Origin of the sequence: Candidatus Nitrotoga sp. BS, assembly GCF_927797785.1 — a bacterium.
Taxonomy (GTDB): Bacteria; Pseudomonadota; Gammaproteobacteria; order Burkholderiales; family Gallionellaceae; genus Nitrotoga.
The window spans coordinates 1-40,538 of record NZ_CAKMLL010000029.1 but is presented as its reverse complement, the minus strand read 5'-3'; the positions used below and the strand labels follow the sequence as shown (position 1 = coordinate 40,538).

At 49.4% G+C, this 40,538-nt stretch carries 38 protein-coding genes and 2 pseudogenes; 31 read left to right on the top strand and 9 right to left on the bottom strand.

The genetic code is table 11. The features are described 5' to 3' along the window. Nucleotides 1-455: 455 nt before the first annotated feature. Genes MJ769_RS01765 through MJ769_RS01755 form a run of 3 tightly spaced genes read left to right on the top strand, consistent with a single transcriptional unit; the run spans nt 456 to nt 4,894 of the window. A complete protein-coding gene (locus tag MJ769_RS01765; RefSeq protein ID WP_239234132.1) occupies nt 456-2,360 on the top strand; it encodes a PAS domain-containing sensor histidine kinase in 1,905 nt (634 codons plus the stop codon). 4 nt (nt 2,361-2,364) lie between these two features. Next, the gene (locus MJ769_RS01760; protein ID WP_239234131.1) at nt 2,365-2,808 is read left to right on the top strand and encodes a response regulator; all 444 of its coding nucleotides are present in this window, start codon (nt 2,365-2,367) and stop codon (nt 2,806-2,808) included. A gap of 4 nt (nt 2,809-2,812) precedes the next feature. After that, entirely contained in the window at nt 2,813-4,894 is a 2,082-nt protein-coding gene (locus tag MJ769_RS01755; RefSeq protein ID WP_239234130.1) for a putative bifunctional diguanylate cyclase/phosphodiesterase, read from the top strand. 215 nt (nt 4,895-5,109) lie between these two features. Here MJ769_RS01755 and MJ769_RS01750 read toward each other — a convergent pair whose 3' ends face one another. The 6 genes from MJ769_RS01750 to MJ769_RS01725 form a co-directional block, all read right to left on the bottom strand. After that, a complete protein-coding gene (locus tag MJ769_RS01750) occupies nt 5,110-5,808 on the bottom strand; it encodes a DUF2490 domain-containing protein (RefSeq protein WP_239234129.1) in 699 nt (232 codons plus the stop codon). A gap of 138 nt (nt 5,809-5,946) precedes the next feature. Beyond that, the gene (locus MJ769_RS01745; protein ID WP_239234128.1) at nt 5,947-6,765 is read right to left on the bottom strand and encodes a DUF1259 domain-containing protein; all 819 of its coding nucleotides are present in this window, start codon (nt 6,763-6,765) and stop codon (nt 5,947-5,949) included. 133 nt (nt 6,766-6,898) lie between these two features. Next, on the bottom strand, nt 6,899-7,051 hold the full coding sequence (locus tag MJ769_RS01740) for a chromate resistance protein ChrB domain-containing protein (protein ID WP_239234127.1): 153 nt from the start codon (nt 7,049-7,051) through the stop codon (nt 6,899-6,901). 8 nt (nt 7,052-7,059) lie between these two features. Beyond that, nucleotides 7,060-8,424, bottom strand: coding sequence for a chromate efflux transporter (chrA, locus tag MJ769_RS01735; RefSeq protein ID WP_239234126.1), 1,365 nt, complete (start codon nt 8,422-8,424; stop codon nt 7,060-7,062). Then, nucleotides 8,411-8,725: a hypothetical protein gene (locus tag MJ769_RS01730; protein ID WP_239234125.1), complete on the bottom strand. Its 315-nt coding sequence runs from the start codon at nt 8,723-8,725 to the stop codon at nt 8,411-8,413. Before MJ769_RS01730 ends, chrA begins: the two co-directional genes overlap by 14 nt. A 2-nt stretch (nt 8,726-8,727) precedes the next feature. Then, complete coding sequence (locus MJ769_RS01725) at nt 8,728-8,907, bottom strand: hypothetical protein (protein WP_239234124.1); 180 nt, start codon at nt 8,905-8,907, stop codon at nt 8,728-8,730. Between the two features lie 362 nt (nt 8,908-9,269). Between MJ769_RS01725 and MJ769_RS01720 the strand changes: the two genes are divergently transcribed. The 16 genes and pseudogenes from MJ769_RS01720 (at nt 9,270) to MJ769_RS01650 (ending at nt 25,454) form a co-directional block, all read left to right on the top strand. Beyond that, entirely contained in the window at nt 9,270-10,169 is a 900-nt protein-coding gene (locus MJ769_RS01720; protein ID WP_239234123.1) for a mechanosensitive ion channel family protein, read from the top strand. 277 nt (nt 10,170-10,446) lie between these two features. Continuing rightward, the gene (locus MJ769_RS01715) at nt 10,447-11,883 is read left to right on the top strand and encodes a circularly permuted type 2 ATP-grasp protein (RefSeq protein WP_239234122.1); all 1,437 of its coding nucleotides are present in this window, start codon (nt 10,447-10,449) and stop codon (nt 11,881-11,883) included. A 40-nt stretch (nt 11,884-11,923) separates the two neighbouring features. Continuing rightward, on the top strand, nt 11,924-12,898 hold the full coding sequence (locus MJ769_RS01710) for an alpha-E domain-containing protein (RefSeq protein WP_239234121.1): 975 nt from the start codon (nt 11,924-11,926) through the stop codon (nt 12,896-12,898). A 16-nt stretch (nt 12,899-12,914) separates the two neighbouring features. Further along, nucleotides 12,915-13,646 (top strand): peptidase, encoded by a 732-nt coding sequence (locus MJ769_RS01705; protein ID WP_239234120.1) that lies wholly within the window; start codon nt 12,915-12,917, stop codon nt 13,644-13,646. Then, nucleotides 13,615-13,845 (top strand): annotated as a pseudogene (locus MJ769_RS14620) (transglutaminase N-terminal domain-containing protein); the annotation flags it as partial. The gene MJ769_RS01705 and the pseudogene MJ769_RS14620, both read left to right, overlap by 32 nt. A 33-nt stretch (nt 13,846-13,878) precedes the next feature. Then, nucleotides 13,879-14,544: a transglutaminase-like domain-containing protein gene (locus tag MJ769_RS01695; RefSeq protein ID WP_239234118.1), complete on the top strand. Its 666-nt coding sequence runs from the start codon at nt 13,879-13,881 to the stop codon at nt 14,542-14,544. A gap of 912 nt (nt 14,545-15,456) precedes the next feature. Beyond that, nucleotides 15,457-15,519: pseudogene (locus MJ769_RS14615) on the top strand (DUF3309 family protein); the annotation flags it as partial. Between the two features lie 223 nt (nt 15,520-15,742). After that, nucleotides 15,743-16,054 carry a BON domain-containing protein gene (locus tag MJ769_RS01690; protein WP_239234117.1) on the top strand — a complete coding sequence of 104 codons (312 nt, stop codon included), beginning with the start codon at nt 15,743-15,745 and terminating at the stop codon, nt 16,052-16,054. Between the two features lie 65 nt (nt 16,055-16,119). After that, nucleotides 16,120-16,284: a DUF1328 domain-containing protein gene (locus MJ769_RS01685; protein ID WP_239234116.1), complete on the top strand. Its 165-nt coding sequence runs from the start codon at nt 16,120-16,122 to the stop codon at nt 16,282-16,284. A 293-nt stretch (nt 16,285-16,577) separates the two neighbouring features. Continuing rightward, nucleotides 16,578-16,793: a glycine zipper 2TM domain-containing protein gene (locus MJ769_RS01680; protein WP_445083051.1), complete on the top strand. Its 216-nt coding sequence runs from the start codon at nt 16,578-16,580 to the stop codon at nt 16,791-16,793. Between the two features lie 94 nt (nt 16,794-16,887). Next, nucleotides 16,888-17,199, top strand: coding sequence for a hypothetical protein (locus MJ769_RS01675; RefSeq protein WP_239234115.1), 312 nt, complete (start codon nt 16,888-16,890; stop codon nt 17,197-17,199). A gap of 320 nt (nt 17,200-17,519) precedes the next feature. Next, complete coding sequence (locus MJ769_RS01670) at nt 17,520-19,901, top strand: type I restriction-modification system subunit M (RefSeq protein ID WP_239234114.1); 2,382 nt, start codon at nt 17,520-17,522, stop codon at nt 19,899-19,901. After that, entirely contained in the window at nt 19,901-21,274 is a 1,374-nt protein-coding gene (locus MJ769_RS01665) for a restriction endonuclease subunit S (protein WP_239234113.1), read from the top strand. The genes MJ769_RS01670 and MJ769_RS01665 overlap by 1 nt, the downstream gene beginning before the upstream one ends. After that, nucleotides 21,267-21,659, top strand: coding sequence for a type VII toxin-antitoxin system MntA family adenylyltransferase antitoxin (gene mntA / locus MJ769_RS01660; protein WP_239234112.1), 393 nt, complete (start codon nt 21,267-21,269; stop codon nt 21,657-21,659). The genes MJ769_RS01665 and mntA overlap by 8 nt, the downstream gene beginning before the upstream one ends. Continuing rightward, nucleotides 21,640-22,059 (top strand): type VII toxin-antitoxin system HepT family RNase toxin, encoded by a 420-nt coding sequence (gene hepT / locus MJ769_RS01655; RefSeq protein ID WP_239234111.1) that lies wholly within the window; start codon nt 21,640-21,642, stop codon nt 22,057-22,059. The genes mntA and hepT overlap by 20 nt, the downstream gene beginning before the upstream one ends. A gap of 146 nt (nt 22,060-22,205) precedes the next feature. After that, the gene (locus MJ769_RS01650; RefSeq protein WP_239234110.1) at nt 22,206-25,454 is read left to right on the top strand and encodes a type I restriction endonuclease subunit R; all 3,249 of its coding nucleotides are present in this window, start codon (nt 22,206-22,208) and stop codon (nt 25,452-25,454) included. Nucleotides 25,455-25,607: 153 nt separating this feature from the next. On the opposite strand, the gene MJ769_RS01645 is transcribed toward MJ769_RS01650, so the two are convergent. From MJ769_RS01645 to metX, 3 genes are read right to left on the bottom strand one after another with little or no spacing between them, the layout of a single operon-like run. Next, entirely contained in the window at nt 25,608-26,888 is a 1,281-nt protein-coding gene (locus tag MJ769_RS01645; protein WP_239234109.1) for an AmpG family muropeptide MFS transporter, read from the bottom strand. A 3-nt stretch (nt 26,889-26,891) separates the two neighbouring features. Continuing rightward, nucleotides 26,892-27,506: a methionine biosynthesis protein MetW gene (metW, locus tag MJ769_RS01640; protein WP_239234108.1), complete on the bottom strand. Its 615-nt coding sequence runs from the start codon at nt 27,504-27,506 to the stop codon at nt 26,892-26,894. Next, nucleotides 27,503-28,642 (bottom strand): homoserine O-succinyltransferase MetX, encoded by a 1,140-nt coding sequence (gene metX / locus MJ769_RS01635; protein WP_239234107.1) that lies wholly within the window; start codon nt 28,640-28,642, stop codon nt 27,503-27,505. Before metX ends, metW begins: the two co-directional genes overlap by 4 nt. Before the next feature lie 311 nt (nt 28,643-28,953). On the opposite strand from metX, the gene MJ769_RS01630 reads away from it, so the two are divergent. The 12 genes from MJ769_RS01630 (at nt 28,954) to MJ769_RS01575 (ending at nt 40,442) form a co-directional block, all read left to right on the top strand. Next, nucleotides 28,954-29,265, top strand: a complete 312-nt coding sequence (locus MJ769_RS01630) for a hypothetical protein (protein WP_239234106.1) — start codon at nt 28,954-28,956, stop codon at nt 29,263-29,265. A 377-nt stretch (nt 29,266-29,642) separates the two neighbouring features. Further along, the gene (locus MJ769_RS01625; RefSeq protein ID WP_239234105.1) at nt 29,643-30,377 is read left to right on the top strand and encodes a glutathione peroxidase; all 735 of its coding nucleotides are present in this window, start codon (nt 29,643-29,645) and stop codon (nt 30,375-30,377) included. An 85-nt stretch (nt 30,378-30,462) separates the two neighbouring features. Then, nucleotides 30,463-31,905: a dihydrolipoyl dehydrogenase gene (locus MJ769_RS01620; RefSeq protein ID WP_239234104.1), complete on the top strand. Its 1,443-nt coding sequence runs from the start codon at nt 30,463-30,465 to the stop codon at nt 31,903-31,905. Nucleotides 31,906-32,041: 136 nt separating this feature from the next. After that, complete coding sequence (locus tag MJ769_RS01615; RefSeq protein ID WP_239234103.1) at nt 32,042-33,811, top strand: NADH-ubiquinone oxidoreductase-F iron-sulfur binding region domain-containing protein; 1,770 nt, start codon at nt 32,042-32,044, stop codon at nt 33,809-33,811. 10 nt (nt 33,812-33,821) lie between these two features. Further along, on the top strand, nt 33,822-34,568 hold the full coding sequence (locus tag MJ769_RS01610; RefSeq protein WP_239234102.1) for a 2Fe-2S iron-sulfur cluster-binding protein: 747 nt from the start codon (nt 33,822-33,824) through the stop codon (nt 34,566-34,568). After that, nucleotides 34,561-35,097: an NADP oxidoreductase gene (locus MJ769_RS01605; RefSeq protein ID WP_239234101.1), complete on the top strand. Its 537-nt coding sequence runs from the start codon at nt 34,561-34,563 to the stop codon at nt 35,095-35,097. Before MJ769_RS01610 ends, MJ769_RS01605 begins: the two co-directional genes overlap by 8 nt. Before the next feature lie 12 nt (nt 35,098-35,109). Continuing rightward, nucleotides 35,110-36,609 (top strand): Ni/Fe hydrogenase subunit alpha, encoded by a 1,500-nt coding sequence (locus MJ769_RS01600; RefSeq protein ID WP_239234100.1) that lies wholly within the window; start codon nt 35,110-35,112, stop codon nt 36,607-36,609. 5 nt (nt 36,610-36,614) lie between these two features. Continuing rightward, entirely contained in the window at nt 36,615-37,106 is a 492-nt protein-coding gene (locus MJ769_RS01595; RefSeq protein ID WP_239234099.1) for a hydrogenase maturation protease, read from the top strand. A gap of 29 nt (nt 37,107-37,135) precedes the next feature. Beyond that, nucleotides 37,136-37,477, top strand: coding sequence for a hydrogenase maturation nickel metallochaperone HypA (gene hypA / locus MJ769_RS01590; protein WP_239234098.1), 342 nt, complete (start codon nt 37,136-37,138; stop codon nt 37,475-37,477). Nucleotides 37,478-37,513: 36 nt separating this feature from the next. Continuing rightward, the gene (gene hypB, locus MJ769_RS01585; RefSeq protein WP_239234097.1) at nt 37,514-38,437 is read left to right on the top strand and encodes a hydrogenase nickel incorporation protein HypB; all 924 of its coding nucleotides are present in this window, start codon (nt 37,514-37,516) and stop codon (nt 38,435-38,437) included. Then, on the top strand, nt 38,430-39,533 hold the full coding sequence (locus MJ769_RS01580; RefSeq protein ID WP_239234096.1) for a Kae1-like domain-containing protein: 1,104 nt from the start codon (nt 38,430-38,432) through the stop codon (nt 39,531-39,533). The genes hypB and MJ769_RS01580 overlap by 8 nt, the downstream gene beginning before the upstream one ends. Before the next feature lie 201 nt (nt 39,534-39,734). Beyond that, complete coding sequence (locus MJ769_RS01575) at nt 39,735-40,442, top strand: hypothetical protein (RefSeq protein WP_239234095.1); 708 nt, start codon at nt 39,735-39,737, stop codon at nt 40,440-40,442. Nucleotides 40,443-40,538: the final 96 nt, after the last annotated feature.

Sequence of the window (40,538 nt, the reverse complement as noted above, 5' to 3'; positions counted from 1 at the left end):
CTATTCAAATCGCTTTGGCGGGTAAGGCTCTTGAGGGATGGGGTGAGTAGTTACGTAATTTTTAGAGATGCCCTTCATTTTTAACACCCGGAGCCGATAAGAATCTAACTGGGGTTTTACTCTTAACTATGACGTTAGCGGCGAATTAAAAAGCTAATAATTCTAATTTTTTAGGGGGGTCTACCTATTCGGAAGTGTCGCTATATTAGGTTCAGCCTTGGAATAGTTAAATTTCTCAAATAAAAGTTCGTTGCAATTCGTACCAAAAGGTAATGCGAGGTATAAGGTGAAGTATTTTAAAAAAACAATATGTTAATAAGTTATTCTATCCCAGGATTACGTCTTTACAGCACACACATCGTCACCGAGGCGGTAATTAATTTGCAGATGGTGTTAGAGCTAGTTGAAGAACACTTCACTACATCGACGCCACAATCGAAGAGAGTCGAGTCGCAATGAACGCGCGCCTGGCTATCGCAGTCTTGCTTCCTTTCGTCGCCTGTGTCGTGCAATGGCTTCTATGGGATATCTTCAAGCCTTACGCCTGGTTCCTCTTTATTCCCACAGTATTTCTCAGCGCCTGGGTCGGCGGTTTTGTCGGTGGTCTTGTTGCGACTGTCATGGGCTCATTATTGGCGTGGTACATTTTCATACCACCTGTTTTCTCCTTTTCGCAGGACAATCCCGCGTCTGTATTTTCCATCGTAATTTTCATTTTTACGGGCTGCCTCTTCAGTTTTTTCTTTGACCAGTTGCAGCGCTCAAAGAGACGGGCCAACGAGGCATTGGCTACTGCTGAATCGGCTAACGAAAAAACCTCGCAGCATTACCAGAAATTGAAAGAAGCGCAGCGACTGGCAAGTGTTGGCAATTGGGCTTGGGACATCCAGAGCGATACGCACATTTGGTCGGAGGAGGTCTATCACATTTATGGTCGCGACCCAGCCTTGCCTCCAGCAATTTACCCGGAGGTACAGGAGTATTTCACTCCAGAAAGCTGGGCAGAACTTTCCGCTGCCGTGGAAAAGAGCTTGTTGGAAGGGGTTCCCTACGAATGCGATGCCGAGATAGTACGCCCCTCCAATTGCCCTCGTCGCTGGATTGCTGCCCGTGGGAAAGCAACCCGAGATGTCAACGGTAACATCGTGAACCTGCAGGGTACGGTGCAGGATATTACTGAACGCAAGCGGGTGGAACAGTCTTTACGTGAAAGTGAGGAGCGGTTGGCGGTCATTATCAACTCGGCGATGGACGGAGTTATCACCGTGGATGAGCAGCAGCGGATACGCCTTTTCAACCCAGCCGCTGCAGAGATGTTCGGACTGTGTACGGCTGAGGCAATAGGCCAGCCGTTGTCGCGGCTTATCCCAGAGCGTTTCCACCTCGCGCACGCGGATGCTATCGTGAATTTTGCGCATACAGGTATGACGGCTCGCCGCATGGGGGGGGTGGGTGAAATCAACGGCATACGCGCCAATGGCCAGGAGTTTCCGATAGAAGCATCCATTTCCCAGAGTGTCACCACCGGCGGCAAATTTTTCACTGCGATCTTGCGCGACATTACCGAGCGAAAACAGAGCCAAGATGAAATCTGCAGGCTCAACGTAGATCTGGAAAAGCGCGTATACGAACGTACTGCCGAACTGACCGCTGCCAATCGTGAATTGGATAGTTTCGCCTATGCTGTTGCTCATGATTTACGCGCACCGCTACGGGCCATGAGTGGCTTCAGTCATGCCTTAGAAGAAGATTACGGGCATCAGCTGCAGGGCGAAGCAATGATGTTCCTGGAACAGATTGGCCTCGCCAGTCGCAAAATGAACGACTTGATCGACGGTCTGCTTACGCTTTCACGCAGCACTAGCGGGGGATTGCACTATGACTTATTCGATATCTCTGCACTGTCACAACGCTTGCTTGTCGAACTGGCGCAAAGCGACCATGGCCGGAAAATGACAGTGGAAGTGGAAGCTGGACTACAGGCTCGATGTGATGCGCGTATGGTCGAAGTGGTAATGCGCAACTTGCTGAGCAATGCCTGGAAGTACACAGCACGCGTGGTGGAAGCAAGCATCCGCGTTTACGCCGAGGAACGGGATAACGCGCGCTTCTTCTGCGTCGCCGACAATGGTGCCGGTTTCGACATGGCTCATGCCAATCGGTTATTCAAACCCTTTCAGCGTTTGCACCGCCAGGAAGAATTCCCCGGTATCGGAATTGGTTTGGCCACGGTGCAGCGTATCGTGAACCGCCATGCAGGAGCCATTGAGGCACGAGGAGAGCCGGGTAAGGGCGCGATATTTTGTTTTACTTTATCTGACACACCCGTGGAATTGGCACTGGATAAAAAGGAGGATTAACTTAATGATGAATGCCAAAACCATTCTGCTGGTTGAAGACAATGCCCAGGACGAAATGCTTACTCTGCGCGCATTACGCCGCGCCAATCTGGCCAATCAGATAGACGTGGTACGGGATGGTCAGCAGGCGCTGGATTACCTATTTCGGGAAGGTGAATTTATCGAACGCGAGGATCTTTGTCTCCCCACAGTAGTGCTGCTCGACATTGGTCTTCCGCGACTGTCCGGCCTGGAAGTGTTGGAGCGGCTGCGTTCAGACATACGCACCAAACTATTGCCGGTTGTCATCCTGACATCCTCCGACGAAGAATATGACCGTCTGAAAAGCTACGAGAACCACGCCAACAGTTTCGTCAGGAAGCCGGTGGACTTCGCCGAATTCGCCGAGACCGTCGGTCGATTGGGTGTCTACTGGCTGGCGACCAACGAACCACCGCCAGGAAGATAAAGCCGTGATAGATCGCCCACTAAATCTCCTCATTATTGAGGATAATCCCGCCGACTTCCTCTTGCTTGAACGCAATCTGCACCAAAACGGTATTTTGGTTGAGTGGCGGCGTATCGACAGCAATGTGGAACTAAATGATGCGCTGCAAACAGAATGGGATGTGGTGCTCGCAGATTTCAATGTGCCAGGCATGGATTTCCGCAAGACCTTGCTGCGTATCCAAGCACATCATCCTGATCTGCCGGTGATAATGGTGTCTGGTAGCGTAGGCGAGGAAATGGCGGTGGAATTGCTGCGCCTGGGCATGGTGGACTTTATCCTTAAGGATCACCTGGCTCGCCTGCCGAACGCCATCCGACGGGCTTTGGTCGAAGTCAATGAACAGAGAGCCCGCCAAGCCGCCGAAATGTCGCTGCATAAGCTCGCGCAGGCTGTAGAACAGAGTCCGGCGAGTATCGCCATCATTGACCTCAATGCTAACATCGAATATGTAAACGAATCTTACTTGCGCATAACTGGCAACAGTCGCGAAGAGGTCATCGGCCAGAATCAATGTGTGCTGCATTCAGACAAAACCCCGAAGAGTACTTACGATGCTCTATGGACGTGCGTGACAGAGGGTAGAACATGGCAGGGAGAGTTCTACAATAAGCGAAAAAATGGTAGCGAATTTATCGCCCATGCCACCATCGGCCCTATCCGCGAGCCAAACGGTCGCATTACGCATTTCGTGGAGATCAAGGAAGACATCACGGAAAAGAAACGAGCCGAGGTCGAAATGCACCATTTGGCCTATTACGATACGCTCACTGGCTTGCCTAATCGCGCTCAGCTGTTGGAGCGCATGACGCAAGCACTGGCTCTGCCCTGTCGAAATCGTCTTTGCAGCGCATTGATATCGTTCAATATTGATCGATTCAAAACCGTAAACGATGCGGGTGGCCAGACATTGGGCGATGCGCTACTCAAGGCGGTGGGCGAACGGTTGGTCTCCAACCTACGGGAAGGTGATGTCGTGGCACGTATCGCAGGAGATGAATTTGGTATCTTGCTGGTCGGCCTCGCGCAACAGCAACACGATGCCGTAAATTTTGCACGCCAAATATCCATGAAGATACATGACAGCCTGCACAAACCTTTCCGCCTCGGTGACGAAAGTATCACCCTCAGCACTTGCCTTGGGGTCGCGCTTTTCCCGGGAAATGATGAAGACTCGCCATTGGACATCCTGCGCCGCGCTAATACCGCTCTTCACCACTCAAAAACAAGAGGAAACGGACAGACCGCGTTCTTCGAAGGGAGTCTGGATGAGATTGCAAAACAACGCTTCAAAATCGAACGCGAACTACACCATGCCATCACGTCCAGCGAGTTGCGCGTGTTCTTGCAAACACAAGTGGATGCAACGGGTTATGTTGTCGGCGCAGAAGCGCTGGTGCGCTGGCAACATTCTCAGCGGGGGTTAATACCGCCAAGCGAATTTATTCCGATTGCAGAAGAATCGAATCTCATTGTTGAGCTAGGTACATGGGTTATTTCCGAAGTATGTAGTTTGCTGGCGGGTGAAGATATGGCCTCCTGGCCGATACGAATTGCTATCAACATCAGTCCACGCCACTTCCGCCAATCCAATTTCGTTGATCAGATCAAACACTGCCTTGCCATTACTGGGGCCGATCCGACGCACCTTACACTGGAAGTAACGGAGGGGGTGGTAATCGACAATATCAATGATGTGATCGCCAAAATGACCGAGTTGAGCGCAATGGGCATCCATTTCTCTATGGATGACTTTGGTACCGGCTATTCCTCACTATCTTACCTTAAGCAGTTGCCCATACACGAAATCAAGATCGACAAAACATTCGTGCAAGACATGACGACCAACGCGAATGACGCCTCACTAGTGGAAACTATCCTGTCCGTGGCTCAACATATGCACCTCAGAGTAGTTGCGGAAGGCGTTGAGACCGCCGAGCAGGCCGCATTTCTGAATCAACGTGGGCAGGTTATCCACCAAGGCTATTTTTTTGGCAGACCAGAGTCGGCTGATACTTGGATAAAGAAAACCCAATCTTTGTTGTGATTTTTCACAACAGGCATTGGACTTTTCCCCAGCTGGCTTCAGTCAGGTTGCGGTCAGTATGGAATATACTCACTGCGTTGCACGATTAAACCAACATAGAAAATCCACCGGCTTTGTCGGGGGGTACTTACTAAATAGCCTTTGTTCGACATTTCCTAAAATATATAGGTGCTTGGATTCACATTCGAAGTGCAATATCTCAAGGATATTACTATTTAGTAATTTAAATAAAAATTAATCGATAAAATATGATCGTTCCTGTTTGTTGAGGTATGTGGCCTATTAATATATTGGTTCATATAACCGATTTCAGCTTTAAATTCTTTGTCGAAATCATAGCCCATTCCTATGAATGCTCTATTTTGATCGAAACCTCTACGAGGTCCCCAGTCAGAGTTGTTAAGATTTAGGAAATACTCATCACTAGCCACTACGCTGTAGGCTGGGGCAGCAGTCAGTGGTATCCATACTTTAAACATTTGCCGTAAACGCAAGCTGGTATCATCACCCAAACTAGGCGCCAAACGCTCTTCCAGACGAGTCCGACTGCTGGCTGTGCCGAACGAAAATTTATCGTTCAAAGATAATTGTTGCCAGATTCTTCGCTCGTTGAATGTGGTTTTTGAAAATGGCTCTGCAGTGTGCACTAACGCATAACCCAACCAGACACTAGTAGTAGTGTTAATGACATATCCTATGCCAGGACGGATGATTGCCTGAGAAAAACGCGACGTGTTATCGCCAAAACGACCTTGAAACTCTGCCCAATATTTAAAATTCTTTAATGCTGGATTTAAAGAACTCAAACTACCGACAGCCGTTATATTGGCCCAAGTTTGGTTATCATTTATATCCGCCATAACTGAACCTGAAAGTAATAAACCAAGTACTATTATTGCGGTAATCCTATTCATTTTATGTACCACTTTTTTCTTATCCCCAAACTATATTTAGATATCAGAATTTTAATCTGAGTTACTGAATCACGTTGACAAAAATGAGAATGAATTTGATTGGTCTATCATCAGACAAGTGTGCATCATTTGCCTACGTTAGCTTGAATTTTCAGCGCTTCTTTGAATGCTTTTTGCCAGATCGACTGCCTTGCCCTTACCCCAGTAATGCAGGAATAGGTAGTGCGGCTGCTTATGAGTCATATGCTGGTGAATCGCCACAATATTGATATCTTCGGCTCGCATGGTCTTTAGGATAGGTTGTAGTTCGTCTTCGAGCACTGCGAAATCGCCATCGACAACCGCTTCATCATCGGAACCGGCAAATGCAGCCCAGGTATTAACACCCATTTGATTGGCCACAACGATGCCATGCATTTTGGCTTCACGACCAATTACGACTTTGAACATCCCATTGTTTGTCTGTCCCTTCATGCCAAATACCGCTTCCAAAGGAGCGGAGGTGATCTTGTTGTCATTGGCGATTGTTCCCGGAAATGTTGTAGCAGGCGGAGGACGAGAAGCACGAATTTCGGCAATCTTGTCATAGACTTTCTTTACCCCGGTTGCCAACTGATCGACACTGCCCATGCCGCTGATGTGCATGAAGTAGACCTTGGGTTGATCGAAGAAGAAATGATTGTGGAGTGCGGTAACTTCAAGACCGGCATTCAAGGCGGTGCTTATGACCGGATTGACTTCATCCTCAAACACAACCGTATCGCCCATCATCATTGCTTGTCCATTATGGGCCGGGGTAAAGGCAGTCCATGACGTGAGACCCATGAAGGTCGGCATGGACCATTTATCAACCTGGATTTTTACGTCGCTGCGCGGCTTGGATACTTTGAATACATTTTCTTCTTTGGAAAAACTTCCTTTGAGCCCGGTCAGCTGCTCAATCTTTGCGGTATCCAAAACGCTCGCTGCATCTGTGTATGAGCCGTGGCCAAATTGAGAGCGAGTGCTGTCGCAAGAATGAAGCGTCTACAGCAAATGAAACGTAACATGGGAATCTCCTTGTATTGTGTATATAGGGAAGCGGGGGAAATTAGCGCATGACAGGGGGACAGTTGTGCGTTTCCTTCTGGCAGTCATTCGCTGGTACATACAAAAACTCCGGCTCTGTCTCGGTAAATTTCCCGAACAACCACGGGCAAGCAATACGATCGGACTTCCGGCACTCACGAATAATCCACTTCATAATTCACCTTACAGAATTAAGGTTTTCACTATCAGACCGATCACCGCGCAAGCGACGATCACCTCGATGACATTCCGCTTGAAGCGGAACAAAGCGACGGCTGCTGCCAGTGCGATGACGGCCGAAATCCAGTCGAAAGTTCCTGTAAATCCTTGCGGCCACAGAACGTGGTATAGAAAAAACAGTGCCAGATTGAGAATAACGCCCACCACAGCGGCAGTGATTGCCATTAGTGGCGCTGTGAATTTGAGGTCACCGTGCGTGGATTCGACCAAAGGGCCACCAGCCAATATGAACAAAAATGAGGGCAGGAAGGTGAACCAGGTCACCAGCGTGGCCGCCACCACACCGGAGAGAAACAGGGAGTCCGAACCGAACAGTATTTTCACGTAACCGCCAACAAAGCCGACAAAGGCCACCACCATGATGAGCGGCCCTGGTGTCGTTTCACCGAGCGCTAAGCCGTCGATCATCTGCGTCGGCGTGAGCCAGCCGTAGTATCCGACAGCACCCTGGTATACATAAGGCAGCACCGCATAGGCTCCGCCAAAGGTCAGCAATGCGGCCTTGGTAAAGAACCAGCCCATTTGCGTAAGTGTGTGATGCCATCCGTATAAGACATTCAGCAGCCCCATCGGCACAGCCCACAGTAAACCAGCAACGACGGTCACCTTAACCAGCTTGGGCCATCTGAAGCGGGCGTGCTCAGGCGTTGGTGTATCATCATCAATCAACGCTGGACCAAAGGATTTGTCGGTCTTGCCATGGACGCCGCCTGCCTGGAATTTGTCCGGTGTGACACGACCTCCGAGGTAGCCGATTATAGACGCTCCTGCCACGATGGCAGGGAACGGCACATTGAGGGCAAAGATCGCAACGAAGGATGAGGTGGCAATTCCCCAAAGCACGTTGTTCTTGAGTACTCGCGAGCCGATGCGATACGCTGCTTGTGCCACGATGGCTGTTACGGCGGGCTTGACACCATAGAACAGCCCCGCGACCAGAGGCACGTTACCAAAGGCAATATAGATCCACGACAGCGCAATCAGTATCAGCAGCGAAGGGAGCACGAACAGAACTCCAGCGACGATACCACCCCAAGTGCGGTGCATCAGCCAGCCGATGTAGGTAGCGAGCTGCTGTGCTTCCGGGCCCGGCAAGAGCATGCAGTAGTTCAGGGCATGCAAGAAACGCCGCTCGGAAATCCAACGTCGGTTCACGACCAGTTCCTGGTGCATGAGGGATATTTGCCCAGCCGGACCGCCGAAGCTGATGAAGCCAAGCTTGAACCAAAAGGAAAAGGCTTGTCGTAAACTTACCGGCTGAGGTTGGGCTTCGATGCACTCAATGGTGTGCGCATCAGGTTGGTTCATGAGTTGGCACTCCTTTGCCGAAGGCGATGAGTAAACCGTCGAAAACGCCGCTTGCGCTCGCCAACAGCTGATCATCGTCGAGGATGGCATCCCGCAACCCGGCAAGCAAACTTTCCGCACCAATACCCTCGGGTGGCTGAACGCCACCGACATCAAGGCCCTGCAGCGTGGCACCTGTCTGTTTTTTGGCCTTACCGAGAAAGAAATCAATTTCTGAGAAACTAGTAAAGGTCTTGCGCGGCTTGCGGGCTTGTTTGACTGACTTCTGCACCTCGCAGGTAATTAGCGAATCATGCGTCATTGCTAAATTTGCCAGTAACACCGTGAAGCCCTCGCTACATGCAAATAGATGAAGAAATTTGCACCATTCGGTTCCTCAATGCGCGACACGAACGCTGTTCCTCCACCAGCCCGTACCTCAGCAGCGATGGCTTCCAATGTGTCGCTGCAGGCGTGCATTCTGGCATCAATAGACTGCATCACGCCACTGCAGCTCCAGACACATTGAGTGCATGCCACACTCTCATCCGAATGTAGCGTTCTTGGTCGGAAGGTTGGTGATAAATAAGAGCCAGTTGTTCATGCATCGAATGCTACATATTTTTGATGAGGAAGGGCAGGCGAGAGACTGCTCTCTGATTCTACCCGGTATTCTATACAATTCAGTCGTTGTTCCAGTTCTAGCAGGGGGATGTGGTGTTGGTCGACTGTCGTCACTTTTTTTGTTATTGCTCATGACATTCCCTTCGCGAGCTGTTCAGGCATGAATGCTGTGTGAGGCAAGCTCACCCTATCAGCGCAGCATGTGTAGAATAAACTCATTTTATCCGACCTGGAGAATCTGCATGGACACCCTTTTCCTGATCTACAGCAAACTCAAGGAAATCGTTCTGTTTCCATGGTTCAATATTGCGGATACACAGGTCAGCCTGCTCAGCATACTCGGCCTGATCGTTATTTTTGTAATCGTCTGGCGCGTGGGTACTGTGTTCGAACAGGCCATCGTCAGGGTGGGGCGCAATCAGAGCAAGGAGCTCAACCCGGGTTGGTACGCCCTGAGCCGTATCAGTCGTTATGTCGTCTGGATCATCGGCTTGGTCATCGGGCTGGGTTATCTGGGTTTTAGTATGGCCAGCTTTGCGATGATCGGCGGCGCAATCGGTGTCGGATTGGGGTTTGGTCTGCAGAGTCTCTTCAGTAATTTTGTGGCGTGGATCATTATTCTGATCGAGAAGATCGTCAAAGTCGGTGACTTCGTTGACCTGCAATCCGGAGTGATGGGGAAAGTGACCGAAATCAATTTGCGCTACACCCGTGTTACCACAACGGACCTGATCGATATCATTGTGCCCAATTCGGAATTTACCAGTGGCCGTGTGATCAACTGGACACTGGGTGAGCGTGTTCGCCGCTTGCATGTGCCATTTGGTGTTGCCTACGGATCGGACAAGCATTTGGTCAAAGAGGCTGCGGTTGCGGCGGCATTAAGTATTGCAGGGACAGGACGTGGCCAGGGTCGTGACCCCGACGCTTGGCTGGTCAAGTTCGGGGAGAGCAGTCTGGAATTTGAACTGGTGGTGTGGGTGGGATCCGAGCTGATCATCACCCCTGCCAAGACACAGGCGCAGTACCTGTGGGCGATCGAGGATGAGTTAAGAAAAAGGAAAATCGAGATTCCATTCCCGCAAAGAGATTTGCATATTCGATCTGGAACGATTGCGGTCAATCTGAAAAAATCGGCTTGATGTCCATACGGAAATTAATATAGGAGTTCTTCTTTGGAAGGAAATCCAGAGAATTAGTTTAACCGAATTAATGTTATTGTAGAACAGTACGTTACTTAATTAATGTGTGGGCGTTAGAAAAGCAACTTGATGACAACAGCTTGTTTAAGGGTTATGCTCACTGCAGGTTGATAGAGATTAACTGTATGTTCGTTATCGACTCTTTGTTGAAAAATATCATTCTTCAGCATCACCCTGCTACTGCACTGAAACCCTAATTCATAAAGAACCCATTCCTATGCCTTTAGATTTCAAGTTGTACGATACGGAAGGCTTTTACGATGAGCTGATCCAGCCTACAGGTGCTCCCCGTCCAGGTGCAAAGATTCTGGTCGGGCGCATCGAATCTCTGCAAGACGGAGAGATTATTGCACGCCAGAAAGCGGCTGAAGCTGCAATGTACAACATGGGTATCACGTTCACTGTTTACGGCAACGATGAGAGTACCGAGAAAATATTTCCTTTCGATATTGTTCCGCGCATCGTGGAAGCCAAAGACTGGGAATATATTGAGCGAGGTTTGAAGCAGCGTATCCATGCTCTGAATTTGTTCCTTGACGACATCTACCACAAACAAAAAATCCTCAAGGACAAGATTATCCCCGCAGATATGATACTTTCGGCGAGTTCATTTCGACCACAGTGCGTCGGGTTGGATGTGCCACGTGGAATCTGGTGTCATATCACCGGGACTGATTTGATTCGCGATCGAGATGGCCAGCATTACGTGCTGGAAGATAATCTGCGCTGTCCATCCGGCGTGTCTTATGTGCTGGAAAACAGACAGGTGCTTAAGCGGACTTTGCCGGTTGCATTCGAAGCTTCACGGGTGCGGGCCGTAGACGATTACCCGGCAAGACTGCTGGAAACGTTGCAATTTCTTGCGCCTGACAATATTTCTTCGCCCACCGTTGTGGTACTTACGCCGGGCATGTACAACTCGGCCTATTTCGAACATTCGTTCCTTGCCCAGCAAATGGGCGTGGAGTTGGTGGAAGGTAGCGATCTGGTGGTGATGGACGGTTCCGTTCATATGCGTACCACGAGAGGTTTTCAGCGAGTGGATGTGATTTACCGCCGGATTGATGACGATTTTATCGACCCGAAAACTTTCCGTGCAGACTCGGTATTGGGTGTGCCCGGTCTGATGGACGTGTACCGAAATGGACGTGTGGCACTTGCCAACGCTCCCGGTACGGGCATCGCAGACGACAAGGCGGTATATACCTATTTGCCGCAGATCGTTAAATATTATTTGGGTGAGGACATGATTCTGCCTAACGTGCCTACCCATATCTGTGCGGATGAAAAAGAACGGGAATACGTGCTAGCCAATCTGGACAAACTAGTGGTGAAAGCTACCAACGAGTCGGGTGGGTACGGCATGCTGGTGGGTCCGCATTCCACTAAAGCGCAGCAGGCCGAATTCGCGGAGTTGATTCGTAAAAATCCGCGCAACTACATTGCCCAGCCTACCCTTGCGCTATCCCGTGCACCAGTTTTGGTAGGGGACCATTTTGAGGGGAGGCACATAGACCTGCGGCCCTATATTCTTTACGGCAAGGATATTTACGTGGTGCCCGGCGGCCTGACACGTGTTGCGTTGAAAAAAGGATCATTAGTAGTTAACTCATCACAGGGTGGAGGCAGCAAGGACACTTGGGTGTTGAGCTAATGACTATCCCGGAAATGGATAAGAAAGGGAGTATGTCCGTATGTTAAGCCGAGTCGCCAATTCTATTTACTGGATGAGTCGCTATCTTGAACGCGCAGAAAACGTCGCGCGTTTCATTGGCGTCAACCTCAACTTAAGCCTGGATATGCCTGGAGAATACGGCGAGCAGTGGGGGCCGTTGGTGAACATTACCGGAGACGGGGAGCTTTTTGCAAAGCGATATGGAGAGCCTACACGCGAAAATGTCCTGCATTTTCTGACTTTTGATCGCGATAATCCCAATTCGATTTTGAGCTGTGTCCGCCACGCACGCGAGAATGCACGATCAGTCAGGGAAATCATCTCGTCTGAAATGTGGGAGCAGGCAAACCATTTCTATCTGATGGTCAAGGATGCAGCCGCCAATAAGTCATCACTCAAGAATCCACATGATTTCTATATGGCCGTAAAAATGGAAAGTCATCTTTTCGACGGCATTACCGAAGCCACCATGTCCCACGGTGAGGCTTGGCATTTTCTGCAAATGGGTGAGCTTCTGGAGCGAGCTGACAAAACGTCGCGTATCTTGGACGTGAAATATTTCATCTTATTGCCTGATGAACAGGTTCTCGGTGCAGCCATTGACAATATACAGTGGTCGGCGCTCTTAAAGTCGGCAAGTGCGCTGGAAATGTACCGAAAACATTCCAAGCAGATTACGCCATCCAAGGTGGCTGAATTCCTGCTACTGAACAAGGATTTTCCACGCTCGGTGCAGTCATGTTTGAGACGTGCTGCTAACTCTCTGCGTTCCATCACCGGTTCGCAACAGGATGATTTTAGTAACGTGATCGAGAAACGCCTTGGGAAACTGCTTGCAGATTTGAATTACACTCATATAGACGAAATAATCTCCTGCGGACTGCACGAGTTTCTGGATAGTCTGCAAACTCGGCTGAATCAAATTGATGATGCCATCTTCGAAACTTATTTCACGCTGCGTCCATTGACCGGTAGCAGCTCCCATCTAACTTAAATATCAATAAAACAACATGACATTCTGTGCAGCATTTAAGATCGAAGAAGGCCTCGTTGGTGTCTCCGATACCCGCCTTACTTCGGGTGCCGAGCGCACCACTGCACGCAAGGTGACGATACATCAGCACGGTAATCATTCCATGTTTTTGATGACTTCCGGTTTACGATCGGTGCGTGATAAGGCACTGACCTATTTCGAAGAAGTATTGGAAGAGCAAGACAGTCACTTTGATAAGCTCTATAAGGCCGTGAATGCTTTTGCGGGACAAGTCCGCGTTGTGGCCAATGAAGACAAGGAAGCGCTCAAGGAGGCAGGGTTGGATTTCAACCTGTTCTCGATTATCGGCGGGCAGTTGGAGAAAGACAAGGAGCACAAGCTTTACATGCTTTACCCTCAGGGAAACTGGGTGGAAGTGGGGAAGGGGTCGCCTTATTTCTTGATCGGTGAGTCCAGTTATGGAAAACCAATCCTTGATCGAGTTTTACGATATGAATCTCCAATGGATATGGCACTAAAGCTGGCTTATCTTGCCTTCGATTCAACGCGCATCAGCGCGGTAGATGTAGATTTTCCAATTGATGTGGTGTTATACAAACGAAATTCTTTCGATATAGTCCAGCATCGATTTGAGCGCGAGGATCTTCAGCATTTGCCTGAGTTGTGGCAGGAAAGTCTGCGTAAGTCGGTGGCGGAGATGCCGGACGAATGGGTGGATGTGGCTCTATCCAAGTTATTGTCGAAGTAGCTTAATCAAACACATGTTGTTAAAGATTATCCATCGCACCCGCTACCACTACAGCCAGCCGGTATTTTTGGAGCCCTTCACTGTCCGGCTCAGGCCTCGCAGCGATGCCAGCCAGACTTTGCACAACTATAGTATCAATGTTACGCCCACTATTGGTGGAATCACCCACTGCACCGGGCTTTACGGAAATAACACTGAAACGATCTGGTTCAACGGATTGCATGAGAATCTGTTGATAGAAGTACAGATGTTGGTAGAAACACATCGTGGAAATCCCTTCGATTTTTTTGTTACCGACCATCAGGCGCTGACTTTACCGCTGGAATATGAACCGGAAATTTCAGGGGCACTTGCGCATTATCTGATTCTCGAAGGAAATGATCCTCATTGTGCTGTATTTGCTCAAGAAATAATGCTGGCAGCTAAACATGAAACAATTCCTTTTCTGACGATGCTCGCTGAAGCGATTTACCAACGTTTTGAGTATATGCTGCGTGAAGAGGGTGATGCGTGGACATCCGCTGAAACGATGAAGCAGGGGAAGGGATCCTGTAGAGATTTCGCGATACTATTCATTGACATTTGCCGCAGCGTTGGTATCGCAGCCCGTTTTGTCAGTGGCTATTGCCTTGGGGATGATGCGGCCAACAGTGGGGATATGCATGCCTGGGCAGAGGTGTACTTGCCAGGTGCCGGCTGGCGAGGATTTGACCCAAGTCGTGGTCTGTCCGTCAATGACGATTACGTTACTGTGGCTGCGGGTCAGCACCCTCGTGATGCTGCACCCACATTTGGAAACTTTCGTGGGGATGCTATTTCTTCAATGGATGCTGAAATTTTGATTACCTTGCAGGAAAGAAAAATCAACGCGATTTATCATCCTGCGCTGCAACTGTGAGGGGAACCACAGAGTCTAGTTTTTTGAAATACAACATTCCAGCAAAATTGTCTTACCAAAACCTTGATCAAAGCACATGGTAACGTGACGAAAGCTGTAAAATTAGTTGGCAAGGAACGACATGCGTTCGGTAAGCTGCAAAATCTAGGGTGTAGATAAGCAGCTTTATTGCGAATAATCATTTTGCCCCTACATTTATTTCCTCTTTTTTCTTTTGATGATTAAGTTTATCGTGCTTGGCACGAGAAATGCTTGCTATTAAAAGTGTGTGGCCTAATTATTCAGTCAGCTTTTCTGGCTATCGAAGGCTCAGAATTCAGAATCATATAGCACCGAGTAGCATAATAATGTTCTACATTATTTCAAAACAGCCCGACCGCAGCCGATTCGCTGTAAGGGTTGTGACTTGGTGGATCTCACAGGAATATAAAAGGGTGATGCATAAAGACGTAAACAAGGCCTCGAACAATTAAAGGGCACCTCTAAAAATCCAATTTTCGTCACAATACTGCGTTACTCGAAAAAAATTATCGCTTACATATCAACTATATGCCTCGCTCAAATTTTTTACTCGCGCCTTGTCTTGTCTAGAAAATTGAATTTTTAGAGGCGCCCTAAATGCTGAAAGCCTGATTAGAGAACAATAACTGATAGGCGGGAGACCTAATGAAACGGGTGTTGGTATCGGGGAGAAGGCTGCAGGTCGGTTACTAAAGTACTTGTGACATATAAAGATCCGGCGTTTTATTTTTAAACTGTAAGAGGTTGTTCCAAATACATTAGAGAAATAAGAGACAGACATTGAAGCGGGGGGCGTTATAGCGAAATCTAAACAAAAATCAAAAAAAGAATTTATTGCAAGCGCCGAAATTACGGGCGTATACTTAATTTCGGTTTCATTGCTGGTCGGTCAACCCAAAGTGGTTCCACAGCCGGAGTTGGGGTTATGGTCCAGCGGTGTTATTGGATTGCTGATCCTGGTCATTCTATTTCTGATGGGCAAGATATAGCGCGTTGCTTTGATTTTGCCTTGCGACGATCACTCAACGGTCTGCAAATCTGAGTTTCTGTTTTACAACGCAACGAAGATTGCGGACACAAGCCTCTTGAGGCTGTTCTAGTTCAAGCATCGAGAGGCAATTTTGCATCATGATTAAACTTAAACTTAAACTTAAACTTAAACTTGGAGGGTATTGCCATGACACAATTTAAACGGTTTTCCACTTTTTTTCTGACTGCCCTGTTGGCTTTTTTTGTGGGTTGTGCAGCTACGCCTAAGCAGGAAGGAACCGGAGAATATTTCGATGACACCGTTCTGACCACCAAGATCAAAGCGGCGGTTTTAAAGGAGCCGTCCCTGAAATCCGCTGAAATCAACGTCGAAACCTTCAAAGGTGTAGTACAACTGAGCGGTTTCGTCAGCTCCCAGGAGGAGATCAATAAGGCGGTCGAAGTTGCACGTGGCGTCAAAGGGGTGACATCGGTCAAGAATGATATGCGGGTCAAATAAGAACAGCGGTCGGTCTTCAAGCATGGCCTGTCTGGTTGACCGACCATTCATGAGAGGAAGAAATCATGCTCCATTATACCGTTGTGTTTTTAGTCATCGCGATTGTCGCTGCGCTACTCGGCTTTACGGGTATTGCGGCTGGTGCTGCCGAGATCGCCAAGATCCTTTTCTTTATCTTCATTATCTTGTTTGTCATCTCGCTCATCATGGGACTGATGCGTCGCAAGTAATATGGAGTACGTCATGACCCAATTTTCAAGCCAAACAATAAAAGAATGATTTGCTCAAAGACTTTAATGCCGCTGTACTCGCAGGAGCATTAGTCGAGCATATCTTTGGGGCAGGTCACGTGCTCTTCAAAATCTTTATGTTTAAACCCTGATGTAGTTTTTTACTGCCTCGTCAGCGCTTTGAACAGATTTAGTAAGGATGGAAGTTATTTCAATGAATAGGCATGGATGAAAGTTTATTAACATAAATTTATCCGAGATATATCAAGGGCACCTTTAAAAAAGGAACTGACATGAAAACGATGTATAAAGTTGCAATAAACGCGTTAACCGTAGCTATGTGTCTTGGCTTAGGCGGATGTTCCGGCATGTCTGCACAGGATAAAAGTACAGCTATCGGTGCTGGGGTAGGTGCAGTTGGCGGTGCGGTACTGACAGGGGGCAGTACTATTGGAACGGTTGGCGGTGCCGCAGTTGGGGGAGTTGTCGGTCACGAAATCAGTAAGTAGAAAATTTACTATCAATTCGATGCATCTATAAAGTTGCTGAATGTAAAGATGTATTTTTATCAAATATACAATTTATTCAAGGAGATTCACTAAAATGATGAAATTTAAAAAACGTACTGCTGCGGTATTAACAGTAAGTGCTTTAATGTTGGCACTATTGGGTTGCCAGAAAGAAGAAGGTCCGGCCGAGACTGCTGGTAAGAAAATTGATCAGGCAGTCCAAAAAACCGGAGAGGGGTTTGATAAGGCAGTCCAAAAAACCGAAGCGGGATTTGATGAGGCAGTCCAAAAAACCAAAGAGGGATTTGATAATGCAGCTGAAAAAGCCGGAGACAAGATTGAAAAGGCTGGAGAAAAAATTGAAAAGGCTGGAGCTGAAGTTAAAGACGCAGTTAAAGGCGATTAATAATGCGCCAATCCTTGCTAATTAACCGCTGACAATCCGTCACAAATAAATAGGAGCAGACTCGAAAGGCACTAATTTAGTGCCTTTTTGGTATGGTTAGATTATTGTGAACAGCTGCGCCTGTTTTATCTTAAGCTATTGTTTTAACAACCCGCATCGTTTTTATCCCATCACAGTATCTTTACTTTTATGTTATTTTGCGATGCACAATCCTGATCTGTTCACATTTCGACAAGCTCAATGTGAACGACTCCGTGGATAAATGCTGTCAGATCAATTGAATGCAAATAGCTGAGTGGGATGGAGTTGTACTGCAGCAATTGAATTCACCGACCAACACGAAAAACAATAAAACGATGACACAAAACACCAACAACCTCGCCGCTTACATCTGGTCATTAGCCGATTTACTTCGGGGCGACTTCAAACAAAGCCAGTATGGCCGCATCATTTTGCCTTTTACCCTGTTGCGCCGCCTTGAAGGCGTATTGGCGGACAGCAAAGCCGCAGTGGTTGCACAAGTTGATAAAGTGCAACAAATGCACGTGCCGGAAGAAGCGCAAGAAAAATACCTGCTACGCGCGACCAACGGCCTGACATTCTTCAATACCTCTAAAATGGATCTGTCCAAACTGGGTGAAGCGGGTATTGCCGCCAATCTGGAATCGTATATTCAGGGGTTTTCCAAAGACGCGCGGGAGATTTTTGAGCATTTCAAGTTTACCGAATTTATCGGGCAGCTCAACGATGCCAACCTGCTCTACAAAATCGTGCAAAAGGTTCGGCAAACCGACCTAAGCCCCAAAGCCATTTCCAATCACGACATGGGCTTGGTGTTTGAAGAACTGATCCGCCGCTTTGCCGAAGGTTCAAACGAAACCGCCGGTGAACACTTTACCCCGCGCGACATTGTGCGCCTCACCACTTCACTGGTGTTTATGGAAGATGATGACGCCCTTACGCGGCCGGGGCTTATCCGTACCATCTACGATCCCACAGCTGGCACCGGCGGATTTCTGTCAGCGGGCATGGAATACGTGCACGAGTTAAATCCCGATGCAAGAATGGTGGCATATGGGCAAGAGCTGAATCCCGAGAGCTACGCCATCTGCAAAGCCGACATGCTGATCAAAGGCCAGGAAGTCAAAAATATCAAGCTTGGTAATACCCTGTCGAGCGATCAGCTTTACGCCGACAAATTTAATTACATGTTGTCCAATCCGCCGTTTGGTGTGGACTGGAAAAAGATCGAGCAAGACATCAAAGACGAAAACACGCAAAAAGGCTTTGCCGGACGCTTTGGCCCCGGCTTGCCACGGGTTTCGGATGGCTCGCTGTTATTCCTGTTGCACCTGATCAGCAAACTACGCGATCTATCCAACGGCGGCGCACGTATTGGCATTATTCTCAACGGCTCACCGCTGTTTACCGGCGGTGCCGGTTCGGGGGAATCCGAGATTCGTCGCTACATTCTCGAAGCCGATCTGCTGGAAGCCATCGTTGCCTTACCCACCGACATGTTCTACAACACCGGCATATCCACCTATGTGTGGATACTATCGAATAAAAAATCCATCGAGCGCAAAGGCAAGGTTCAACTCATCAACGGCGTAAACCTGTGCGGCAAAATGCGCAAATCGTTAGGCTCCAAACGCAACGTCATGGATGAAGCCGATATCGCCACCATCACCCGCGTCTTTGGTGAGTTTGCCGTGGTCGACGCGCGAGAACTTGATAAACCCGCCGAGCAAAAAAGCAATCGCGGTCGCCAGTCAGCCAACCCCAAAACCGAAGCCCCCAAAACTTTCGCCAGTAAAATCTTCAACACCTTTGAGTTTGGCTACCGCCGCATCAGCATCGAGCGTCCCTTGCGTGAATCCTGCCAATTCAATGATGAACGATTGAACACCTTGCGTTTTGACACCGGCGCCTTAAATGCGGCGATGCAGTGGGTTTATGTGGCCTACGGGGCAGGAAGCCCGGACGACAACACACACGGCTGGTCGGATGCGCCGGATTGTGGCAGATACGGTGATTTAACCGCACACGCTGACGCAATTCGCAAGCACATCAAGACCCACTTTGGCGAACTCAAAGAGAAACAAATCAAAGACCTGCTGGATCGTAACACCTGGTTAGAACAGAAAGCGCTTTTGCTTAAAGCCCGGCAACTGCAACAAACTATCGGCACCGCGCAACACGATGACATGAACCGCTTTGATGAAATGCTCAACGCCGCCTGCAAAAAAGCAACGCTTGCCCTGGACGCCAAAGAGAAAAAAATGATTAAAACGGCGGTGAGCTGGAAAAACCCTGTTGCCGAAAAAGTCATCAAAAAAGTCCACAAAGGCAAAGCCAACCCGCTTTATGGATTGTTTGAAGTGAATGGCCAAGTGGTGGAATATCAGCCTGACACGGAGCTGCGCGACAATGAAAACGTTGCCCTTGACCCAACCCAAAGCGTCAACGCCATTAATGAAGCCTACTTTGTCAAAGGAGTGCAGCCGCATGTGCCCGATGCCTGGATCGATGCCAGCAAGAAAGACGACAAGGATCAGGAGATCGGTATCGTCGGCTATGAAATACCGTTTAACCGGCATTTCTATCAGTATCTGCCACCCAGGGATTTGGCGGAGATTGATGCGGATTTGGATAGGGTGAGTGGCGAGATTATGGCTTTGTTACAAGAGGTACATGTGTAATGGCTGGGAAATATCAAGCATATCCTGACTATAGAAAAACTGGGGTTAAGTGGTTGGCGGAAATCCCTGCAAATTGGGATTCTAGTAAGCTACGCTATATGTTCTCATTTAGTAAAGGGTTGACTATTACGAAAGAGGATTTGTTAGATGAAGGGGTGCCTTGTGTAAACTACGGTGAAGTTCATTCAAAGTACGGTTTTGAAGTTGATCCTGATAAACACCTCCTTAAATGCGTAAGTGGAGAGTACTTAAAGTCTGCAAAAAATTCTATATTGTTTCAGGGGGATTTGGTTTTTGCAGATACATCTGAAGACATTGAAGGCTCAGGAAACTTTACACAGTTAACTAGCGACCAAGTTGTTTTTGCTGGCTACCATACTATTATCGCCAGACCAATGGATAGGCAAAGCTGTCGCTTTTATGCATATCTTTTGGACTCTCAGGAAGTTAGAACACAGATTAGACATGCCGTTAAAGGTGTAAAAGTATTTAGTATTACTCAGTCTATTCTTCGGGGTGTGGAAATTTGGATACCAACTCTTGAGGAACGTAAAAAAATCGCCAATTTCCTCGACCATGAAACGGCCAAAATCGACACCCTGATCGAAAAACAGCAACAGCTCATCAAACTACTAATAGAAAAACGCCAGGCAGTGATTAGCCATGCCGTAACCAAAGGCTTAAACCTCAACGCCCCTATGTGTGACTCAGGTGTTGAGTGGTTGGGTGAAGTGCCGACGCATTGGGTTGTTGCCCAGTTAAAATTTAACACATTAGAAATGCAAACAGGTCCATTTGGCAGTCAACTACATGCAGAAGATTACATTATTGATGGAATACCCTTAATTAATCCTGCCCATATGATTAATGGAAAAATAATACATGATTCGAAAGTAACAGTAGATGAACAAACTCAAGAGCGTTTGAAACGTCACAAATTGAGTGAAGGCGACTTAATTCTTGCTCGCAGGGGCGAGTTAGGGCGTTGTGCGATCGTTACGAAAGTACAAGAAGGTTGGTTATGCGGAACAGGCAGTTTAAAAGCGAAGTTAAATGAACGGCTTCTTCCTGAGTATTCATATCTGCTAATTACTTCTGAAGGTGTTGTCTCTGAGTTAGCCTTGGAAACAAAAGGTTCGACTATGGATAATTTGAATACAGAAACGCTTGGAAGAATAAGAGTTCCTGTCCCACCTATTAATGAACAGAAGGGAATATTGAATTACGTTCATGAAATCGGAGAGAAGTATAAATTGCTTACTCGTAAAGCTGCGCATCAAGTGGTGTTTTTGCAAGAACGCCGCACCGCCTTAATCTCCGCCGCCGTCACTGGCAAAATCGACGTTCGCGACTGGCAAACGCCCAATGTCTAACGAAAGCAACAACATGGCTAAAAACATCACGCGCGTGATTCATGCCCATGCAGCTATCGATGCTATTTATCTTTATGGTTCACGCGCCAAACAAACGGCGCATGAACACAGTGATTGGGATATTGCCGTTGTATTCACCGATTTTGAGACGGATGTGAGTTTACGTTTATTGCGTCCGCAATTGTTGGAAGCTGCGATTGAACGTGAATTAAAGCTTTACAATCAAATTAGCGTGGTTGATCTGGAAACCGCACCGATTTACTTGCAACACAGCATTTTAATGTCCGCAGTGAAATTGTTTGATCGCAATGTGCCGCATGTTAAGCGGGTTGAGCAGAGTATTTTGTCGAAATGGGAAAAGGATTATGAGAGATATTGCCTATGAGCAGGCCTTGCTCCGGCATCAACGCAAAATGTTGCGCATTTTGGATGAATACAGTAATGAAGATGGGAATACCTGGACAGAGCGCGATTTTCTGGCGATACAACGCGCATTGCAGATTTATATTGAATCGTTTATTGGCATGGCGCGTTACTTTGTTCAGCAAAAATATCACTTATCTGTCAGTCAATCCCGCGAAGCGTTAGACGAATTAAAAAACCGGGGTGATTTGAGCCTTCAACATCATGAGGAACTGTTAAAGATTGTCGGTTTTCGCAATGTGTTGGTGCATGATTACCTTGAGATTAACAACGCCATCGTGCAGGCGATAGTCGCTAAAAAGCAATATGCCATTATCGAAAACTTAATGGCGGAATGGCAGCGAGCGTTGGGTCTAGCATGAACATATTGTCTGAAGCGCGTAGGGCGCAATAACCAACGGGCATTGCGCCGCATGTTCGCGAGACATCCGGTGCAATGCGCTACGCTTATTGCACCCTACGGGGCTGGAATAAGCGTCTGGTTGGCAATTAGAGGGACGGTTTGAGTATGGGTAAGGCAAATGAATTAACGTTTCAAAATGACATGCTGAAACATCTGCTCGCCAACGGCTGGTTGCTGGGCAAAGCAGAAAACTACAACCGTGAACTGGCTTTATATCCTGAAGACTTGTTGGGTTTTGTGCAAGAAACCCAAGATGCCCAATGGCAGAAATTCTGCGCTCTTTATCCCGGCAATCCTGAACAAACTTTTTTAGAGCGGGTCGCATCACAGCTTAATAAAGCTGACCCCAATGCCGCCAACAAGGAGATGCGTACCTTTGGCACGCTGGGCGTATTGCGTCACGCGCTGCGCGACCGGGGCACGCGTTTCAGCTTGTGCCAGTTTAAACCCGAGCATGAATTAAACCCGGATACCCTCTCCAAATATAAAAAAAACCGCTGCCGTGTGGTGCCGGAGCTGGTGTATTCGCCGTGGGCAACGGACGAGCATTTGGCACAGATGGGAACCAAAGCCAAGGCGTGGCGCATTGATTTGGTGCTGTTTGTGAATGGCTTACCGGTGGCGACACTGGAATTAAAATCTGAATTCAAGCAGGCTGTATTCAACGCTATCCGGCAATACAAAACCACCCGCTTTGCGACAGACCCTGTCACCAAAAAGGCCGAACCGTTGTTGACTTTCAAACGCGGTGCGCTGGTGCATTTTGCGGTAAGCCAATATGAAGTGTATATGGCCACCCGACTGGCAGGCGAGGATACTTTTTTTCTGCCGTTTAACAAAGGTACGAAAGAAGGCGGTGCCGGTAACGATGTGCCAGAGGAGGTGAACCAGTACGCCACCGACTATTTATGGAATGAAGTGTTGCTGCCGGATAATCTGTTAACCATACTCGCGCGCTATGTGCATTTGCAGATTGAAGAGAAAGAAGACTGGGAAGGGCGCAAGTCTAAAAAAGAAACGCTGATTTTTCCCCGTTATCATCAATGGGATGTGGTCAGCAAGCTGGTCAATGCAGCCTGCAGTGACGGCCCCGGCCATAAATATCTGATCCAGCACAGCGCCGGTTCGGGCAAATCCAATTCCATTGCCTGGGTCGCGCATCAGTTATCGTCACTTTACAACGCGCAGGGCAACAAGCTGTTTGATTCCGTCATTGTGGTGACCGACCGGACGGTATTGGATGACCAGTTGCAGGACACGATCAATCAGTTTGAGCACGTGGAGGGGGTAGTCGGACGCATCAACAATCAGGAAGGCGATGGCTCCAAATCAGAAAAACTGGCTACTGCACTGGAAAACTCGCAGCCGATTATTATTGTGACCATTCAAACCTTTCCTTATGTATTAAAGGCCATTGAGAACAGTGTCAGTTTGAAAGCACGTTGCTATGCGATTATTGCCGATGAAGCGCATTCGTCGCAAAGCGGCTCCACCGCGCGCCAGTTAAAAGAAGTGTTGATGATAGACACGAAAGAAAATGGGGAAGAAGAGCTGAGTAGCGAGGATATTCTGGATGCTGCCGTGGCTTCGCGTCGTGCTTCCAAAAACCTGAGTTATTTTGCCTTCACGGCCACGCCCAAATCCAGAACGCTGGAATTGTTTGGTCAATTGCCTAAACCGAATGAGCCATCATCCAAAACCAATAAGCCGGAAGCCTACCATGTGTACAGCATGCGCCAAGCGATTGAAGAAGGTTTTATTCTGGATGTGTTGAAAAATTACACCAATTACAAGGTGGCTTATAACCTGGCACAGAAAATCCGGAGTATGGATCAGGAAGTCGAAAGTAAAAAAGCCAAGGTTAAGCTCAACCAGTGGGTACGCCTGCATGAATACAATATTGCGCAGAAAGTGCAGGTCATCATTGAACATTTCCGTTGCAATGTGATGGGGTTGTTAGGCGGACAGGCAAAAGCGATGGTGGTTACCAGTTCGCGCAAGGAAGCGGTGCGGTACAAACTGGGCTTTGATAAATACATTACGGAAAAAGGCTATAAAAAGATCCATGCCATGGTGGCTTTTTCCGGCGAAGTGGAATTTAACGAAAAAGATCCGAACGCCGCCGCCTTGCTCGGCGAGAAATTTACCGAAAACAATATGAATACCAATCTTAAAAGCCGCGAACTGCGCAAAGCCTTTGATACCGATGATTATCAGGTGATGATCGTGGCCAACAAATTCCAGACCGGTTTTGACCAGCCCAAACTTTGCGCCATGTATGTGGATAAAAAACTCGGCGGCGTGGAGTGCGTGCAAACGCTGTCACGCTTGAATCGCACCTATCCCGGAAAAGCGGAAACCGGCACGTTTATTCTGGATTTTTTCAATGAGCCGCAGGATATTCTCGATGCGTTTCAACCCTATTACCAGACCGCCGAACTGGCCGATGTTTCCGACCCGGACTTGATTTTTGATCTGTTCGATAAACTCCGTGCTGCCGATATTTTTACCTGGAACGAGGTGGAGCAGTTTTGTACTGCCTTTTTCATCAAAAACAAAAGTAACGCCGCCATTGCCAATATCTGCAAGCCCGCCATAGAGCGCTGGCAGAAACGCTATCAATCAGCGGCGGAGGCCTACAAACTTGCGAAGGATATGTTTGAGCGCACCAAGAAAACTAGCGATGCCGTGTTAATTGCCAATGCGGAGAATAGCTTTAAAGAGTGCAAGAAAGCGAAAGATGCGCTCGACATCTTTAAAAAGGATTTAGGCACTTTTGTGCGTTTTTACGAGTTCATGTCGCAGATCGTCGACTACGATAATAAATCATTGGAGAAGCTTAGCTTGTATGCGCGGCACTTGCGCCCAATGCTGCGCGAAACGTTAATGGAAGAAGACAGTATCGATTTAAGCAGCATATTACTTAGCCATTATCGTTTATCCATAATTCGCCAGCAGGATTTGAAATTACAACAAGATACCGCCGAGTACAAAATTCAGCCCGGTGATGGCCTGGGCACGGCCAGTGCTAAAGATAAACAGGAAGAATTTTTGTCGCAGATTATCAGCCGTTTGAATGAGCTTTTTATTACCGATCGTCTAACGGAAAAAGATCTGGTGAATTACGCCTACACCATCCGGGATAAAATCAGTGAGAATGCTTTGGTCATGAAGCAAATCGCCAATAATTCTACCGAGCAGGCAATGCTGGGAGATTTTACCAAGGCCGTGGATGATGCTGTTATGGATAGTAGTGAGGCACATCAAAATCAGATGATGCAGTTACTGTCCAATCCTGCCAAAGCTGCTGGCTTTGCCAAAGTGGTGTTTGATTTGTTGACGTTGACGAAATGAGTAGACTGACTTTGGCTATTGGAAGATTAGAAAAATCGTTGCCAAATGGTGTGGTTATGATTAAGTGTATGGAATTACACGCGATCAAATATTTTTGACTAAATCATGGTTAAAAGTTTGTTTTTGTTTCAATCGAGGCTAACCCCATCGATCTCAAACTGGTTTGTTGCCAAGATCATTATAAGTCAATGAATTTGACCCGTTCCATGGTGCCACTTTTAAAAGCAATAACATTCCCGGCATTGCCAGCAGAGCGCACAGTAAAAAGAATCCAGACCAGCCGATTGTTTCCACCAACCAGCCAGTCGCTGCATTGGCGAAGGTGCGTGGCATAGCTGCGAGGCTGGTGAACAGAGCGAATTGTGTGGCGGTGTAGGAGGGATGGGTGGTGCGCGCAATGAAGGCAACGAACGCGACTGTACCTAGTCCCACGCCCAAGGCTTCCATGCTAATCACTATGGCGAGTTGAGTGAGTTCAACGACGGTAATTTCAGCATGATATCCCACAGATGCCAGCCAGTAGAAACCAAAGATTGTTACCACCTGAACCACGCCAAACAACCATAAGGCACGGTTGATGCCGATCTTTATCATCCATAATCCGCCAAGCAATCCACCAATTACAGCGGGCCACAGGCCCGCATTCTTGGCGATCAGTCCAATCTGTGTTTTGGAGAATCCCATATCCATGTAGAACGGGGTGGCCAGCGCGGTGCACATGCTGTCGCCGAGTTTGTAAAAAATCAGGAAGGAGAGGATGAGCAACGCGCTGCGCCAACCATGTCGGGTGGTGAATTCGTGAAAAGGTTCGACAACCGCATCACACAGGGATTTCGGCGAGTTAGTATTCGATGGCTCTTTCACCATTAGCGTCATCACCATACCGGGCAACATGAACAACGCTGTAATAAAAAATACGACGCTCCACGGTATAAAATCTGCCAGAATCAGTGCTAGTGAACCTGGCACCAAGCCAGATATGCGATAGGCATTTACATATACCGCATTACCCAATCCCAGTTCACTGTCATCTAACAATTCACGTCGATAGGCATCAAGCACGATATCTTGAGTAGCGCTCAAAAATGCCAATAGCGTTGCGATATAGGCAATCGTTCGTAAATCGCTTTGGGGAGAAAAGGCACCCATCGAGGCAATTACGATCAATAGACCTATTTGGGTGAGCAACATCCAGCCGCGCCTTCGCCCAAGTATAGGCAGGACATAGCGGTCCAGCAGTGGTGACCACAGGAACTTCCAGGTGTAGGGAAACTGAATCAGCGCGAATAGGCCGATGGTTTTGAGATCAACTTGCTCGCTGCGCAGCCAGGCGGGTAACAAATTGAACAACAGGTACAACGGCAGGCCGGAACTGAAGCCTATAAATACGCAAATCAACATGCGCCGCGTGAACAGCTGCGCGATTACGCTCATGGATTAGACAGCACGCTTGAAGCGATACACCGCTGTACTACCTAACAGATTAGGTAATAGCTTTCTCTCGCTGGTGCCAGTCATGACGCGACGGTCAAGAATATATATTTTATTGTCATGGCAGAATGTCTCAAAGTCATGCAGTGTGCATAAATGAATATTGGGCGTGTCATACCACTGGTAGGGCAGATCTTTAGATACTGGCATATTGCCTTGCAATATGTTCATACGGTTCCGCCAGTAGCCGAAATTAGGAAAACTGACGATACCCTCACTTCCCACGCGTAGCATTTCCTGCATCAGAGGTTCTGTGTGGCGAGTGGCTTGTAGCGTCTGTGACAGGATGACATAATCAAAAGCATTGCTTTCAAAGCCGGAAAGTCCAGACTCCAGGTCGCCTTGAATTACATTTACTTGATTACGGATGCATGCCACGATATTGTCATCGCTGATTTCCACACCGTAGCCATGCACCTTGCTCGTACCCCGCAAATAACGCAGCAAGCTGCCGTCACCGCAACCCAAGTCCAGCACAGAAGCGCCCTGCGGAATCCATCCCGCTATTGCAGCAAAGTCGGGCCGGATCGCGGCGAGAGTAGAGTGATCGAGCGTACTCATACAGTAAACTCGCTGGCAACATTGTCGAAGTAAGCGCGCATTACATTATGGTAATGCGTATGCTTCATCAGAAAAGAATCATGCCCATGCGCCGAGGTAATTTCAGAGTAGCTTACCTTAAGACGGTTATGGAGCAGTGCTTTGACGATGGCGCGCGAAAGCGCCGGTGCAAAGCGCCAGTCGGTGGTAAAAGACAGTACTAAAAAGCTTGCGCGAGCATCAGCGAAAGCTTTATTCAGGTCATCATTGTATTCCCGGGCGGGATCGAAATAATCCAGCGCCTTGGTCATAAGTAAATAGGTGTTTGCGTCAAAATGTGTGGCGAATTTGTCGCCCTGATAGCGCAGGTAAGACTCGATCTCGAAATCGATATCATAGCTGTAGCTGTACTTGCCGGAGCGAAGCATACGCCCGAACTTATCCGCCATCGCATCGTTGGAAAGATAGGTGATATGCCCTAACATGCGTGCCAAGCGCAAGCCACGGGTAGGTACCACGCCGTGCTCATAATAATCTCCGCCGTAGAAATTTGGGTCTGTCAAAATCGCATTGCGTGCCACATCATTGAATGCGATATTCTGTGCGGTCAGGCGAGGTGCCGAGGCAATCGCCAGTACATGGCGCACGCGCTCAGGATAGGCTCGCGACCATTGCAACGCTTGCATCCCGCCCAGACTGCCGCCAATCACTGCAGCAAATTGGTCAATGCCGAGCTTATCGGCTAGGTGCGCCTGCGTTATTACCCAGTCTTCAACTGTCACCAAGGGAAAGCTCGCACCGTAAGGTTTGCCAGTTTCCGGGTTGGTGCTGATAGGACCCGTGGAACCATGGCAACCACCTAGATTGTTCAGTCCGATCACGAAAAATTTCTGAGTGTCGATAGGTTTGCCGGGACCTACCATATTGTCCCACCAACCAACGTTTTTCGGATTATCCTCATAATAACCCGCTACATGATGATTGCCGGAAAGTGCATGGCAGACCAGGATAGCATTGGATTTATCGCTGTTTAGCGTGCCGTAAGTCTCATATATCAGCTCGTAACTCGGCAACACAGCCCCGCTTTTACATGAAAAAGGGGTGTGAAACTGCGCGTGCTGTGTACTGACGATGCCGATGCTATTTGATGCGTTCAATTAAGAATCCCCAAAAACAAAACCCGCTCAGCTAAAGCGGAGCGGGTTGCTTCGCTTTAGCTGGAATTTTTAAAGTGCCCCGCAAGCTGATGTCAAATCGGCACTGGTATGTAGTTTCCGTGTTTTGCCTCGGACTGTCAATTTCGTTGCATGGTTATGTCAGCGCAAAGTAGTAATGTCCGTTATTTTCCCAAATGGAAATGTCCCCTTGAGTTTGCGTTGAGCAAACCCAGTGCCTGCTAAAACCATAGTGGCGTGCATGTTGAAATGAACATGATGATGAGTTAAAAGAAAGCAAAACGTGGCGGGTCATGGCGTTACTGTCGGCAGGAAGAATCGAGCAGAAGGAAGCTGACAAAATACGAGCTGTCAGTATGCGTCAAATCAAGCGTATCTTGCGACGTTACCGTACATTTGGTTTGCCGGTGCTGATTAGCAAGCAGCGCGGACGCGTCTCGAATCGACGGATGAATGAAACAATCAGGACAGCCGTGATAAAGATGGTCGGCGAACATTATCACGACTTTGGGTCGACCCTCGCAAATGTGCGGGTAGCAAAGGCAAACACAAATCGGTGTACAGCAGATATCAACAGGCGCAAGCCAGCAGCGGGTCACCCTTGAGAAAAATGCACATTTGCAAGTCCGCCACCGATAACAAAACCGTTATCACATAACACCGATGACGAAAGGAGTGAGACATTTCTATTGATCGTTGACAATAGCTGGCAGCCTGTCAGACTTAAAGTAACTAGGCTGCACATTTAGCTGAGAGCTTATTATTTCGCCGGTTTTTGGGGTAAGAGTGAAACTATTATTCTGCAAAATCGTCAAGTGGGAGTAAGCAGACATTTTGCAGCTAGCTGAAAGTTCGCAAAATTTACCCTCGCTCAGCTTAAATTTTCGCTACGATTCTTTAAGTACGACAGGCTGCTAGAAACTTGAATGTTTAGAGGCGCCCTAAAGGAGCTATTTATTCAACAGAAAGAGGAGATAAAACCGTGCTACAGTCAAGAGAAGGTCATGAAGTTCCTAAGGTTACTTTCCCGGTGAGAGTCAACAATGAATGGCAGAAAGTAACCAGCGATGAATTATTCAAAGGAAAAGCCGTGGTGCTGTTCGCACTGCCCGGAGCATTCACCCCCACCTGTTCCAGCGCCCACTTGCCACGCTACAACGAGCTTGCAGAGGTATTCAAGATGAATGGCATCGACAGCATCATCTGCCTGTCGGTAAACGACCCTTTCGTGATGACTGCCTGGAAGGAGGATCAGCATGCTGAAAATATCTACTTCTTACCTGATGGCAATGGTGAGTTCAGCGCAGGTATGGGTCTGCTGGTGGATAAATCGGATATTGGCTTCGGAAAGCGGAGCTGGCGTTATTCCATGTTGGTGAAGGATGGTGTGATTGAAAAAATGTTTATCGAAGCGGAAGAGCCGGGCGATCCCTTCAAAATTTCTGACGCTGATACTTTATTGAACTACATTAACCCCAAAGCCAGCCTACCGCAGCAGATAACCCTGTTCAGCAAGCCTGGCTGCCCGCATTGCGCCCGCGCCCGCAAGATGTTGATGGAAAAAAGCTATCGCTTTGAAGATATCGAACTGGGCAGCCACGGCATCAGTTTCAGTTCCCTGAAAGCGGTGACTGGGCAGGGTGCTACACCGCAGGTTTACATCGATGGTCAGCATATTGGTGGGGCGGATGAATTGGAAGCTTGGTTGGCGAAATGAATTTTCCTGGTTTGGGCTGAAACCCGAGCTACGTTTGCCTTAAGCTGTTGCGAAAAGCCGAATATTTGCTGAGGAGCGTTTCATCATGAAACCAATCAATGTCGATGTCGCCATTGTCGGCGCCGGTACCGCCGGCATGGGGGCCTACCGGGCTGCCCTATCCCATACCGAATCTGTTTTATTGATTGAGGGTGGGGTCTATGGTACGACTTGTGCCCGTGTCGGCTGCATGCCCAGTAAATTGTTAATTGCCGCGGCTGAAGCCGCTCACCATGCCCGCCATAGTGATCCATTTGGGGTGCATGTGGAACGCGTATCAGTAGATGGTGCGGCGGTGATGGCGAGAGTGCAGCGAGAACGGGATCGTTTTGTCGGTTTCGTGCTGGAGGCCGTCGAATCCATTCCGCAAACTAATCGTTTAAAAGGCAAGGTGCGTTTTCAAAATGACAATACTCTGGTGACGCAGCATGGTCAGTTGATCCATGCCGAGCGCATCGTGATCGCCAGTGGTAGCACTCCGGTCTTGCCGCCCTTGCTAAAAGGTTTGGGCACACGTCTGCTGACCAATGAATCTGTGTTCGATTTGCCCACATTGCCAAAAAGTCTGGCGGTATTTGGTCCGGGGGTTCTCGGTATGGAGTTGGGTCAGGCCATGAGCCGTCTGGGGGTAAACCTGAAAATTTTTGGCATCAGTGGTGGTATTGTCGGCATTCGTGATGAAACCATGCGCGCTTATGCCAATAAAACCTTCAATGAAGAGTTTTATCTGGATGCATCGGCTCAGGTGAAATCGGTCACCGAAACCGCTACCGGAGTGGATATTCATTTCTTGCATCAGGACGGCACTTGGAAAACCGAGTCGTTCGACTATGTGCTGGCGGCGACCGGCCGTTCTCCTAATGTCGCCGGATTAGGGCTGGAAAACACCGGCCTGGAATTGAACAAAAGGGGTGTGCCAATATTCGACAATTTTACTATGCGGTGCGGTATTAGCGCGATTTTTATTGCTGGCGACGCCAACAATGAAATTCCACTGTTGCACGAAGCTGCCGATCAGGGGCGCATAGCCGGTGATAATGCCGGACGTTATCCCGATGTGCGGGTCGGCTTGCGCCGAACGCCGTTGGCCGTAGCGTTTACCGAGCCGCAAGTCGCGTCAGTGGGGTTGAATTTGGAGGAGATTCGCCAGATCTACCAGAGTCACTATGCTGTGGGTCAGGTATCTTTCGAAGACCAGGGCCGCAGCCGCGTGATGCTGCGCAACAAAGGCATGCTTAAAGTCTACGCTGAACTGGGCAGTGGCTTGTTCCTGGGGGCAGAAATGTTCGGTCCGTCCGCCGAGCATATCGGGCACCTGATGGCTTGGGCTGCACAAAAACGCATGTCGGTTTCGGAGATGCTGGAAATGCCTTTTTACCATCCGGTCATCGAAGAAGGGCTGCGCACCGCTTTGAGGGATCTCAACCGTAACCTGCACATGGGCCCGGAAATGGTCAAGCGTTGTTTGGATTGTGGGCCCGGTGCGTGACAGTGTCCCCTACATACTTAGAATCGGGGCTGTTCCTGCCGTTTAACAATGCCGAAAATAAGCCACTTGATTCGCTCACGCATAAGCTATTGATCTACAAATGAGTATGAGTAGCGCGGTTTCGAACTTCTCAAACATGACAGATCTGCTTCGCTCGGTTATCACTCGAATTTATGCGGAATCACCCTACTTGCTGCACGTGTTGTATGCATTGCAACGGAAGTTCCTGCATATCTCCGATGAAGCGGTTCGCGAAGTTGCCGCACATCTTGATCTGCCGACCAGTCAGGTGGATGCGGTGGTCGAGTTTTACGCCTTCTTTCATAAAATCCCGCGCGGTCGATACGATATTCTGTTCAGCAACTGCACCAGTTGCGGCTATATGGCCGGGGGTGTGGACCTGATGGCTATGTTCGGTCGGCGGCTGGGCATTGCTGTCGGCAAAACGCGCGGCGATGGGCTGGTCAGCATGGACCAGACTTCCTGCATCGGCATGTGCGACCATGGCGCGGCATTACTGGTTAACGGCATGCCGATTACCAGTCTGGATGGCCCCATGATAGACAGTATTGCCGCTCTTGTTGAGGCTGCGACGCCGCTTGAGGATTGGCCAGCCGAGTGGTTTTATGTTGAAGGCAATATTCGTGTTAGCGGCCTGTTGCTAAAAGATGATCTTTCAGAAGGTATTAGTTTGCGCGCAATGCTCGCACTGGGCGCTGTAGGCTCGTTAAGCGAGATTATCCAGTCGGGTTTGCGCGGTCGGGGCGGTGCGGGATTCAGTACCGGTATGAAGTGGCAGCTCTGCCGCGATGCGCAGGGTGCTGCGCACTACGTAGTATGCAATGCCGATGAAGGTGAGCCCGGCACATTCAAGGATCGTGTGCTCTTACACAGCTATGCAGATAGTTTGTTCGAGGGTATGACTGTATGTGCCTTTGCGATCGGGGCAAAACAGGGCTATCTCTATCTGCGCGCAGAGTACCGATACCTGTTGTCTCATCTGCAATCAGTATTGACCCGCCGCCGCGAACTGGGTTTGCTTGGTGTCGGCATTCTCGGTCAGCCTGGGTTCAGTTTTGACATTGACATCGTGGTGGGCGCTGGAGCCTACATCTGCGGTGAGGAATCGGCGCTGATAGAATCGCTGGAAGGTAAACGTGGTATTCCTCGCGTGCGTCCACCATTCCCGGTGACACATGGCTATCTCGGCCAACCTACCGTTGTTAATAATGTCGAGACGTTCATCGCAGCTGCCCATATTGTACTGCGCGGCAGTGCCTGGTTCAGGGCAGTGGGTACTGGGAAATCGGTTGGCAGCAAGATTCTGAGCATCAGCGGTGACTGTGCTGCACCGGGAATTTATGAATATCCATTCGGTGTCACTATTCGACAGGTGCTGGACGACTGTGGGGCTAAAGATGTTCTAGCGGTACAAATCGGTGGCCCCTCCGGGACACTGATTAATAGGGCGGAATTTGATCGCAGACTGGACTTCGATGATTTATCCACCGGAGGTTCGCTAATGATTTTTAATCAGGCACGAGACCTGCTGGCGGTCATAGTCAATTTTGCGCATTTTTTCGCGCATGAGAGTTGCGGCTTTTGCACCCCTTGTCGGGTCGGTACCACGCTGCTCAAGAACGGGTTGGACAAGATCGCCGGCGGCCATGGCACGCAATATGATCTGGATGAAATGCAGCGCATCGCCGCATTGGTTAAATATCGCTCGCATTGCGGGCTGGGGCAAACCGCAGCGAACCCCATTCTGGATGGTTTACAGCGTTTTCCGCAGGCGTTCGAGCAACGCTTGGTGCATAGCGACGAGCCGCATTTTGATCTGGACGCAGCACTTGAAGAAGCGCGCCAGGTCAGCCATCGCGATGATACGGCAGCTCACATTAAATGAGAGTGACGACATGAGCGCGGACACAAAACAAAATACCATCACGATAGACGGGCAGGAGATCCCGTTTCTGGCTGGGCAGACCATCATGGATGCGGCACTGGCAGCCGGTGTCTACATCCCACATCTGTGCCACCGACAGGGGCTCACGCCACATGGCAGCTGCAAGCTTTGTGTGGTCGATATCGCCAGCAAGAGTGTAACGGCCTGTACCATGCCCGCAATGGCCGGACAGCAGATCAGCAACAACACGCCTGCGCTGAACGAGGCGCGCAAGACCATCACGCAAATGTTGTTTATTGAAGGCAATCATATTTGCCCATCCTGCGAAAAGTGTGGTGACTGCACGCTGCAGGCAATGGCCTATCATCTGGGAATGCTGGACGGGCATTTTCCGCAGTTTTTCCAGCGCCGCGAAGTGGATGCCTCGCATCCGACCGTTATGCTGGACCGCGACCGTTGCATACTATGCGAGCTGTGCGTGCGCGCCAGCCGCGAAGTGGATGGTAAGAACGTATTCGATATTGCAGGGCGTGGAACCAATGCGCATCTGATCGTGAACTCGACGAGCGGCAAGCTGGTGGATAGCGATCTTGAAACCAGTGACATGGCGGCACACATTTGCCCGGTAGGTGCGATCCTGATCAAGAAAAGCGGCTATAAAGTGCCCATCGGACAGCGCACCTTTGACCTGCACAAAGTCAGTGAGATTGGTTTGGAAAAAACCATACTGACTAAAGTGAGGCAACCCGATGAGTAAAATTAGAATCGCCACCACTTCGCTGGCGGGTTGCTTTGGTTGCCATATGTCCTTCCTCGACATGGATGAACGACTGGTCGCCTTGCTGGAACATGTCGAGTTCAATCGCTCGCCGTTAACCGACATCAAGCATTGTGGTCCTTGCGATATCGGTCTTATCGAGGGCGCGGTATGCAACGCGGAAAATGTGCATGTACTGCGCGAATTTCGCGATAACTGCAAGATACTCATCGCGGTCGGAGCCTGTGCCATCAATGGCGGAGTACCCGCCATGCGTAACCATTTCAACTTACGCGAATGTCTGGAAGAGGCTTATGTAAATGGAGTGGGCGTGGAAAATCCTCAGATCCCGAATGACGTGGAGTTACCGCTGCTACTCGACAAAGTGCACCCTATACATGATGTAGTGCGCGTTGATTACTACCTGCCTGGTTGTCCGCCGTCGGCCGATGAATTTCTCAAGATACTGGGGGATCTGTTGGCGGGTAAAGCGCCCTCACTCCCCTATAATCTCCTGCATTACGATTAACGGTACGCGGCTATGGAACAGAACCTCGGACCCTCATCCGGCATTGAATCTCCACCCACTCTCAGGCGGGTTGCCATTGACCCGGTCTCCCGTGTTGAGGGGCATGGCAAGATCACGCTGCTGCTCGACGCGGATAACCATATTCATGAGGCACGTTTCCACATCGTCGAATTTCGAGGTTTCGAAAAATTTATTCAGGGGCGTCCCTACTGGGAAGTGCCGTTCATCGTTCAACGCCTGTGCGGAATCTGCCCTGTTAGTCATCAACTGGCGGCGGGCAAGGCAGTGGATCAGCTGGTTGGCGTGGAACGGCTCACGCCTACGGCCGAGAAGCTGCGCCGCCTGCTGCATTTCGGTCAGACCTTGCAATCGCACGCGCTGCATTTTTTTCATTTGTCTTCCCCCGATTTGCTGTTCGGCTTCGGCAGCGACCCGGCGCAGCGCAACATCATCGGCGTGCTGGAAAAGTATCCCGATCTCGCGTTGAAAGGCGTGAAACTGCGCAAATACGGGCAACAGATCATTGAGGCGATCACAGGCAAGCGCATCCACGGCACCGCCACCGTGCCGGGCGGCATGAACAAGCCGCTCACCGTTGCAGATTGCGAGGCCTTGTTGGTCGATATCAAAAATATGCTGGCCTGGAGCCAGGATGCGCTGGCACTGAATGAGCAGATTCATACCGCACATCCCGAGCATCACCGCTTCGCCACTATTCGCAGCAACTTTCTGAGTATGGTCGGAAGTGGTGGGGAGTTGGAGTTGTATCACGGCGGATTGCGCGCGCGTTCGGCGACGGGTGCGATGATTTTCGACCAGTTCGACTATCGCGGCTTTCAGGATATCCTTCGTGAAGAAGTGCGCTCATGGAGTTATATGAAGTTCCCGTATTTGGTCGAGCTGGGCAAGGAGCAAGGCTGGTACCGTGTCGGTCCATTGGCGCGCGTGAACAACTGCGATTCCATTTCAACGCCTTTGGCGGAAACTGCGCGTAAGCGCTTCAAGGAATTTGGTCAGGGCGGTTTCGTGCAAGACACGCTGGCTTATCACTGGGCGCGCGTGCTCGAAATTCTGCATTGCGTTGAATCGATTCAGGCGTTGCTGCATGATCCAGATATTACCGGCACCGATCTGGTCGCAGATTTGGGCCAAAAGCGCAGAGTAGGAGTTGGTGTGATCGAAGCGCCACGCGGCACACTGTTCCATCATTATCAAATTGATGAGCAGGGGCTGATTGTTAAAGCCAACCTGATTGTCTCGACGACCAGCAACAATCAGGCGATGAACGAATCGGTGCGCTCGGTCGCCAATGAATATCTTGAAGGTCACGAGATCACCGAAGGCCTGTTGAACCATCTGGAAGTCGCGGTGCGCGCCTACGACCCCTGTCTATCCTGCGCCACTCATGCCTTGGGCAAGATGCCATTACAGGTGGAGTTGCTTGATGCCGACGGTACGCTGCTTGATCGGCTGGTCAAAGGCAGCAATGGCGTGATCGGACGAACGGCCTGAGCGTCATGGTCAAGCTGCTGCTGTTCGGATACGGTAATCCCGGGCGCGGAGACGATGCTCTCGGCCCGGAGCTGATCGGGCGCATTGCGCAATTGCATCTCGCCGGTGTCGAGTGTCAGAACGACATGCAACTGCAAGTTGAGCACGTCACCGACCTGGCTGCTTGTGACCGGGTGTTATTCATTGATGCCGATATGTCCTGCGCAGAACCTTGCGATTTTTCTGAAATATCAGCCGAAAAAGATGGCAGCTATACCAGCCATGCGATGAGCCCGACGGCCTTGTTATTCGCCTATCGACAGGTGTACGGGAAAGATGCACCACCGGCATTTCTGTTGCGCATACGCGGCTACGATTTCGCGCTGGGTGACCCATTATCCGAACAAGCTGCGGCCAATCTGGATGCGGCAACAAAACTGGTTCATGAGCTGTGTATGGATGTGAGTCTGCAACTTTGGCGGCGGTGTTTGGTGAATAATGGAGATGCGGCTGCGTGAACCGAATATGGAAACGGATCATCTAAGTCATGCATGAGATGTCGCTGGCCGAAAACGTACTGCAAATCATTGAGGATACAGCGCACAAGCAAGGGTACACGCGGGTCAAGACGGTGTGGCTGGAGATAGGTCAACTGGCTTGTGTGGAACAGGCGTCTATGCGTTTTTGTTTCGATTTGGTGATGCGCGACAGCATTGCCCATGAGGCGCGTTTGGAAATCACCGATACAGCAGGGCAGGGGCGGTGTGCGCAATGTTCGATTGAAATGCCGATTGCTGCGCTTTATGAAGCTTGCCCAAAGTGCGGGAGCTACGAGATACAAGTAACCGGTGGCGACGAGATGCGAGTCAAAGAACTTGAGGTTGAATAGAAAGATTATTGTATAAGTCTTTGGAGGAATTTAGATATGTGTACAACGTGCGGATGTGGAATCGGCCAGACGCTCATCGCAGGACATGCGCTTAAACAGCCGCGTAAACCGGGTGAGGTTATGCGTTATCGGGTGCATGAGGATGGTGCAGCACTCGCACATCCTCACACGCATCAACATAATGGGTTGAATGGTGTGTTTAATGGTGCGCTGGATTTTGGCACAGGCGCGGCAGGCACGCATGCACCGGGCATCAGTCAATCCAGAATGATCAAGATCGAGCGCGACATCCTTTCCAAAAATAATGATTACGCCGCTGAAAACCGTGACACCTTTTCGACGCATGGCATTTTCGCGCTCAATCTGGTTTCCAGCCCCGGTTCAGGCAAGACAACCTTGCTGGTAAAAACCATCGCAGCCCTGCATGGCACGCTGCCAATTGCGGTGATCGAAGGCGACCAGCAAACCGACAATGATGCGGCACGAATTCGTGCCGCCGGTGCGCCCGCTCTGCAAATCAACACTGGCAAGGGCTGCCATCTGGATGCGTACATGGTCGGTCAGGCCATGCAACAACTGCACTTGCAGAATCACAGTCTGCTGCTGATAGAGAACGTCGGCAATCTGGTTTGTCCGGCCAGCTTTGATCTGGGCGAGGCGCACAAGGTCGTGATTCTTTCGGTGACCGAAGGGGAAGACAAGCCACTTAAATATCCCGATATGTTCCGCGTCGCCGATTTGATGTTGCTGAATAAATGTGATCTGTTACCGTATCTCGAATTCGATGCCGAGCTCGCTGTTGATTATGCACGCCGCATCAATCCAAAATTGAAAGTGATCCGCATATCCGCCACCAGTGGCGAGGGAATGACGGAATGGCTGGACTGGATAGCAGAGGGTTGCCGCAATGCAGTCACCGCTGTAAAGCGCTCCGCTGAACCGAAAATCCTGCTTGAATAAACTCATCCTCCTGCCAGTTTCCGGCCCGTCGATATTGGCCTGCGGCGCGTGGCTGAAAAATACTGTCTGCGTTACTCGCGGCAATCAGGCTTATGTCTCCCAGCTTATTGGCGATCTGGATAGTGCCGAAGCGAGGCTGATGCTGGAGCAAAGCGTATTGGGTTTGTGCGCAGACCTTGATGTGCAACCCGAAGTGGTGGCGCACGATCTGCACCCCGATTTTTACAGTACACAATTTGCGCAATCCTACGCCGCGCAGCGTGGGTTACCGATAGTTGCAGTGCAACATCACCATGCGCATATCGCCGCCCTTTGTGCTGAACACGGTGTCATCCAGCCGGTGCTGGGATTGGCTCTGGATGGCGTGGGGCTGGGCACTGATGGCACGCCGTGGGGCGGTGAACTGTTGCGCGTGGAGGGAGCAGATTTTCAGCGCCTGGGGCATTTGGCTCCACTCGCCATGCCGGGTGGTGACCGTGCCGCGCGCGAGCCATGGCGCATGGCGGCGGCGGTGTTGTTCCAGTCGGGGCGTGGCGACGAGATTGCGCAGCGTTTCCCCAATCAGCCGGGGGCGAAGACGGTGGCAACCATGCTGCAACGCGGTTTAAACTGTCCGGCCACCTCCAGCATGGGCAGATTGTTCGATGCCGCCGCAGGATTGCTGGGCGTGAGCGAGATTCAAACCTTTGAAGCCCAAGCCGCGATGTTGTTGCAGAATTTGGCGGAGCGTCATGGCCAGATTGCACCGCTGGCTGAAGGCTACCGGATTGCTGATAATCGCGTGCTGGATTTTTCGCCGTTACTCGCCGTGTTGAGCGATTGCCGCGACGCTTCATATGGCGCTGCGTTGTTCCATGCCACGCTTGCCGCAGGTCTGGCCGAGTGGGTGGAGCGCGCTGCCAGCGAGCACAACATTGCCTATATCGCGTTGGGCGGCGGCTGCTTTTATAATGACATCTTGTTGTGCGCACTGTCTGACAAGCTTGCTCAGCATGGGCTTCAAGTGTTAACTGCGCAGCAGATGCAACCCAACGACAGTGCGATTTCATTGGGTCAGGCGTGGGTTGCGCTGCAATCTATTAAACGAGGAATTTGAAAAACAAAGGTCAACTAAAGAGGCCAAAGCCATTTAATTTTAATACTTTTCCTGTGATGTTGGGCTTCATTGCATTTAACCCAACTGTCTGCCGGGCTACCGGGCTTAAATACTGCGGAAGAAATGATGAAACTCATTCCAACTCAAATCTTACACAAATGCAATTACTGACACCTTTTTTAAGAAAGAACGATCAATCTAATGAATAAAAGCCTTTTGACTAACTTGCTGTCTGCCCTTGCTTTTATGCTGGGCTGGACGTTACACAATAATTTAATCATGATGGTGGGTCTGTTTGCCTTGTCGGGCGCATTAACCAACTGGCTAGCCGTATACATGCTGTTTGAGAAGGTGCCGGGCCTGGTAGGGTCGGGAGTGATTCCGGCCCGTTTTGAAGAGTTTAAAATGGCCATCAAGGCTCTGATGATGGAGCAGTTTTTTACTCAGGAAAATGTCGATCGTTTTGTTTCCGGCGGTGCTGCAAAATCAACGCTTCAGCTTGGGCCTGTGATTGAAAAAGTCGACCTCTCGCCATCATTTGATAAATTAGTTGAAGTGATTATGCATTCTTCATTTGGCGGCATGCTCGCCATGCTGGGGGGAAAGGAAGCTTTAATGCCATTAAAAGAGCCATTTATTGCCAGCATGAAAGAATCGATTGTGGAAATCACTGAAAAGGAATCCTTTCATCAACTTCTGCAAGATGAGATTGACCAGCCAGAAGTAATGGCCGACATTCGCACAAAAGTTGCCGAGATTATTGACGCCCGTCTGGAAGAGTTGACGCCACAACTGGTTAAAGAAATGGTTCAAAAAATGATTAAGCAGCACCTTGGTTGGTTAGTCGTCTGGGGCGGTGTATTTGGCGGGGCGATCGGTCTGGTATCAGCGGTAATTGTTTTATCATAACGGTAAAGGGCTTTGACCCCTTAAGGGCACCTCTAAAAATTCCCTATCTCTGTAATCGAATTTGCTGTGTTTTGCGTTAATGCTAAGGATACATAC

What these genes read in the sequence shown, in the direction of transcription:
- MJ769_RS01705 (WP_239234120.1), top strand. Translation starts at nt 12,915, where the DNA reads ATGACATTCTGTGCAGCATTTAAGATCGAAGAAGGCCTCGTTGGTGTC.
- MJ769_RS01750 (WP_239234129.1), bottom strand. Translation starts at nt 5,808, where the DNA reads ATGAATAGGATTACCGCAATAATAGTACTTGGTTTATTACTTTCAGGT.
- MJ769_RS01675 (WP_239234115.1), top strand. Translation starts at nt 16,888, where the DNA reads ATGATGAAATTTAAAAAACGTACTGCTGCGGTATTAACAGTAAGTGCT.
- MJ769_RS01710 (WP_239234121.1), top strand. Translation starts at nt 11,924, where the DNA reads ATGTTAAGCCGAGTCGCCAATTCTATTTACTGGATGAGTCGCTATCTT.
- MJ769_RS01595 (WP_239234099.1), top strand. Translation starts at nt 36,615, where the DNA reads ATGGTCAAGCTGCTGCTGTTCGGATACGGTAATCCCGGGCGCGGAGAC.
- MJ769_RS01650 (WP_239234110.1), top strand. Translation starts at nt 22,206, where the DNA reads ATGGGTAAGGCAAATGAATTAACGTTTCAAAATGACATGCTGAAACAT.
- MJ769_RS01765 (WP_239234132.1), top strand. Translation starts at nt 456, where the DNA reads ATGAACGCGCGCCTGGCTATCGCAGTCTTGCTTCCTTTCGTCGCCTGT.
- MJ769_RS01690 (WP_239234117.1), top strand. Translation starts at nt 15,743, where the DNA reads ATGACACAATTTAAACGGTTTTCCACTTTTTTTCTGACTGCCCTGTTG.
- MJ769_RS01680 (WP_445083051.1), top strand. Translation starts at nt 16,578, where the DNA reads ATGAAAACGATGTATAAAGTTGCAATAAACGCGTTAACCGTAGCTATG.
- MJ769_RS01630 (WP_239234106.1), top strand. Translation starts at nt 28,954, where the DNA reads ATGGCGTTACTGTCGGCAGGAAGAATCGAGCAGAAGGAAGCTGACAAA.
- MJ769_RS01730 (WP_239234125.1), bottom strand. Translation starts at nt 8,725, where the DNA reads ATGACGCATGATTCGCTAATTACCTGCGAGGTGCAGAAGTCAGTCAAA.
- hypA (WP_239234098.1), top strand. Translation starts at nt 37,136, where the DNA reads ATGCATGAGATGTCGCTGGCCGAAAACGTACTGCAAATCATTGAGGAT.
- MJ769_RS01610 (WP_239234102.1), top strand. Translation starts at nt 33,822, where the DNA reads ATGAGCGCGGACACAAAACAAAATACCATCACGATAGACGGGCAGGAG.
- MJ769_RS01685 (WP_239234116.1), top strand. Translation starts at nt 16,120, where the DNA reads ATGCTCCATTATACCGTTGTGTTTTTAGTCATCGCGATTGTCGCTGCG.
- MJ769_RS01620 (WP_239234104.1), top strand. Translation starts at nt 30,463, where the DNA reads ATGAAACCAATCAATGTCGATGTCGCCATTGTCGGCGCCGGTACCGCC.
- mntA (WP_239234112.1), top strand. Translation starts at nt 21,267, where the DNA reads ATGTCTAACGAAAGCAACAACATGGCTAAAAACATCACGCGCGTGATT.
- MJ769_RS01760 (WP_239234131.1), top strand. Translation starts at nt 2,365, where the DNA reads ATGATGAATGCCAAAACCATTCTGCTGGTTGAAGACAATGCCCAGGAC.
- MJ769_RS01600 (WP_239234100.1), top strand. Translation starts at nt 35,110, where the DNA reads ATGGAACAGAACCTCGGACCCTCATCCGGCATTGAATCTCCACCCACT.
- MJ769_RS01645 (WP_239234109.1), bottom strand. Translation starts at nt 26,888, where the DNA reads ATGAGCGTAATCGCGCAGCTGTTCACGCGGCGCATGTTGATTTGCGTA.
- chrA (WP_239234126.1), bottom strand. Translation starts at nt 8,424, where the DNA reads ATGAACCAACCTGATGCGCACACCATTGAGTGCATCGAAGCCCAACCT.
- MJ769_RS01720 (WP_239234123.1), top strand. Translation starts at nt 9,270, where the DNA reads ATGGACACCCTTTTCCTGATCTACAGCAAACTCAAGGAAATCGTTCTG.
- metW (WP_239234108.1), bottom strand. Translation starts at nt 27,506, where the DNA reads ATGAGTACGCTCGATCACTCTACTCTCGCCGCGATCCGGCCCGACTTT.
- hypB (WP_239234097.1), top strand. Translation starts at nt 37,514, where the DNA reads ATGTGTACAACGTGCGGATGTGGAATCGGCCAGACGCTCATCGCAGGA.
- MJ769_RS01605 (WP_239234101.1), top strand. Translation starts at nt 34,561, where the DNA reads ATGAGTAAAATTAGAATCGCCACCACTTCGCTGGCGGGTTGCTTTGGT.
- hepT (WP_239234111.1), top strand. Translation starts at nt 21,640, where the DNA reads ATGAGAGATATTGCCTATGAGCAGGCCTTGCTCCGGCATCAACGCAAA.
- MJ769_RS01740 (WP_239234127.1), bottom strand. Translation starts at nt 7,051, where the DNA reads ATGAAGTGGATTATTCGTGAGTGCCGGAAGTCCGATCGTATTGCTTGC.
- MJ769_RS01665 (WP_239234113.1), top strand. Translation starts at nt 19,901, where the DNA reads ATGGCTGGGAAATATCAAGCATATCCTGACTATAGAAAAACTGGGGTT.
- MJ769_RS01715 (WP_239234122.1), top strand. Translation starts at nt 10,447, where the DNA reads ATGCCTTTAGATTTCAAGTTGTACGATACGGAAGGCTTTTACGATGAG.
- MJ769_RS01615 (WP_239234103.1), top strand. Translation starts at nt 32,042, where the DNA reads ATGACAGATCTGCTTCGCTCGGTTATCACTCGAATTTATGCGGAATCA.
- MJ769_RS01575 (WP_239234095.1), top strand. Translation starts at nt 39,735, where the DNA reads ATGAATAAAAGCCTTTTGACTAACTTGCTGTCTGCCCTTGCTTTTATG.